The sequence below is a fragment of the Rhodococcus sp. BH4 genome (assembly GCF_002079265.1).
In the GTDB taxonomy this organism is placed as follows: Bacteria; Actinomycetota; Actinomycetes; order Mycobacteriales; family Mycobacteriaceae; genus Rhodococcus_F; species Rhodococcus_F qingshengii.
Map to the genome: position 1 here is coordinate 4,575,041 of NZ_CP014941.1, position 56,798 is coordinate 4,631,838.

Here is a 56,798-nt window from a genome sequence, read left to right on the forward strand (position 1 = left end):
GAAAAATCTGCATCAACCATGAGCCGACTCTAATCGCGGGTGGCCTCAGGAGACGTTGCGAACGACCGAGTCGCCGAACGACGGTTGCTGCAGCAGCGCCCACTTGTTGGACGTCAATCGGAAACTCGGCATGTCGGCGAGCGCCACCACCGATTCCCAGGTCCGCTCGTAGCTCGTGTGGGAGATTCGCCATTCACCGTCGCTGCAGCGGGTGTATCTGTCGTGATAGAAGGCCGATCCGCGAAGCAGCATGCCGTCTTCGGGGATTACCACTGTGTCCGCGAGGCACCAGATCCCGGTTGCGGTGTCTCCGTCGACGTCGATCTCGGGTTGCCCGCACTGATGTTCGGTGATGATGTGTGATCCGAGAGTGTTCTCGAGGAAGGAGACGAACGAATCTCGGGAATCGAAACTGAGTTGTTCTCCGTAGATCGCGGTGGCGTCGACGGTCAGAGTGTCGGCGAATTCGACCCACGATTTGGTGTCCAAGGCGCGTGCGTATCGGTACTTGAGTCTTTGGATGAGAACAATCGCTTCGAGATCCATGATCCCCGCCTCCCGGTGCAGCAACCACCCGTCCTATGTGTGCACATTAGCCTGTATCACGCCGAAACGGGCATTACTCTCAAAGCTAGTAGAAATGTCAGCCGATAACACGCTTTTCCAGGCCGTCGAGCATGATCGTGATCTTCTCGTCCAACCAACCTCGCCCGTGCCACGTCGATTCGTCGCCGATACCCTCGATCAACGACTCCGATGCATTCCAACTTTCCTGATACGCCTGTCGCGCGGAACGTGAATCGGCGGAGCTGACGGTCTTGTCCATCGCCGCCATCATTGCGAACTGCGTCATGGTCACCTCGGAGATGAAGTCCACCGCCAATATCGCATCGTGGGGTGTGAAGCCTTGCGCAGTCAACGAACCGACCAGTTTCTCCACGATCTCGATTATCGCCGGCGGCGTGCCCGGAACTGCGAGCCCGACCTGGGCCAGACCTGGATAGCGCTCGAACGAGGACCACAGAACGTCGCAGAAATCCTTCAGGAATTCGCGCCACGGACGATTCGTATCGGGCCATACAGTCTGACGCACAACATGATCCGAGCAGGCACGCAGCAGCGCTTCGCGGTCTGCGAAGTAGCGATAAAGTGCAGAATGACTGACGCCCAGCCGCTTTGCCACGCTCGGCATGGTCAGTTCACTCAGATCACCGGCCAGGGCGGCCTCGACGATGTCCACTGTCGACAACGTCGGCGGCCGCCCCGTCTTCTTTCCGGTCTGCATTCTGCTCAGCTTGCCACCTGCTCAGCCCGCTACCAACCGCCATCCCGACGCACGGTGGCGCTGGTTCCAGAACGCGGCGTAGTTCCCACCGGCTGCGAGCAGAACTTCGTGGGTTCCCACTTCGACGATCGATCCGTCGTCACCGAGCACGATGATCTGATCTGCGGCCACGACGGTCGACAGTTTGTGAGCGATCACGAGCAGTGTGCTTTCCCTGACGAGTTCTTGCATCGCACGCTGCACGTGTGCCTCGTTCTCGGGATCGAGCGCGGCCGTCGCCTCGTCGAGCAGAACGACAGGTGCGCGTTTGAGGAGTGCGCGCGCAATGGAGACCCGCTGCCGCTCTCCACCGGACAGTGCCGTCCCGGCCTCACCGACACGGGTGTCCCAACCCCGCGGAAGCCGCTCGACGATTTCCGCGACGCCCGCGATCCGAGCCACGTCGAAGACTTCCTCGTCCGTGGCTTCGGGGCGGCCGAGGCGGATGTTCGCGATCAACGTGTCGTCGAAGAGGTACACGTCCTGGAAGACCAGAGACAGCTGCGACATCAGGTCGGCACTCGTGAGGTCCCGCACGTCGACGCCGCCGACACGCACCACACCGGAGTCGACGTCGTAGAAGCGCGAGATCAACCGGGTGACGGTGGTTTTGCCGGACCCTGACGGACCGACCAACGCCGTCAACGACTTCCGTGGCACGTCGAAGGAGATGTTTCGCAGAACCTGCCCACCGTCCGCGTATCCGAAGTCGACGGCGTCGAACTGCACTGCCGTCTCCCCCGTCGCCGTCCCGCTGGTATCGGGTTCGACCATTGGTTCAACTTCGAGGATCTCGGACATTCGCCGGATTTCATTGCGTGCCATTCTGATTGCACCGCCGAACTCGCCGATCTCACCCAGCGGCTGGATGAACCGTGCGGTCAGTCCGAGTAGCGCGATCAACGTGACCGGATCGATGTCGCCGCCGAGCGCGAGGAACGCGCCCAAGATGATCACGGCAGAGAACACGAATTGCAGGGCGATCCCGTTGACCACGGACCCGATCACCACGAACCACAGTTGTGAACGACCCGCAGTGTGTTGCGCTTCGATCGCGTCGTCGAGCGGTTCGTACACCCCGTGGGTGCGTCCGAAAGCACGCAGGACCGGTTGGCAACGCGCGTATTCGAGCACTCGATTGTTCGATTCGACGGCCGCTGCATGAGCCCGATCGTCGGCCTTGGCAGTCATCGTCGAGGCAAATCGTGCTGCCGCGAAGAGAATCGGAACGCTGATTACCAGCGCGAGCCCGAGCCGCCAGTCGAAGAACAACATGCACACGACAATGGTTGCCGGGCTGGCAATTCCGGAGATGATCGGTGTCATCAGGTGCGCAGCGGCCCCCATCACCGAGATGGTGCCCTTGCTGGCAACCTGCGATACCTGCCCGAGTCGGCCGGCGCCGAACCAGCCGAGCGGCAGAGTGACGAGATGATCTCCCAGGCGCAGATGCATCGTCCGCAGCAGAGTGAGGGCCGACTCGAAACCCTTCATCGCCTGCAGGTAGTGCGCAATCGAACTGATCACAGCGCATACGGCCATGGCGGCGAGCCACCGAACGAAACTGCCCCAGCTCTGATCGAACAGTGCCTGCACCGCAGGGACCAGAAGCGCCACTGCCAAACCCTGCATCACGCCGTACAACACTGCCCACACCAGGAACTCGCGATAACGGCCCTGATTCTGCGGGCCGAGTATCCGGAAGAGGTCGCGAATCATGAGTTGGCCTTTCCTGCTGCGTCAGACTTACCTGCGGTGTTGCGTTCAATCGAGTCGGCCCGACTGTGCTCAATCGAGTCGGCCCGACTGTGTTCAATCGAGTCGGCCCGACTGTGACTCGCCCACATCCGCGCATAGGTTGAACCACTCGCCACAAGCTGATCGTGCGTGCTCTTCTCCACGATCCGTCCGGCGTCGAGGACCACGATCTGATCGGCACTCACGATCGAAGCCAATCGGTGCGCGATCACCAGCACGGTGCGGCCGACCGTCAAGCGCGACAACGCCTCCTGGATATCGGCTTCGGACTCCGGATCGGCGAACGCGGTTGCTTCGTCGAGCACGAGAACAGGAGTGTCCGCGAGAATCGCACGCGCAATGGAGACTCTTTGGGCTTCACCACCCGAGAATCTGGCGTCGACCCCGACCACGGAGTCGTACCCTCTCGGGAGCGCTTCGATTCGGGTGTCGATCTGCGCGGCTGCGGCAGCGGCCTTCACCTCGGCCGAAGTCGCCTGCGGTCGGGCAAGCCGAATGTTGTCGAGCACGGTCGCTTCGACCAGCTGCACGTCCTGCAGGACGAATCCGACGTGGCGGTACAGCTCGTCGGTAGCGACTTCCCTGACGTCGACACCACCGATGGCCACGGATCCGGCACGCACGTCGTGGAACCTCGGAACCAGCGTTGCCAGCGTCGACTTACCCGAACCCGAAGGTCCGACCAACGCCGTCACCGTGCCCTCCGGCAGCGTCAGATCGATGTCGGACAGGACGTCGGCGCCGTCGTCGTATGCAAAGGAGACTCCGGAGAATCGAACTTCGTTCCCCACAGGCTTTTTCGGATGATCGGTTTCCGGCAGAGCGTCGGTTGCGAACAGCGCAATCAGTCGCGCCGCAGCGGCGGCTGCCTCACGGCGAGCCTGCATACCGAAACCGATGGTCGTCACCGACACCGGAATCACCATCGCGACAAGAGAACTGGTCAGCACATCGACGGGTGACACCCATCCGGAGTGAACGAACCACGAGCCGAGGCCAAGGTTGACCACCAGCACAACCGGTGCGCTCAACGCAATCGAGGCCAGCGCCTCGGTCCGGAGCATCGGGCGAACCCAGCCCTCGTACGAGACGGCAAACGCCTTGGCAGCGTCGCGGTATCGAGAATGTGACTGCTTGTCCTGACCGAAGGTCTTGACCACTGCGATGCCGGTGACGAACTCGACGATGGTGTTGCTGATGGCCGCGATGCCCTCATTCATCCGGCTCATCTTGACGGCCATGTCCTTGGTCATCATCGCGTAGGCGATCATGTAGATCGGGAGGGTGGCAATCGCGACCAGTCCCAGACGCCAGTCGATCGAGATCACGTAGCCGAGCCCGACGAGCGGCACCGCAATGGCGCCGGTGGTCTCGACGGCGCTGTGCGCAACCAGGTAGTGGAGATCGGAGATGTCGTTCTGCGCGGCTTTTCGCACGGTTCCGGACGAGTGGGAGGTGAACCAGCCCAGTGGAAGTCGACCGAGTGTCGCTGCGATTCGACGCCGAAGCACAGCTTGAAGATTGACATCGGCGAAGTGCGTCACGATCAATGCACCGCCTCCGAAGAACGCACGCATACCCAGACCGAAGACGACCACCCACACGATCGTCCAGACGCGAGACGAGTCGATGTCGCCGCCCACGATCAGCGTCTTACCCAACTCGGCGATGGCCACGTACGGCACGATGGCCGCGACCGCGGCGATCACCTGCATCACCATCGCGATGGTGGTCCGTGTACGAACTGGCGCAAGGAGTTCGCGAAGCGCGCTCTTGTGCGCCGCCGCTTCAGCTTTGGCTTGCGAGGCTTCGGCCGCCGCTCCTTGTGATACGTCGGCCTCCTCAGATGAAATGTCTGCTTTCGTAGCCTCTGTCGTCGTCATTTCGAGAACGCCTTCCATCGGGTAACTGCGTCGGCGTCGGATGCGATGCGGCCTTGGAGTTCCGCGCCGGTGAGAGTGCGATCGGCAAGAGCCTCGAGGTCTTCGAGGATCCAGTAGACCGCGAAAGGATAACTGCCGAACCAAAGTTCACCGCTCACGTCCACTGTGCGTCCGGCCTTCACTGCGGAGATCTCGTTGAACAGTGGATTTGCGTGAACTAGAGCGCCGTCGTAGATGTTGCCCGAGGTCACCACCATCGCGTCCGCCGCGTGCTGTCCGACCTCCTCGCCTGACACCGAAGACGTGGCAACACCTGTGTTGGGGCCGATCTTCGCGTCGAGTTCGGCTTGCGGGCGCCCGAAACCGGCTTCCTCGATGATCGAGGACATCGGCGACTGTGGGATGACGGTGTACATGCCGCCGGAGAATCCCACCAGCACTGACAGCGTCTGCGGTTGCGCCTCGACCGTTCCGGATACTTCGGCAAATTTGGTCTCGAGCCTCGACACGATTTCGCGAGCTTCGGACTCTCGACCCAGTGCCGTCGCCGCGGTATTCAGAACTTCGCGCCACGGCGCCGCATAGGCGAGCACCGTCGTCGGGGCAATCTCGTTGGCCTGCAAGGTGATCGACGTCAACGAGCCGACATCACTGAGCAGGATTCGGTCAGGATGAACGGCCGCGATCTGCTCCACATCTGGTGATTGGAAGAACGTCGGTTTGTCGACGACCTCGATCCCCTCACTCTGCAATATCTCCTTCGCCGCCTGCGACTGCAGCGTGGCGAAGACCGTATCGGGCTTGACCCCGAGCGTGAGTGCGTTGAGCGCTGCGAACTCGTCCAGTGCGAGCAGTTTCTGAGGTGCAGGTACGGCCGACGACTCGCCTGTTTCCGATGCGTCTGCGTCATCGCCGCCCACGGAGCAACCGACAAGCGCCGTTGCTGTCGCTGCGAGTGCCGTTGCTCGCAGGCCCCACTGCTGCCGCATCCTTCTCTCCCCGCTTTAGTTACACGCTGTCTCGATTAGGGGAGCCTACAATAAGTCACGCCTTTTGTGCAGTCCTCGTCGCTGGAAGTGCAATCGCCGGCAGACAGGCGACAACACTGATGACGGCACCCATCACGAACGCCAGCGCGAACGAGTCGCCGGAAATGCCGATCGCCAGGACCGCTGTGGTCACCGGGGCGCCCACCGCCGAACCGACGGTTCTGATCACACTGTTGACTCCACTGGCTGCTGCCATTTCCGATGGCGGGACGATCGAGGCAACCAACAGAGCACAGACCGCGAACCCCACGCCGTTCCCCAATCCGACGAGGGAAAAGAACGCCACGATCGCAACCACCGGACTCGGCCAGATCGCGAGTCCGACTGCGCCCGCCGCCATGAGGGCCAGCGCTATGACAGCGGGCACCCGCGGCCCGAATCGCCGCGCGAGAGCCGGCGTCAAGCGGCCACCGAGAAAGACGAGGACAGCGGCGGGCAAGAGCGCCAAGCCGGTCTGCACAACGGTGAATCCGCTTCCATACGTGGACGTTTCCGGCGCCTGGAGGATCCGCGGCAGACAGAGATAGAAAATGTACGGCACGAACCCGAACACCAGGGTGAGTGCGCTGGTGATCATCATCGGCTTGTCCCGAAAAACTCGCATGTCGACGATCGGCGCGTCGTGGCGGGAATCGACGGCAATCAGTGTCGCGAACGAAACGAACGCGACTACCACCAGACCCCAGAATCCGAGCGACAAAACTCCCCAGTCGGAGGCTTTCGTGATCGCCAATAGCAGGCTCACCAATCCGAACGCCAGAGCGCCGGCACCGGCCCAGTCCGTCGGCATACCCGGGCGGCGATGCGAGCCCGGAACCACGGCCACCACTGCGACCAATGCGAGCACGATCAAGATCCCGGTGATCACGAACAACCACTGCCAACTGAGATACTCGAGGATGACACCGCCGATCACCAGTGCACTTCCGGCACCGATTCCCAAAGTCCCAGCGAGCCAACCTATCCCTGAAGACAACTCGGGACCTACTACCGTTCTCCGCAGTACTGCCATCGCAAGCGGGAAGCTCGCCATGCTCACTCCCTGGACAGCTCGAACGACAAGCAGCACCCCGATATTCGGGGCGGCTGCCGCGGCAAATGTCGCGAGAGCGAAGATGATCAGGACGATCACCAGGACTCGCTTGTCGCCGAATCGGTCACCCATCGCGCCGACTATCGGAGCCATCACCGCGGCCGCCAACAGGTACGCCGTCAGGATCCAGCCGGTCACCGCCACGGACGTGTCGAAATGCTCACCCAACACCGGCAACGCCGGTACCAGCATGGTCTGCATGAGCGAGTAGACGAGTACCGCCCCCGCAAGCGCGGCGATCACCCGGCTCCCGGATCGCGTGGGCGCCTCCGCCAAGGTTGTCATCGACACCTTCCTCCAATCATGAATCGAATCGGAACGGAACACTCCGTTCCGATTGAGTAAACCATGCATTGCTAGCCTGTGGGAATGGCGAAAGAGAATGCGAGCCTCCCCGGACGCGCCCGAGAAGCCGCAGACAACGACGTCACCGTACTGCGAGCAGCGCGCGAGATTTTTGCCGAACAGGGTTGGAATGCACCGGTATCGGCAATTGCCACCCGGGCCGGAGTGGGAGTAGGCAGCATCTATCGCCGATACCGAGGCAAGGAGGAACTGGCGCAATCCCTGCGCGTCTGGGCGATCGACCACCTCGCCACCCTCGCCCGAGAGTGCATGAGCACCGCGAAAACCGATGAAGCCGTATTGAAGACGTTCTTCTCGCGATATCTCACCGAATCAGTGGGACCGCTCATTCCGGTCCTCGGCGGCAAGTTACCTGAACACGCCGAAGTCACTCGTGCCGCCGAAGAATTGGAGGCCGCACTGCAATCGATGGTCGACGTCTGCATCGACGCTCGCGAAGTCCCGCCCGACTTCACTGCTGCTGACGTCATGCTCATGACAGTGCATCTGCGGCCGACTCTGCCGATCGAGGGTGATCGAGCCACCGAAATACACACGCGCTATCTCGACTTCATGCTCGACGGACTTCGTGGCGGAACACCTCGACCAACGATCACTCCCCCGTCCTGGAGCGAATGGCTTCAGATGTGGCAGGGCAACTGACCCCGAGAACACCCGAATGACATGTCAGGTTAGGCTTACCTAGCTTATTTCGCCATGTTCGGAAGGTCTCATGAAAATCAATCGCCGGCTCGCCGGCTTCGCCGCACTACCCGCCGTCGCCACGCTCCTACTCGCCGGTTGCGGAAGTAGCGACGCAGCGCCCTCTACCGAGACCAGGTCTGCCGACCAGTCCTGGAGTTACACAACGGGATACGGAAACACGATCACCCTCGACCACGCCCCGGAGCGGATCGTCGTCGACGCGTACTCCGCTGCGGCTCTGTGGGACTACGGCATTCGGCCGGTCGGCATCTTCGGTTACGGCGTCGGCAATCCAGACGTCACCGATCGCGCTGACGAGTCGACGATGACCGTCGTCGGCCGTGAAGGTGAACTCAGCGCGGAAGCTCTTGCGGCGCTGGACCCAGACCTGGTCATCGGGTACGGCAACAGCGACGACCCGACACGATGGACTTGGTGGGACGAGCCGATGGGCAAGACCGTCAACAATGTTGCACCGTTTGTCGGCGTCAAGTTCTCCGGAGCCTCGACACCGGACGTGTTGAACGAGTACGCCTCACTCGCCGAAGCACTCGGCGGGAACACCGACACAGCCGCAGCACGCGAGGGCAAGGAAGCATTCGAATCCGGTGCAGAGCGCATCCGAACTGCTGCGGCCAAGGTCGACGACATCGAAGTCCTCGCCCTGAACGGTGACAGCTCCGAGTTGTACGCAGGCACAACGGCGCTCGCTCAGTTCGGGTACCTGAAGGAACTGGGCGTGAAGTTCACCGGTCCGGGAGGCGACAAGGGCTGGGCCGATCTCAGCTGGGAACAGGTACCGGACTATCCGGCGGACATCGTGTTCCAGTTCGCGAAGTCGGCAGAGGCATTCGCGGCATCACCCGTGTTCGTCAAGCTGCCCGCGGTGACCGCGAACCAGGTGATCGACTTCGACGACAAGCGTCCCAACACCTACGCCAATTACGGCGCCTGGTTCGAGCAGGTTGCACAACTACTCGACCAGGCCCGCAACGTCGCCTGAATTACTGCCCAGCAGTGATTCGTCCGGCCGCTTCCTCGAGAACGTCGAGGAAGATGGCCGCGGTGAGCGCAAATCCTTGGTTGTATCGCGCGTCGCTGGTCAACACGTTGCCCGCTTGAACTGCAGGCAACCGCTGCCACGTCGGCTGCGACTTGATCGCGTCGAGCGCTTCCTGATCGCGTGCTTGGGCGATGATCACATCCGCCGGAGCCAAGGTGTCGAGTTGCTCGAACGACAACTCGAACGAGTTCTCTGCATTGTCGTCGTCACGGAAAAGCACGTCGAGGCCGGCATCGAGTGCAACACTGATTCGCAGATTCCGCTGATGCACAAGGAAGCCCGTCGGCGTCTGAACGCCGAACACGATCTTCTTTCCGCCCAGCTTCTCCTGCAACATCGGTCGCAGTCTCGCGAGCTTGTCGTCGTACTCCGCAATGGAAGCCTCGGCGATCGTCACCCGGTCGAGCTGGCTCGCCTGCGCCATCAGAGCACCTCGCCAGTCGACCGGGTGCCCGGCAATCGGTTCGACGTCGTCGCCGACGACCAACAGCGGCGCGATGGAAGACAAGCGCTCGGTGCCGTACCAGTCACTGGTGTATCCGATCGCAGTGATGACGATCAGATCGGGCTCGAGAGCGAGCAGAGCCTCGAAGTTGGTGGAGAAGTCGCCGGCGACGTTGACGAAGCTCGCGTCCTCGATGGTGCGGCCGGGAAACTGGAATCCTGCCTTGGCGTCGGGGAACCAGAAGTTGCCCGATCCGACGATCGGGTAGTCCATCATCATCGCGAATTCGAGGTCGACGCGGCCGTCGAGCACCACCACACGCTTCGGGTCGCGCGGAACGTCGCCGCTGAACTCGGCCCACGTGTACGAGAGAGTGTCACTGGCAGAGTCGGATTCGCCATCGGAGCTTCCGCAGGCGCTCAGCGCCAATGCTGCGGCCACACCAGCTGCGCCACCGAAGAATCGGCGTCGCGAAATGCGGTCGACGATCTGAGCCCACTCCGTGTCGGTAACCTGCGCATCCAGGACGAGTGTCATACCTTTGCTCCTTCGATGTTTCGCTGACGCTCGCGTCCCAGCGGAATGACCAGCGGTGTGTGGGAAACCGGATCGTCGATGATGCGGCACGCCATGCCGAACACCTCCTGCACCAGTTCTTCGGTGATGATCTCCGCGGGCGGACCCTCGGCGACCACCGCGCCGTCCTTCATCGCGATGATGTGAGTTCCGTAGCGGCACGCGTGATTGAGATCGTGAAGCACCGCCACCAGCGTGTGTCCGTCGTTCTCGTTCAGATCGCGGCAGAGCTCCAACAGCTCGATCTGGTGCGCGATGTCGAGGAACGTCGTCGGCTCGTCCAGCAGCACCAACGGAGTCTGCTGCGCGAGAACCATAGCTACCCAGACACGTTGGCGCTGACCACCGGACAGTTCGTCGACCGGCCTGGCCGACAGATCCGTGACCTTGGTTGCCTCCATCGCCTTGATGACGGCGGCCTCGTCCTCTCGGGACCACTGGCGGATCAGCTTCTGGTGCGGATAACGCCCTCGCGCAACCAGATCGGCGACTTTGATTCCGTCCGGCGCGATCGACGTCTGCGGCAGAAGCCCGAGTCGCCTCGCAACTTCCTTTGCCGGGTACGACGTGATCGCCTTACCGTCGAGAAGGACCTTGCCGGTGGTCGGCTTGAGCAACCGGGACAGCGCACGCAGAAGCGTCGACTTGCCGCAGGCATTGGGACCGACGATGACGGTGAAGCCACCGTCGGGGATTTCGACGTCGAGGTGTTCCGAGATGACGCGCTTGTCGTAACCGATCGTGACGTCCTCGGCGCGAAGCCGATTCGTCCTTTCGACCACGACGGCGGCCGTACTTGTCTCGTTCACGCTGTTCCTCGTTCCTTCACCGATCACTGCTTACGTGCCTCTCGCGCGAGAAGCCATACGAAATAGATGCCACCGATGGAGACGGTGACGACGCCGACCGGCAACTGTGTCGGCGCGAAAGCTCGCTGCGCCACCCAGTCGCTGACCACCAGCAACGCGCCACCCATTGCTGCCGACGGCAGCAGGGTCACTCCGGCACTACCGGTCAATCGCCTCACCAACTGCGGAGCCGCAAGAGAGACGAACCCGATGGGACCGGCCGCTGCTGTCACCATGGCCGTCAGGGCGACGCCGAGAACAACCAGGGAAAGCCGCGTGGGTTCGGCCCGGACGCCGAGCGCCTTGGCGGCGTCGTCGCCCATCTCGAGCATCTGCATCCGCCTGCCCAACACCAGGATCAGCGGAACGAGGATGGCCAGCACGACGACCACCGGCCACACCTGAGTCCAGCCGAGGCCGTTCAACGAACCGGCACCCCACACTGCGGCAGCCATGGCGTCGTCAAGTTTCGCCTTGAGGATCATCCAGGTGTTGACCGAGCCCAACATCGCGCTGATGGCGATACCGACGATGATCAACCGGAATCCCTGCACACCTCGCTTGTACGCAAGGAGATAAACAACTGCTGCGGTGGCGATTCCGCCCACCAGAGCACCGACTGCGATCTCGTAGTAAGTACCACCGATGAGGAGGATGACCACCAGAGCGCCCGTGTACGCACCGGAGTTGAAGCCGATGATGTCCGGGCTACCCAACGGGTTCCTGGTCAGCGATTGGAAGATCGCACCGCTCATACCGAGCGCCGCACCGAGCATCAGCGCCAACAGAACTCGGGGCAGACGCCATTCCACGACGACCATGTGGATACGCGCGGGGGCTTCGCCGAACAGTGCACCGAGGACGTCCCCGATCGGCACTTGGTAGTCACCACTACCGAGCGCGATGACACCGATGGCCAATGCAAGCGCAACGAGGACGAGGCAGACTGTGACCGTGCGGACGTCGATCCGCGCGGACCAGCCTTCTTTGGGTGAGCGCACCACCGTGGTGGCGCGCCCGAAATCGATGCTCACAGACCGCTCACCTTGCTTCGACGCACCAGCATGATCAGCACCGGAGCGCCGATGAAGGCCGTGACGATGCCGACCTGAAGTTCACCCGGGCGCAGCACGATTCGGCCGACGACGTCGGAGAAGAGAAGAAGAATCGGCGAGCACACCAACGTGTACGGGAGAATCCATCGCTGATCCGGTCCGACGAACCATCTCGCGACGTGCGGAACCATCAAACCGACGAATCCGATCGGCCCGGCCGCAGCTGTCGCCGCGCCGCACAGCAATGTCACCGCGATGACACCGAGGATGCGAGTACGAGTGATGTTGGCACCGAGCGAACGTGCCAGATCGTCACCCAGGGCCACCGCGTTGAGTTGGCGCGCCAACGCGAGCGCCAGGAAGAGCCCGATGAGAATGAACGGTGCGACGGCGAGAACGATTTCCAACGAACGCCCGCTGAGTGAGCCGGCATTCCACTGGCGCATCTGGTCGAAGGCGGTCGGGTTGAGCAAGGTGATCCCGGACGAGATGCCGCCGAGCACGGAGCCGATGGCAACACCGGCAAGCGTCAGCCGAATGGGCGTCGCACCACCTCGACCGATCGAGCCCAGCGTGTAGACGATCGCCGTGGCTATCACCGCTCCGAGGAAAGCGAACCATATGTACGACCAGATGCTGGTCAAGCCGAAGACCGCGACGGCAACGACCATCGCGAAGCCCGCGCCGGCATTGACACCGAGAATTCCTGGATCAGCCAAGGGATTTCGTGTCATCGCCTGGATGAGGCCACCGGCCACACCCAGTGCCATACCGACTATCAGACCGAGCAGAGTACGCGGTAGTCGCAGGTCACGGATGATCACGTGATCGTTCGAGTCGTCGTAGTTCACCAGCGCGTCGATCACGGTCCCGAACGGAATGGTCTTCGATCCCACCGCGATACTCAGCAGGAGCACGGCGGCGAGCACCACCAGGCACACCAGAAGACCCGCCATACGACGAGAGTTGGTCGATACCAGCCCGTCCGGTTGCTTCTGCTTCTCGTGCAGCGACTCGTCGATCAGTTCTTCGGTGTGTTTGTCGACTGCACTCTTGTCCGCCGCACCGCTGTCGACAGCACTCTTGTCGAATCCAACGGTCACAAGCCGGCGCTCTCTAGAGTCTTCTCGACCTCGTCGCGGATCTCTTCCTCGTCGCGGTCCGATTCCCAGGCCGCATCGAGTGCCGCGCGGACACTTTCGTCGAGGGCCTCGTACTTCGCGTTCCACACCTCGGCTTTGTACGTCCAGTAGCCGATGACCTTGTACTGCTCACCCGGCAACTTCAGTTCGTGGCGAAGGTACTTGCGGATGTCACGGAGCATCGTGCTCTCGCCTGCAACCCACACGTATCCGAGTTCGGTGGGCAAGTTCATCGCGCGAACCGCGTCCGGCAACTTCGACGGTGCAACACCGTTGCCACTGCCGACCAGCCAAATGAACTCGACGTCGGCGTCCGAGGTGATCTGCTGCTTGTGAGACTCGTCCACCACCTCGACGATCGCCTTGGCCGACATCCCGGCGGGCAACTGTTCGATCAAGCGCCCGAGTGCGGGGAGTCCAGTCGCGTCGGCGACGAACACCTGCCAGCGTGCGTCGGCCGGGGGCTCGTAGAGGCCACGAGACTCGCCGATCGCCAACTTGTCACCGATCTCGGCCTTCTGTGCCCAGTCGCTGGCGATACCACCCTCGTGAACGACGAAGTCGATCGTCATGCGGCTGGTTTCGGAATCGAACCGTCGCACGGTGTACGGCTGGCACGGGGACGGTTCCTCTCCCTCCGGGTATCGCCAACCGCGCGGTGCATCCGGATCTTCCGCCGGAAGAACGAACTTGCCTGTAGCCGGGACCGGGAAGTGGAGGCGCAGGTATTCGTCACCGGTACCGGTGGTTTCGAAGGCGGTCAGCTCCTCCCCACCGAACACGATACGAACCATTCCCGGGGTCACGTACTCCTTGTGAAGTACCTCGCCGAACACAAGACTCACAACAATCTCCAACATCGATGGAACATGAACCGGACCCGAACACGAGGATCCATCCGACTTCCGGACATAGTTAACCCGTGCTAAGTAAGGTAGACCTTAATTTATTGCAGTGTCGTCGATGAGTCGATGCCTTCTCCGCTGCAACGGGGCCAACTACTATCGCAATTCGGCCAACGCAATACGTATGGCCTGTTCACGACAAGTATTGGCACCGGTGTGACTTCTGACTACCGCCCACGATCCCTAGCGTGGACCCAGTGCCTTCGACACCACTTCTTTCGGCCGAGACAAACGGTCCCCCAACCAGCCCGGCGATCACGCCGCGTCAGGTAATCACACGCGCGATCGCTTCCGAAGGTCGCGGAGCCAAGCTGGCGGCCGCGTCCGTCGGCTTCACCGGCCACCAGGTCGCGGAAGCGTTGGTGCCGGTGGTGATCGGTGCGGTCATCGACCGTGCTGTGGCGACCAGCGATGCCGCCGCACTCGGAAAGTGGATCCTCGTTCTCGGAATTCTCTTCACCGGCTTGTTGCTCAGTTGGCGCTTCGCGGCGCGCATCTCCGATTCCGTCAGCGAGCACGGAGCACATCGCTTGCGGATGGACATCGCGCGCCGAAGCCTCGATCCGCACGGCATGTCGCCGCGGCGTATGCCGGGCGAGGTCTACTCGATTGCAACATCCGACGCGGGTTCGGTGGCCGGATTCACGCACACGCTGAGCACCAAACTTGCGGCCGCCTGCGGAGTGCTGACCGCCGCGATTTCGCTACTGGTGATCTCGGTGCCACTCGGCCTGCTCGTCATCCTCGGCACTCCCCCGGTGCTGGCTCTCATGCAGGTGGTCAGTCGGCCGCTCGAACGCCGAGCCGAAACCGATCAATGGCAGGGCGCCAAGGCCGGCGCGCTAGCCGCAGATCTACTCTCCGGACTCCGAATCCTTTCCGGAATCGGCGCCGGAGATGCTGCAGCGCAGCGGTATCGGGGAGCCAGCCGGACTTCGTTGGAAGCAACCCTTCGCGCACAGAGATACCAAGCGATGTACTCCGCCGCCAACGTTGCGATCGCCGGCGCTTTCCTCGCCGTCATCGCGTACGTGGGCGGACGGATGGCAGCGTCCGGGAGCATCTCGGTCGGTGAATTCGTTGCCGTGGTTGGTCTGGCACAGTTCCTTCGGGGTCCGTTGATCGACATCATCTACTTCGGCGCCGGTCTGGCACGGGCGCGTGCTTCCGCCAACCGCGTCGCAGCACTTCTCGGGACCACCGAGGCTGTGACTCCCGCGGGTGAACCTGTGTCCCTGAATCACTCCGAGTTCCTGACGCTGCGCGACGTCGTGTTGGCCGGAGCGTCACCAGTCGATCTCGACGTCAAACGCGGCGAGATCATCGGCATCGTCACCGAGAATGCCGCATGGGCGGATGCGTTGGTCGACGCACTGGCGCGTCGAATCGAGCCTTCGAGCGGAACAATTCATCTCGGCGACAACGCCATTCACGAGCTGCACATCGACGAACTTCGCACTCACGTTCTGGCAGCACCGCACGACGCGGCACTGTTCATCGGCACAGTCGGCGACAACATCGACGCCGTCGCACCGATCGGCAGCCGCAACGACGAGGCCATCGCCGCTGCTGCGGCAGATCAAGTGATCTCGGCACTGCCGCTCGGCCTCGCAACCCGAGTCACCGAGCAAGGGAATTCTTTGTCCGGCGGTCAGCGTCAGCGCATCGCGTTGGCGAGGGCACTGGCGAGCGAAGCTCCCGTCTTAGTCCTGCACGATCCCACCACTGCCGTCGACTCCGTCACCGAAGCACGCATTGCTCGCGGGATCGCCGAGGTACGCGGGGCGCACGCCACAGTACTTCTGACCAGCAGCCCAGTGCTGCTCGATATCTGCGATCGGGTGATCGAGCTGTGAACGAACTACTCCCCACCGCAACACCGAAACAGGCGCGGCGCGCGGCACTTCGGTTGATGGGACCCCACCGAATTTCCGCGATCGCAGCAGTCGTCACCCTGACCGCCGCGACCGCGATCGGTCTGCTCACACCGCTGGTCCTCGGCGCCATGGTCGACGCCGTGACCGAGGCAGACGGCGACGCTGTCTCTCGCATCGGCACATTGACTCTCGCGTTGGTCGGCATCGCGGTTGCCTCATCCCTTCTCGTCGGAGTGAGCAACTACCTGCTCGCCGGCGTCGGCGAGCGCGTTGTCGCCGACCTTCGCGAAGAAGTCGTCGTCCGGGTTCTCGACCTTCCGCAGAGCGACGTCGAACGGGCCGGGCGCGGAGATCTCGTCTCCCGCATCACCGGCGACGTGCGGTTGGTGACCCGGGCCGTATCCGAAGCACTTCCGGTTTTTGCCACCGCGGCACTGACCATCGTGTTGACCCTGATCGGATTGGGTAGCCTCGATTGGAGATTCGCCGTCGCCGCGGTGATCGCGGCACCCATCCAGATCCAGGCGCTGCGTTGGTACCTCTCGAGGTCGGCACCGGTCTACCGCGAGGAGCGGGAGGCAGAAGGTGCACGTGCGCAACAGCTCCTGGACTCGCTGAGCAACTCCGACACCGTCGGATCGCTTCGCCTGGCCCAGCCGCATCTCGAACAGATCGAATCTCGATCGATGACGGCCGTCCGGCTGAGCTTGTTGACCACGCGTCTACGCACCAGGTTCTTCGGCCGGCTCAACATCGCGGAGTTCATCGGTCTGTCCGCCGTGCTGATCACTGGCTTCTGGCTGGTGAAAGACGGGCAGATCAGCATCGGTGCCGCCACAGCCGCAGCCCTGTTCTTCCACCGCCTCTTCGATCCGGTGGGCGCAGTTCTCAGTGTGTTCGACGAATTGCAGGAAGGCACAATAGCGTTGGCTCGCCTGGTCGGAGTCACGCTTGCGCCCGTGCCATCTGCACCGACCGATCCGCAGGAACCTGTCGACAGCTCAGCTTCTTTGGAACGCGTCACATTCTCGTACCGAAGCGGCGACGCTCCTGTTCTGCGAGACATCGACATCACCATTCCGACAGGAACCGTCACCGCACTGGTGGGCGCTACCGGAGCCGGAAAATCTACAGTCGCAAAGCTGATCGCGGGAACCTACGAACCGACCGAAGGCGTCGTGAAGATCGGGACGGTGCCCCGGAACGAACTGCCACCGTCGATATCTCGGAGCGCGGTGGCCCTCGTGACTCAGGAGGTCCACGTCTTCGCCGGCACGTTGGCCGAGGATCTGCGGCTGGCCGACCCGTCGGCAACCGACAACGACATCACCGCGGCGCTCGATACCGTCGGCGCGTCGGATTGGCTGCGGGCTCTCCCGGACGGACTGGAAACCGTGGTCGGAGACGGTGGACACCGGCTGACCGCAACACAGGCCCAACAACTTGCGTTGGCAAGAATCGAATTACTGGATCCGCCGCTGCTGATTCTCGACGAGGCGACCGCCGAAGCGGGCAGCGCTGGAGCCAGGGTCCTCGACGATGCCGCTCTCGCTCTGACCCGGGGTCGCACTGCTGTCACAGTGGCACACCGACTCTCACAGGCCGTCGACGCCGATCAGATCCTGGTGATGGACCACGGCCGCGTCGTCGAGCACGGCTCTCACGACGAGTTGGTCAACCTCGGGGGTCGGTACGCGGAGCTGTGGGAAGCGTGGTCCGCTCCGCGGAGTTGACCGCGACGGTTGCACCGAGCACTTCCGCCCGGTGCAACCCAACTCATGCGTGCAGAAGGTACGGCACCGATTCGGGCGCCACACTCCGCTTGTTCATCATGCTGCCGGGTGTGCGGCCGGTGACCCGGCGGAACACCGCGACAAAGGCACTCGGAGTTTCGTATCCGACCCGCCTACTGACAACCGAAACCGGCACTCCAGCAGCTAAATACGTCAATGCTGCGCGGACACGTACCTGAATTCGCCACTGCGCAAAAGTCATTCCAGTGCCCTGCGCGAACACACGCGTCAGCGTACGGACGCTACCGCCAGCCGTCAGCGCCCATTCGGACAGCGACCGCTGGTCTGCCGGATTGGCGACCAACGCTTCGGCGACGAACAACGCTCGCGGATCGGTCGGCATCGGAACCTCCACCGCAGCAACTTCGAGCGGCTGCAACATGTCGAAGGCCACCCGCTCGGCGCGACTGCGCGCCTCGTCGGGCATGTTCCGCCGATGCATGTGCAGGAGTACCTCACGCAGGAGAGCGCTGACACCGAACAAGCCCGGAACACCCGACGGCGCCTCGTGAGCCTCGGGCCGGAAGTAGGTGCAGAAGAACTCCGTACCCGGACCGGCCTTCACGGCATGCAACGCCCCGGCAGGCAGCCACAGTCCGGCCGAAGGCGGCACCTCCCAAGTGATGCCGTCAGCGACAACCGTGAGCATTCCACCGGAGTTTCCCCAGATCAGCTCATGTTCAGGATGACGATGCGGGGCCCACTGCCGCTGATGAGAGAGCTTCAGAGTCACCGTTGTCATCGAGTAGGGGTGATCGATGGAACGCGGCCCCACGGGCACCGAAATTCTCTCTGCCACAGCTGTCATGAAGACGAGTATAGGACTTTCGTTAGGCATACCTAAATAGGAACCCGAAAATCGTTGACTGTGACCCCAGAGTTACACATACCAGGGTCCCCGATATCGTGACTGCAACTCCCGGCTACGGGTCGGCAACGAGAGGTACATGATGGTTGACGCATCACGAATCCCGGTCATCGTCGGCGTCGGCGATCTGCGCCGGAATCCTGCCGACGGGCACCGCGAACCCCTCGATCTGATTCACGACGCCACCGTCGCCGCGTTGAACGACAGTGGCCACGCTGAACTGGGAACACAGATCGATTCCGTGTTCGCGATCAAGACAGTCAGCTGGTCGTACGACGATCTCCCCGGGCTGCTTGCCTCACGATTAGGCGCGACCCCCACGGTCACCTCTACCTCGCCGATCGGTGGCCACTGGCCCGCGGCGCTCCTCGATCGGATCGGCGCGGCCATCGCTCGCGGTGAATCCTCGGCTGCTCTGCTCGTGGGCGGCGAATCGCACGCCAGCAGCACCGCGCTGCGAAAGTCCGGAGTCGCCCCCGACTCGATCGGGTGGACAGCCGCGCCCGGTGGGCCTCCCGGATTCGATCCGACCGACCTGGGAAGCCCCGAAATGCAGCGCGCCGGTTTCATCGTGCCGACTCGTGTCTACCCGCTCTTCGAGAACTGTTTCAGCGCTGCCGAGGGCCACGACGCCCGTGAATCGCTCGACTGGTCCGCGCGGATGTACGCCGCGTTCTCGGAACTGGCTTCGAAGAATCCCGCCTCCTGGACGTCGGAGATCCGATCGGCAGACGAGATCGGCACCGTCGGCCCCGGCAATCGGATGGTCTCCGAGCCGTACCCGCTGATGCTCAACGCCATGCCTTTCGTCAATCAGGCTGCGGCCGTTGTCGTCTGCTCGTTGTCGACGGCCCGCGAGTTCGGGATCGATGAAAACAAGCTGGTGTACCTCTGGGGCGGCGCAGGTGCGAGTGATCCGTTGGACATACTCAGCCGCAACAGCTTCGACAGCTCGGCCGCGATGCATGACGCCGTACATCGCACACTCGACGGTGCCGGAGTCGGCGCCGACGCACTCGACATCGTCGATGCCTACAGCTGCTTCCCGATCGTGCCCAAGCTGTTGATCCGCGAACTCGGACTTCCCGATACCGCGATCCCAAGCGTCACCGGAGGACACTCGTTCTTCGGTGGACCGCTCAACAGCTACACCCTGCATTCCGTCGCTGAAGTCACCAGGCGAATTCGCGACGGCGCGAACCTTGCCCTCGTCCACGGCAACGGTGGATTCCTCACCTACCAGCACTGCGTACTGCTGTCGTCCGCCGCTCACGCTGGCGGGTACGTCGGTGATCCCGACGCACGCGCGCTAACTGCGGAGGTTCCGGAACTGATCACTGATTACACGGGCACGGCGGAAATAGTTACGGCCTCTGTCGAATACGGCCGCACCGGGGAGCCTGAGATCGGGTTCGTGATCGCGGCAACGCCGGACGGCGGCCGCGTCGCCGGTCACACCGGTCCCGAGAATGCCGCCGAACTGACCCAGCTTCGCGGTGACAACCCTCCGTCGATCGGGCGAACTGTTCACATCAGCGACGAGAACGGGCGACTCACGCTCACGTTCTGACAGTAGCGTTCTGACAGTAGACAGCCGTCAGCACCGGGGCATGGTTGTGCCCCGGTGCTCACGTCTTCAGTTGTCGCGATTCACGCCGCGGTGGGTGGGCTGTTCCCGCCGATCGGCTGCTGATACGGATCAACAGACATCGGCGGATAGAACACCGATTTGCGATCCGGCCCGATCTCCACCCGCCATTCGGTGTGGTGCATCGTCCGATGATGATGACCGCACAACAAGATCAGATTGTCGAGATCCGTTGGGCCACCATCGTTCCAGTGAACAATATGATGGGCATCGCACCACCCCGACGGTGTCCCGCATCCCGGAAACGCACACCCACCATCACGAACCGCCAACGCCCGCCGCTGGGGTAGCGTCGCGGTCCTTGCTTCTTTGCCGCAGTCGAGCGGAACACCGTTCTCGTCCAACAAAATCCGGGTGACCGTGCAGTCGCACGCCAGCATCCGGGCAGTATCGATACTGATCGGACCTACCCAATCCGCACACGCGAAACCCAGTTCCTGAGTCGACGGCAGTAGATCCTTCAATGCTTTGAGGTCGGTCATGTCTTTTGCACTGGCGGTGACTGTGATGTGCGGTTTCACTCCGCCTTCGATCGGACCCAGCCCCGCCCGCTCGTACCGCCGCAACAATTCGCAGAACCCATCCGCCCGTCGTAATGCCGGCGTGCGGGCGTCCTTGACGCCGTCTTTCTCCGGCGTCGGCGCCGACAGGCTCGACAGCAACGTGATCAGACGTGCCCCGTTCACAGCATCCAGGTCGCCCTTCACGGTCACCCGCCCGTACAAGCCTTTCGAGGCGTAGAACTCGTTACGCTCCGAATCCTCACCCACCGGAACGCCGTCTTCGCGTTTGCCGTACTGCTTCTCGATCCGCCGGATCGCCGCCCGCACCGCATCACAATCAGCAATGTTCTTCGACGCCAGGCCAAGCAGGATCCCGCGAGCCTTGTCCACATCCGCCAGGGTCATGTTCTTGGGTGGATGCTGACAAAACGACGCCACCTGCCGCGCCTTCAACGCATCCACGTCACCACGGTGAAACGCATCCGCGACAACAGGTTCGAGCATCAGCAACCGCGCCAACCCGACCAGCAGACTGCACTCACCGATCTCCAGATTCGTTGACCCATGCAACCACTGCGCGATCGCCCGAAAACCCTTCCCACCGAGAACCTCCCGGGAAAACATCTCCACGATCAGCAACACCATCCGCGACTGCAACTCGTGTCGGGCGCGCACCAGATCCAGAACCTCACCCTTGAGGTCCTCGCCATCCAGCTGCCACGCTTCCCGACTGTCCATGCTCAAAGTTTAATCGAACATACTTTCGATAACCAGAGACAAACCGGACAACTTCGGGAACATGAAGACTTGAGACCTGTTGCAGTACATCACCATTCAGCTAGCCGTCAAAGACGACGCGATAGAGGACGTATCCCGCGAAACACACAATCGCAACAACGCACAGCACAAGCAGGATGTCGAAAAAGACGGGCCGGGTTGGGTTTCGAGCCTGGTCGATGAGAGGCGTCGAAGACGAGGCGGGCGTGCCACACGGCAGCGCACGGCACTACTTCGCAAACCAGCGTGGACTGATAGTCGAGGTGGTGCGACACCTTCTGGACGGTGATCTTCCTCGCCCGGGCGAGACGCCGAAGCAACAGGTGGCCCGGTGGCTGGGGCCTGAATCCGGCCGCACTCGGGCGCGTTACGAACTGATCATCGCGTCATTCCACGATCCCGACCTCGCAGTGGAACTGGTGCGTGGTCGGGATCGGTTTGTCGACATCCTGGTCGAACGCGGCATGACCTCGTCCGATGCAACGGAGTTGGTCGCAGCACTGGACGGGCTCGTTCTGGACGCACTGCTGCGCAGGCATGCTCCGGAAACCCTGGATCCCGAGCGAATCTTCAAGAGGTTCGCAGCGAAGTTCCCCTAGCCGTCCAGCTCGGCGAAGAGCTCCATCCACTGCTCTTCGGCGGCTTCCTTGTCGGCGATGACCTGCTTGAGTTCTGCGCCGAGTTTCTGCAGCTTGTCCGGGTCGGTGGCCGCGTCGGCGAGGGAAGCGTGCAGCTTCTTCTCTCGGTCGTCGAACTTCGCAATTGACCGCTCGAGCTTCGAAAGTTCCTTGCGTGCAGCGCGATCCGCGGCGCCGTCGCGGACCTGCTTGCTCTTCGACGCACCACTCGCCGTCGAAGCCACCGACGGGTTGTCGCCATCCCCCATTGCTGCGCGCCGACGCAGGTAGTCCTCGATACCGCCGGGCAGGTTGGTGAGCTTGCGGTCACCGAAGAGCGCCCAAGTGGTGTCACAGATGCGCTCGATCAGGTACCGGTCGTGCGAGATGACCACCATGGTGCCCGCCCAGCCGTCGAGCAGATCTTCGAGTTGCTGAAGCGTGTCGATGTCGAGATCGTTGGTCGGCTCGTCGAGAAGCAGGACGTTGGGCTCGGCCATGAGGACACGTGTCAACTGCAGACGTCGGCGCTCACCACCGGAGAGATCACCGACTGGGGTGCGCTGACGCGCCGGTGTGAAGCCCAACCGCTCAGCCAGCTGACCCGCCGATACTTCCTTGTCTCCCAGGGTGATTCGCTCAGCTACATCCTTGACCGCGTCGAGTACGCGCATGTCGGTAGGTAGATCGTCGAGTTCCTGCTTGAGCCAACCGATGTGGACGGTCTGCCCCTGAATGCGCTTTCCGGCGGCAGGCTCGAGTTCGCCGGCCAGAGTCCGCAGCAGAGTCGTCTTGCCCGAGCCGTTGACACCGACCAGGCCTACACGCTCACCTGGAGCGAGACGCCAGGTCAGATCCTCGACGAGTACACGGCCGTCCGGAGTCTCCAGACGCGCGTCTTCGAGTTCGATGACAACCTTGCCGAGCCGTCGCTGCGCGAACGACGCAAGAGCGACCGCGTCACGAGGTGCCGGAACGTCGGCGATCAGAGCCTCTGCGGCTTCGATGCGGTACTTCGGCTTGGACGTACGGGCCGGCGCACCGCGGCGCAGCCATGCGAGTTCCTTGCGTGCAAGGTTGCGTCGACGCTCTTCGGAAGCGTCAGCCTGACGCGAACGCTCGGCGCGAGCGAACACCCAGTCGTTGTAGCCACCCTCGTAGCTTTCGACGCCGCCGCCGACAACCTCCCAGGTGCGGGTGGCGACGGTGTCGAGGAACCAGCGATCGTGGGTCACGACGACAAGCGCGCTGCGACGCGAGACGAGGTGCTCGGCCAACCACTGAACACCTTCGACGTCGAGGTGGTTGGTGGGCTCGTCGAGCACCAGCAGGTCGAGGTCCTGAACCAGGGCCGCAGCGAGAGCCACGCGGCGACGCTCACCGCCGGACAGGCCGTCGACCTTGGCATCCAATGCGGACCGCTCGCCGCCGGCGCCCAGGTTGTCGATGCCGATACCCGAGAGCACCGAACGGATGCGCGCGTCGCCGGCCCATTCGTGTTGCGCCACTCCGAGCGGCCCCAGGACCACTTCACCGACAGTGGAGCCGGGAGGCAGTACACCGCGCTGCGTCACGACGGCCATACGCAATCCGCCGACGCGGCTGACGCGTCCCGAATCCGGCTGCTCCACACCCGCGAGGACTTCGAGCATGGTCGTCTTACCGCCACCGTTGAGGCCGACGACGCCGATGCGCTCGCCCTCCTCGACGCCCAGGGAGACCCCGTCGAGCAACGGCTTGACGCCGAAAGACTTCGACACGTTTTCCAGATTGATCAGATTCGCCATCAGCGCTGTCCCTTTGCCGCATTGTCGAGTATTCGTGCTCCGGGAACGGGTCCGCTCGCCACGCGAACGGTGCGGCACACCCCCGCTCCCGCAAGTTCTGCGCTCACTTCCACCGCGGACTGTGCGTCGGCGCAGAGAAAGGCGCATGTCGGTCCGGAGCCGGAGACGATGCCGGCCAAAGCTCCGGCTTCGACGCCCGCTCGAAGCGTCCGTCGTAGATCCGGGTTGAGTGAGAGTGCCGCAGCCTGCAGATCGTTGCCGAGCAGCGACGCAAGCAGATGAGCGTCACCCGTGGTCAGTGCCTGGATCAACGCATCGGCGCTCCCCACCCGTTTCGGGGAGCCCTCTGCCCGCAGCTTGTCCAGCTCGCGGAACACGACCGGTGTGCTCAAGCCACCCTTCGCCAGCGCCAACACCCAGTGAAAAGTGTGGCGGGTCAACACGGGGACAAGTTGTTCGCCGCGGCCGGTTCCGAGGGCAGTGCCACCGTGCAGCGAGAACGGAACGTCACTCCCGAGGCGTGCCGCAAAAGCGTCGAGATCAGGCCGCGAGAAGTCGAGCTTCCACAAAGCGTTGAGCGCAACCAAAGCGGCGGCTGCGTCGGCACTCCCGCCGGCCATTCCACCTGCGACGGGGATGCCTTTCTCGATGACTATCTCGACGTTCGGGGCCACGCCACCCTCGACGGCGAGCATCTCGGCGGCACGCCACACGAGGTTGGTGCGATCGGTCGGCACGGCCGCGGCGTCGTCGCCGATCACCCGCACGGTCAAGGTGTCCGCAGGCGCCACCGTGAGGGTGTCTGCCAGCGACAAAGCCTGAAAAACCGTCGTCAGCTCGTGATAGCCGTCGTCTCGCAGGTCCCCGACGGCAAGGTGGAGATTCACCTTGGACGGGGCCCGGACGACTACGGGGCGTGGAACGACGGAGAGCACAAGGAACAACAATAGGCGCTGCGAACACCTGGGCGAAAACCTGCGACCGCAGCACCCCGTCCGACAGCCAGCACACCCACGCTATTTCACCGCGCGCACACCTACGCCCAGACCGACCACCGCCACGCCCAAGGCGGCGACGATTCCTGCCAGAACGCTGCTCGACGCGAAGTCTCCGGCAAAGAGTGCCCGCTCGGCGTCTACGACGTAGCCGAGCGGATTGATGTTCACGAGGACCTTCATCCAACCTGGTGCGTCCTCGAGTGGAAGCATGGTTCCCGACAGGATCAGGAGCGGGAACATCAGCGTCTGCTGAACGACCCAGAACATCCAATCCTGCTCCCGCACAGCCAGAGCGAGAGCGTACGAGAGCGCACCGAGTCCGACGCCGAACACTCCCAGCAGGACTATCCCGAGCGCGGCTCCCGCTGCATTGACGTCCAATCCGAGCGGAAGTGCGACCAGAATGATCAGAATCGCCTGCGCGGCAAGCGGAACCATCTCCTTGCACGCTCGCCCGATCAACAAGGACGAGCGTCGGAGCGGAGTCACCAACATTCGCTCGTGCGATCCCTGCTGCATCTCCATCAGGAGGTTGGACCCGGTCATCGTCGTTCCGAAGATCGCGATCATCACCAACACACCGGGAATGAACCAATTCCATACGCCGTCACCGGTACCCGGAACCCCTTTGAGCAGAGGCCCGAACAACGCCAACAGGATCAGCGGCTGGATGAGGCTGAAGATGACGCTGACCGGGTCACGCAACATCGGTCGCAGTTCACGACCCATCACGATCGCGCTGTCTCGAACGATGTTGCCGTGCGCGCTACGTGGGGTATCGAGTGTGATTGTCATGGCGGGTTCCTGTTCGTCGTAGTTCTTCGTCGTAGTTCTAGGAAGCGACCGCGGCGGCGCTCTCGCGCAGGCTGCGGCCGGTGAGAGTGAGGAAAACGTCGTCGAGAGTCGGCCTGGTGATGTCGGCAGTAACTGCGCGGGCGCCGCGGGTATCGGCTTCACGCAGCAATACCGGGAGCGTCGAATCACCCTCGCCGGCACGGATACTCACCGAGTTTGCCTCGACCGTGACGTCACGCACAGTGACAAGTTGCTCGGCCACCGACGCCGCGATGCCGGCCGCTTCGGCACTGTCGAAGGTGAGCAGAAGATGATCCCCCGCGAGATCCGCTTTGAGTGCGGCAGCGGTGTTGTCCGCGATGACAGTGCCCTCGTCGATGACGATGACCCGCTCCGCCATCGAATCCGCTTCTTCGAGGTAGTGCGTGGTCAGCACGATCGTGGTGCCCATCTCGCGCCGCAGCCGGAGGATGTGGTCCCAGAGGTTGGCCCGACTCTGCGGGTCCATGCCCGTGGTCGGCTCGTCGAGGAACAGGAGCGGTGGGCGATGGACCAGGCCCAGAGCGATATCGAGCCGCCGTCGCTGCCCGCCGGACAGCGTACTGACCTTTCGAGTACCCAACTCGGTGAGTTCGAGATCACGCAGCAATTCGTCGGCCCGGACCTGCGAGTCGCCCTTGGGCATTCCGTAGCACAACCCCTGCGTCACCAACTCGTCGCGAACCCGCTGGTTGTGGCCGGCTCCGTTCCCCTGTCCGACGTATCCGAGGCTCGATCGCACCTCGTTTCGTGCCGCAGCGATGTCGAATCCCGCGATCCGCGCAGTACCGGAAGTGGGCTCGAGCAAGGTGGTCAGCATGCGCAACGTCGTCGATTTTCCGGCACCGTTCGGCCCAAGCAAGGCAACCAACTCGCCCTCCGCTACGTCGAGAGTGACTCCCTTGACTGCTTCCACGAGCTTCTTGCCCTGGGCGAAGTGCTTGGTGAGCGCCTTCGTCTCGATCATCGGTCTGCCGTCGTTGATGCGACTCATGATGTGCCCCAATTTCTTCTCGACTGATCGGATGTGGACCAACCTAAATTCAATTGAGGACGCATTGGGTCCTAAATGTTTGGCAGACTTCTGGCCATGAAGGAGACATCGGCTCGCCTACTGCGGTTGCTGTCACTGCTCCAGACGCGTCGAGACTGGTCCGGTGCCGAACTCGCAGACAAACTCGCGATCACCCCGCGCACAGTCAGACGTGACGTGGACCGCCTCCGCGATCTCGGCTACCCGGTCGACGCGACAGTCGGAGTCGGTGGCGGATATCGCCTGGGAGCGGGCGCGGAGATGCCCCCGCTACAGCTCGATGACGAAGAAGTGCTCGCGGTGGCACTTTCACTGCAGTCCGGAGCGACCGGCTCGGTGGTCGGCATCGGCGAGGCCTCGATGCGCGCGCTGGCGAAGCTGCGGCAGATCATGCCGTCGAGGCTGCGACACCGTCTGGAGTCGCTGTCGATCGACGTCGTGCCACGCGAGCCCGCCGCGAGCGCAGTCGATGCGTCGGTCTTGTCCGCCATCGCGTCGGTGTGCCACAACCACGAACGCCTGCGATTCGACTACAGCACTCACGACGGCACCCAGAGCCGGCGCGAGGTGGAACCGTACCGGCTCGTACGGTCGGGTGTCCGGTGGTATCTGGTGGCCTGGGATCTCGCTCGCGAAGACTGGCGATCATTTCGCGTAGACAGAATGGAACCCAAGATCCCCACCGGCCCACGATTCGTGCCGCGGGAACTACCCGCCGGTGGTGCAGCAGACTTCGTTTCCCGCGGTGTCGCTCGGGCCTATTCCTCCACGCGCGCAACCGTTCTACTGCATGCACCCATCGAGCAGATAGCACCGATGGTCAACGAACAGTGGGGATCGGTGGAGTCCACCGACGAAGGGCGTTGCGTCATAGTGCTTTCGGGCACTTCTCTGCGATCGATCGCACACTGGCTCAGAGCTTTCGACGTCGATTTCACCGTTGTGAATCCACCTGAACTCCGCGAGGAATGCCGCACGATCGCGGCGGAAATGGCAGTCGCCACTCAGCGGTATCTCGATGCATGACAGCGTTTTTCACCCAAATACAACAAGACCCCAACTCCGAAGAGTTGGGGTCTTGTCAGTACGTCATGCGTCGGTTGCCCGACTCACATGGACGTCTTAGACGATGGTAACGCCGGTGGCCTGCGGGCCCTTGTTGCCCTGACCGATCTCGAACGCCACGCGCTGGTTCTCCTCGAGAGTGCGGAAGCCGCCACTCTGGATCTCGGAGTAGTGAACGAAGACGTCAGCACTGCCGTCTTCGGGAGCGATGAAGCCGAACCCCTTCTCGGAGTTGAACCACTTCACGATGCCCTCTGCCATGTAAATCTCCTCTAACACAGTGTCAACAGGCAGTCGCTTCGACCGCCCGGGTCACTTACTACGACCGTTCTGAGACAAATCCGTGGAGGATGTCCAAACGCTCGCAACCTAACCATTTGCGAGCGTGGAAACACAAACACAAACACTTACGACCACCACAAGTAGACCACACATCCGCCGTGTTGTCTTCCCTGAGGCCTTCATCACTGCCCAGCCCGTTGACAGGCATACCCCCTGGGGGTACCTTCGATTGCAGGGCGATACCTACACCGGGTATCCGTAAAATAAGCTTTCCACAACCGAAGGGACCTGCGATGACCACCGCCGAATACACCGTTTCCGGAATGACCTGCGGACACTGCGTCGGATCCGTCAAGGAAGAGATCGGCAACATCGCGGGAGTAATCGCGGTGGATGTCGAACTGGCGAGCGGACGCGTCGTCGTCACCAGCGATGCTCCCGTCTCCGCAGCCGACGTCGTCGCAGCAGTCGACGAAGCCGGCTACGCAGTCGTACCAAGCTGAGTCAGCCGTGCGCACCTCGACAACACTTGCCGCCTACGCCGTAGGGCTGGTCGCCGTCTTCGGCGCCGCCCTCGGCGTGGGGGCCGCAATCGGAAGCCCGATAGACATGTCCACCGCCCAGCACAGCACCCACGAATCAACCACAGAATCGATGCCAGGCATGGATTCGGCAACACCTGCAGGACTCGAAGTCTCTTCCGGCGGATACACACTCACCGATGTGACCGCACCCGGTCGAGCTGGGGAGCCGGGAACCTTGACCTTCCGGATTCTCGACGACACCAACACGCCCGTCGTCGATTTCGACCTCCTGCACGAGAAGAAACTCCACCTCATTGTCGTCCGAAACGACACCAGCGAATTCCGCCACGTACATCCGTCCCTCGCTGCAGACGGCACCTGGTCGATCGACTGGGCCTGGCCCGCCGCCGGCACCTACCGAGTCTTCGCGGACTTCGATCCCACCGACGGCACCCAACTGACACTCGGCCGAAACTTCGACGTGGCAGGCGAATTCACTCCTGCGCCGCTACCTGCGAAGAGCGCGACCACAACCGTCGACGGATACACCGTGACTCTCGACGGTGATCTGACCACTGCCGGCGGCCCGATCACGCTGAGCGTTGCTCGCGACGGAGCCCCGGTCACCGATCTCGATCCGTACCTCGGCGCCTTCGGTCACCTCGTTGCCCTGCGCACCGGCGACCTCGCCTACCTGCACGTGCACCCCGAAGGCGAGCCAGGCGACGGCGTCACAGCTCCTGGTCCGGACATTTCCTTCCACGCACAGGCACCGAGCGAAGGCACATACCGGCTGTTCCTCGACTTCCAGCACGAAGGCGTGGTTCGGACCGCCGAATTCACTGTTGATGCAGGCACTTCCACGGCTTCAGTTCCAGACAATCACGAGGGAGGGCACTGATGACGTCACCGACTGCGGTCGACAATGCTGCCAACTCGAGCAGCGTCGAACTCGCGATCACCGGGATGACCTGCGCATCCTGCGCGTCACGAATCGAGAAGAAGCTCAACAAGATCGACGGCGTCACAGCCACCGTCAACTACGCGACGGAAAAGGCCAAGGTCACCTTCCCGGACGGGGTGCCCGTCGAAGATCTGGTCACTGCCGTCGAGAACGCCGGTTATTCCGCCGCGCTCCCCAAGCCGCCCAGCGCGCCGGACACCGTCGACCCGGATGCGGAAACCCCGCAGGATCGTGATCTGCGCGAGCTTCGTACCCGCCTGATCATCTCGACTCTTCTCTCCGTGCCGGTCATCGCTATGGCAATGATTCCTGCGCTGCAGTTCGACAACTGGCAGTGGCTCTCCCTCACACTGGCCGCACCGGTCATCGTGTGGGCGGCCCTCCCCTTCCACCGGGCTGCCTGGGTGAACCTGCGTCACGGCGCGGCCACGATGGACACGCTCATCTCGCTGGGCACCATCTCGGCCTTCGTCTGGTCGCTCTACGCACTGTTCTTCGGCACTGCGGGCGAAGCCGGTATGAAGCACGCCTTCCGGCTGACGGTCGACCGGATGGACGGCAGCGCCAACATCTACCTCGAAGTTGCCGCGGGCGTCATCACGTTCGTGCTGGCCGGACGCTACTTCGAGCACAAGTCCAAGCGCACGTCCGGCGCCGCACTACGCGCACTCATGGAGCTCGGTGCGAAAGACGTCGCGGTATTGCGCAACGGCGTCGAAGTACGAATCCCCGCCGAAGAACTGGCAGCCGGCGACTCCTTCATCGTCCGGCCCGGCGAGAAGATCGCCACCGACGGCATCATCACCGAGGGCCGCTCAGCCGTCGACATGAGCATGTTGACGGGTGAATCCGTGCCTGAGGAAGTCGGTGTCGGGGACACTGTCGTCGGCGCCACCGTCAACGTCGGTGGAACCTTGACCGTCGAGGCAACCCGGGTCGGGAGCGACACCCAACTCGCCCAGATGGCGGCACTGGTCGAAGACGCCCAGAACGGCAAGGCCGAAGTTCAGCGCCTCGCCGATCGGATCGCCGGTATCTTCGTACCGGTCGTCATCGCGATTGCCGTTGCGACACTGGGCTACTGGCTCGGCACCGGTAACCCTATCGAGATGGCCTTCACCGCTGCTGTCGCCGTGCTGATCATCGCGTGCCCCTGTGCCCTCGGATTGGCAACGCCCACAGCCCTGTTGGTGGGCACGGGTCGCGGAGCCCAGATGGGAATCCTCATCAAGGGACCCGAGGTGCTCGAATCGACGCGCGCAGTCGACACCGTCGTGCTCGACAAGACGGGAACCGTCACCACCGGTCAGATGACATTGCTGGACACCGTGGTGGGCGAAGGAACAACCGTCGACGAGGTCCTTCAGCTGGCGGGCGCACTCGAACATCGCTCCGAGCACCCCATCGCCGCAGCGATCGCGAAGGGTGCGACCGAAGCCGTGGGCGAATTGCCTGCGGTCGAGGATTTCGTGAACGTCGCCGGGCGCGGCGTGCAGGGAATGGTCGACGGTCACGCCGTCGTCGCGGGCCGAGACGCGCTGCTCGCCGACTGGTCGATGCCGTTGCCGGAAAATCTCCGCGAGGCGAAGGCTGCAGCAGAGAAGGCCGGGCGCACCGCAATCGCGGTGGGCTGGGACGGCAAGGCGCACGGCATCCTCGTGATCGCCGACGCGGTCAAGGACACGAGCGCCGAAGCAATCGCGCAGTTGAAAGCACTCGGCCTCGAACCGGTTCTGCTGACCGGTGACAACGCCACCGTTGCTCGCACTGTCGCGGATCAGGTCGGGATCAGCACCGTCTTCGCCGAGGTCATGCCTGCGGACAAGGTCGACGCCGTCAAGAAACTGCAAGCGGAAGGACGCGTCGTGGCCATGGTCGGCGACGGCGTGAACGACGCGGCAGCCCTGGCTCAGGCCGATCTCGGCCTGGCGATGGGCACGGGTACCGACGTTGCGATCGAGGCCAGCGACATCACTCTGGTGCGAGGTGACCTGCGGTCGGCAGCCGATGCAATTCGACTGTCCCGCAAGACGCTCAAGACCATCAAGGGCAACCTGTTCTGGGCATTCGCCTACAACACGGCTGCGATCCCGCTGGCTGCGGCCGGCCTGCTCAACCCGATGCTCGCCGGTGCCGCAATGGCATTCAGCAGTGTGTTCGTGGTGAGCAACAGCCTGAGGTTGCGGCGGTTCAAATAAGGGGCAAGCCCCCTGTGCGCGGTTAGGGAGTCCCTGCACTCCTTAACCGCGCACGGGGCTATTCGCCTCCAGCCAGCCGAACGAAGGCTGCTGCGTCGAGCATCTCGCCACGCGTCTGAGGCTCGATACCGGCAGCGAGGAGCCGTCGTTCGGCCTCGGCAGGCGAACCTGCCCAACCGCTGAGAGCGGCACGCAAAGTCTTGCGGCGCTGTGCGAACGCGGCGTCGATCGCCGCAAAAACCTGCTTGCGGTGCTTCTCGTCCATCGGCCACGGCGGCTCCGCGTACCGATCGATACGAACCAGTCCTGATTCGACCTTCGGCACCGGCCAGAACACGTTGCGTCCGACGGCACCGGCGCGGCGAACCTCGCCGAAGAAGTTGGCCTTGACGCTGGGAACGCCGTAGATCTTGCTTCCCGGATCAGCCGCCAGGCGATCGGCAACCTCGGCTTGCACCATCACGAGTGCGGTCCGCAGACTCGGAAGCGACGCGAACAGGTGCAACAGCACCGGCACCGCGACGTTGTACGGCAGGTTCGCAACCAGCGCGGTCGGCTCGCCGGGAATCTGTGAAGGCAGCACACGCATCGCGTCCGCTTCGACGACGGTCAGTCGATCGGCAAGCTCCGGCGCTCGCTCGGCCACCGTCTTCGGGAGGCGAGCCGCGAGGTTGGGATCGATCTCGACCGCGATCACACGATCGACGACGTCCATCAGCGCCATCGTCAGCGAACCGAGACCAGGCCCTACCTCGAGAACGACGTCGTCACGTGTCACGCCTGCCGTGGTGACGATGCGCCTCACGGTATTGGCGTCGTGAACGAAGTTCTGCCCCAACTGTTTCGTGGGCCGGACACCGAATTCCTCGGCAAGAGCGCGCACCTCGACCGGACCGAGCAGGGCTGCCTGCCCGCGCGGAGTAGCGATGGGTTCGTTCGATTGTTCGGCGTCTGACACCAGTAGAACTTATCCCAGTCCGAGGCGACCCGAGCACGACGGCCATGCGCCCCAGCCCTGAGTGCGCTGGGTCTGTGTCGCAATCGCGATCTGTTCTTCACGGGTGGCGAGGTCGGCGCGGGGCGCATACTTCAACCCGCCCTGTCGTTCCCAGGTGTTCTGATCGAACTGCACGCCGCCGTAGAAACCGTTGCCGGTGTTGATGGCCCAGTTACCGGTGGCCTCGCACTGTGCGAGCGCATCCCACGTCGAACCGTTCTCCACGGGCGGCACCTCGGTGCCCGGCTTCGTTCCGACACGCACGACCTTCGGCTGCGCCGGTGTGGTGATCGTCTCCGAGACCTGGGTACGTCCGGCTTCGACACCGTTGACGAGATTCACGGCGAACGTCACGTCACGCACGCCGGGCACGCCCGGGTTCTCGACGATCGTGCGACTCTGGTTCATCGTCGGATCCTCGATGCGCTGATCCGGCGGATCGAGCGGCAAGGTCTCGACCTTGTTCTCGGTGCGGTTGCGCGTCACCGTGACCTCCAGGCCCTCGGTCAGTGGAGCGTCGGCGGCGGGAACCACCGTGTCCGACTGCTCGAGCGGAGTGCCGTTGGCGGTAAGGAACTCCCCGACCGTCGGCGCCGCGATACGCACGTCTGCTGCCGCGTTTGCGCCGTCGACCAGTTTTGCGACGACCGGTGTCAGCACGTCGAGCGCGGCGCCGTCCAGCGGAAGACGCTGCGAGCGCGAAGCCGACACGTGCACATCCGCCGCGACGTCCAACTGCTTCAACGCGTCGTCGACGGTCAAGGCTGTGGTCCAGAGCTTCTGCGGCTGACCGTCGACCGTCAGCGTGATCTCACGGGCACGACGGAGCACCACGGTGTCGCCGTCGGACAGCGAAGCGTCGGCCGCGGGAGCAACTGCATCCTTGTCACCGATCGGGTAACCCGCGTCCTCGAGAGCGCCGTCGACGTTGGTCGACATGGTGCTCAGGCGAATCTGCTCACCGTCGACATCGAGAGTGATGGTCTTGTGCCGGACGACGGCCAGAACACCACCCACGAGAACCGTCAGGAGAAGAGCGGCGATCGCCGAGTACAACAACGGCGACCTGGTCGAGTTGATTTTGGCGAACGGTGACATCGGTTCCTGTGTTCTGTGAGGTGTGAGCGCGTCAGCGCAGGCCCAATTTGCTGGTGCAGGACGGCCAAGCACCCCAGCCCTGACCGGCGCGGACCTTCTCGCCGATCGCGATCTGCTGTTCACGTGATGCGAGGTCGGCGCGAGCTGCGTACTGACCGCCGCCGAATGCTTCCCAGGTGCTCTGGGTGAACTGAAGTCCTCCGTAGAAACCGTTGCCGGTGTTGATGGCCCAGTTTCCGGTCGCCTCGCACTGAGCAATGGCATCCCACGTCGACGCGTTGGACACAGCGGGAGCGGAAGCCTGCTTGGTACCGACCTTCACCACTGCTGCGACCGGTTCCTTGATCACGGTCGCGGACAGTTCGGTTCGTCCGGCCTCGACGCCGTTGACGGTCTTGACCTCGACAGTGGCCGTGCGCTCACCCGGAACACCCGGGTTCTCGACGACGGTCTTGTCCTTCTCCAGCTCGGGATCCTCGACCTTGTTCTCCGGCGGCGCGATCGGCTGCGTCTCGACGCGAGTGTCCGTGCGGTCGCGAGTGACCTGGATGGTCAGGCCGTTGGTAACGGGTGTGTCGGCGGTGGGAACCACCGAGTCGGCCTGCTCGAGCGGCGCATTCTTGGCCGCGAGAAGATCGCCGACGGTCACGGCGGCGAGCTTGACCTCCGCCGCGGGAGCGCCACCGTCGCTGACGCTGACGGTCTTCGGGCTGACGACGTCGAGCTCGGTCCGTTCGAGCGGCAGACGATGCGAGCGCGAAGCCGAGACTGCGAAGTCGTCGGAAACATCTACCTGCTTCAATGCCTCGTCGACCGTCAATGCGGTGGTCCAGATGGTGGTCGGCTGACCGTCGACGGTCAGAGCCAACTCACGGGCACGGCGCAGTACGACGGTATCGCCATCGGACAGGGAGGAATCGGCACTGGGTGCGAGCGCGTCCTTGGGATCGACCGGGTATCCGGCGTCCTCGAGAGCGGTACCGACGCTGCTCGACATCGTGGACAGCGAAATCATGTCGCCGTCGACATCGAGGGTGATCGTCTTGTGCCGAACCACGGCGAGCGCACCCCCGACGATGAGCGTCAGAAGCAACGCACCCACCACTGAATAGAGAAGTGGTGACTTCGTGGAGTTGATCTTGGCAAAAGGCGACACAGGAAATCCCAAGGCAGACGACGTTCGATCACAATACGGTAACGACCGAGGGTTGTATCGGCAACTAAATCACAACAAAATGCGACTTTTGTCACGGAACGGCAACGGCGTGTCGTGTGTTCTGCACTTTCCGGCTCCGATACCCGTGTATCGATTCAGCTCTGGGCGCAGTATGTTCTCGTCTGGTTCAAAGCAGTCCGGCGATCCCGGGCGCGACAGAAGAAAGCTGGGCGATAGTGCGAAGAAGATTCGACAGACCACGTAATGCCAGGTGGCCGATCCTGGCCATCCTGCTGGCGCTGATCGCAGCGCTGTTCGCCCCCGGAATCGCGAGCGCGCAACCCGGCCGCACCTACACGATCGCCACCGATCTGACATTCGCCCCGTTCGAATTCGAGAACGAAGACGGCAAACTCGTCGGCATCGACATCGACCTGCTCAATGCGATCGCCGAGGACCAAGGCTTCAAGGTCGACATCAAGCAGCTCGGCTTCGACGCTGCACTGCAGGCCGTGCAGGCCGGGCAGGCCGACGGCGTCATCGCGGGCATGTCCATCACCGACGCCCGCAAGCAGGTGTTCGACTTCTCCGACCCGTACTTCGAGTCGGGCGTGCAGATGGCGGTCCTCGAGACCGACAACGACGTGAAGTCGTACGAGGATCTGAGGGGCAAGCGCGTCGCCGTCAAGAACGGCACCGAGGGCGCCAGCTTCGCCGAGTCCATCAAGGACCAATACGGCTTCACCACAGTCTATTTCGCCGACTCCGCCAGCATGTACGACGAGGTCCGCACCGGGAACTCCGTCGCAGTCTTCGACGACTACCCCGTCCTCGCCTACGGCATCACACAGGGCAACGGCCTCAAGACGGTCACCGAAAAAGAGGTGGGCGCGAGCTACGGCTTCGCAGTCAACAAGGGCCAGAACGCCGAACTGCTCCAGATGTTCAACGCCGGACTGCAGAACCTGCGCGACGACGGCCAGTACGACGAAATCGTCTCGACCTACCTCGGTCAGGGCGCGTCGACGTCGGACAACTCCATCATCGGCTTGATCAAGAGCACCTACCCGCAGCTTCTCAAGGGCCTGTGGTTGACGATCGTTCTCTCGGTCGTCTCGATCGCGATCGCTCTGGTCCTAGGCGCGATCTTCGGTCTCTGCCGCGTGTCCACCAACATGTTCGTCCGAGGTATAGGCACGACCTACGTCGACATCTTCCGCGGCACACCGCTGTTGGTGCAGGCATTCTTCATCTACTTCGGCATCCCGGCAGCCCTGCATTTCCAGATGTCCGCCTTCACCGCAGGCATCATCACGCTCTCGCTCAACGCCGGCGCGTACATGGCTGAAATCGTCCGCGGCGGCATCCTGTCCGTCGACAAGGGACAGATGGAGGCGTCACGAAGCCTGGGCATCAGCTACATGAAGTCGATGCGAAAAGTCATCATGCCGCAGGCAATTCGCACGATGATCCCGTCGTACATCAACCAGTTCGTGATCACCCTCAAGGACACGTCGATCCTGTCGGTCATCGGACTCGCCGAGCTCACTCAGACAGGGCGCATCATCATCGCGCGCAACTTCCAGTCGTTCAACATGTGGCTGATCATCGGCGTCATGTACTTCATCATCATCATGGCGCTCACCAAGCTGTCGAACCGCCTCGAGAAGAGGATCAACAAGTGACCGAAACAGCCGTCAACATGGGCAAGTCCGCCACCGAGGTCAAGATTTCGGTCAAGGGACTGAAGAAGTCGTTCGGCGACAACGAGGTCCTCAAGGGCCTGGACGTCGACATCAAGAGCGGTGAAGTGGTCTGCGTCATCGGGCCTTCCGGTTCCGGCAAGTCGACCTTCCTGCGTTGCCTCAACCGCCTCGAAGACATCACCGCCGGATCCGTGCGCGTCGACCAGTTCGACCTCACGAACAAGGATGTCGACATCGACAAGGTGCGCCAGCACATCGGGATGGTGTTCCAGCACTTCAACCTGTTCCCCCACATGAGCGTCGTCGAAAACGTGATGCTCGCTCCGGTGCAGACCGGGCGATCGACCAAGGAGCAAGCTCGCGAGATCGCCGTCAAGCTGCTCGGCCAGGTCGGTCTCGCGGAGAAGGCAGATGCCAAGCCCGCCAGCCTGTCCGGTGGGCAGAAGCAGCGCGTTGCCATCGCCCGCGCACTCGCGATGAGTCCGGACATCATGCTCTTCGACGAGGCCACCAGCGCCCTCGACCCCGAAATGGTGGGTGAGGTTCTGCAGGTGCTGCGCGACCTCGCCAAGCAGGGCATGACCATGGTCGTCGTGACCCACGAGATGGGCTTCGCTCGTGAGGTTTCCGACCGAGTCATCTTCATGGCCGACGGATACATCGTCGAAGAAGGTAAGCCGGAGAGTCTGTTCGGCAACCCCCAGCAGCAGCGCACCCAGGACTTCCTGGCGAAGGTTCTCTAGGGGCAAGCCCCCTGTGCGCCTTTTTGGTAGCGGGGACTACCGGAAAGGCGCACGGGTGGTGGCCAATTCGACGACAACGGCCGTCTCCATCCAGCCACGACGACCGGCAACCAGCGACGACATGCCGCGAAAAGACCGTGGGACCTTCTCGACTCGAACGTGATCGGTGCTCCCAGGTACCAATACCCAGTGCCTGGGTTCTTGTTCGACAAACTCGCCGCGCCCGAGTCGGATCGAGAGAACGATCCCGGCCGTAGGTTCCACGTCGTCGGGATAGATTCCTCCATGAACCGTCCCGTCGAACCACAGCGACTCACGTGTGGGGTGCAAAGCCCACGCAGATTTTTCGCCGACCACCGGCAACGGTGCACAGCACTCGAATTCCCACGTTTCGATGCGGACTGTGACCACGTTGTAGTCATTCATCTGAATACTCCGCGCAGTAGACGAACCGGGACACGACCGTCCCGGGCGCGGAGTTACCTGTCAGACCACCATAGCGTCAGAGCTTGTAGACGCGCTCCGCTGTCGCCGTGGACGCTGCTGCCAGCGCCTGCGGATCCTCGCCGCGGATGTCTGCGAGTGCGCGCACCGTGTACGGCAGGCAGTACGACTCGTTGGGCGCACCGCGGAACGGGTGCGGCGTCAAGAACGGCGCATCCGTCTCGACGATCAGCTGATCCGAGGGCACCAACAGCGCGGCCTCACGCAGCGCCTTCGCATTCTTGAAACTCACGGTTCCCGAGAAACTCAACACGTAGCCCGCGTCGATGCACGCACGGGCCATCTCCGAATCCGAGGAGAAGCAGTGGAACACCACAGTCTCCGGCGCGCCTTCCTCGTGCAGCACCCGCAGCAGGTCCTGATCGGCTTCGCGATTGTGAATCATCAGCGTCTTACCGAGACGCTTCGCGAGGTCGATGTGCCACCGGAAACCGTCGACCTGCTCCTCGATGGTGGCGCACCCTTCGAGCTCGCCCGGCCAGTAGAGATCCAGCCCGGTCTCCCCCACCGCGACGACCCGCGGATCGGACGCCAACCGTTCTATCTCGGCTCTGGTGTCGACATCGAGGACGTTCGCCCTGGTCGGATGGATTGCGACGGCTGCGTAAACCCTCGAATCCCAGTTCGCAGCGTCGACGGCAAAGCGTGCGGCATCAAGGTCGTCGGCCACCGTGACGACCCGTCCGACGCCGACGGCTTCGGCCCGATCGACAATTTCGGCCACGGTCGCAGCGTCGTGCGCACCACAGGCGTCGAGGTGCGTATGTGCGTCGATCAGAGGCGACAAGGGCTCAGGGGCATCGGGGGCGGGACGGTCTTTGCTCACGCCCGATAGAGTAAGCCCACCATGACTGTGCCTGCCTCACCCTCCCAGACCCCGCGCCCGGACTCCGCTGCCCCGGAAGGCGCGGAACGATCGCCGTTCTACATCACGACAGCGATCGCGTATCCCAACGGCGCTCCGCACATCGGCCACGCGTACGAGTACATCTCCTCGGACGCGCTCGCCCGTTTCAAGCGGTTGGACGGTCATGAAGTGTTCTTCATGACCGGCACCGACGAGCACGGTCTGAAGATGCAGCAGACAGCGATCAAAGAGGGCATCGACGTCCGCGAACTCGCGGCTCGGAACTCCGACGTGTTCCAGAACCTCGACAAGGTCCTGAACATCTCGTACGACCGGTTCATCCGCACCACCGACGCCGATCATCAGGTCGCCAGCAAGGCGATCTGGGAAAAGATGGCCGCATCGGGCGACATCTACCTCGACACGTACTCGGGGTGGTATTCGGTTCGTGACGAGGCCTTCTACACCGAAGCCGAGACCACGCTTCTGGACGACGGCACCCGTCAGTCGACGGAGACCGGCACTCCGGTGGAGTGGACCGAGGAGTCCAACTACACCTTCCGTCTCTCGGCCTACGAGGACCGTTTGCTTGCTCTGTACGAAGAGCATCCCGAGTTCATTGCCCCCGCGACTCGTCGCAACGAGATCGTCAGCTTCGTCAAGGGCGGCCTCAAGGACCTGTCGATCTCGCGCACCACGTTCGACTGGGGCGTCGAGGTTCCCGGAGACCCCGACCACGTCATGTACGTCTGGGTCGACGCCCTCACCAACTACCTGACCGGCGTGGGTTACCCGAACGTCGACTCGGCGGAGTTCGAGAAGTTCTGGCCCGCGAGCCTGCACATCATCGGCAAGGACATCACGCGTTTCCACACCGTGTACTGGCCGGCGTTCCTCATGTCTGCCGGCATCGAACTGCCGGAGCGGGTCTTCGTCCACGGGTTCTTGTACAACAAGGGCGAGAAGATGTCGAAGTCGGTCGGCAACGTCGTCGACCCCATCGCGATGGTCGATCAGTACGGCCTCGACGCGGTCCGTTTCTTCCTGCTCCGCGAGATCTCGTACGGCCAGGACGGCAGCTACAGCCACGAAGCAATCGTGACGCGTATGAATGCAGACCTGTCCAATGAACTGGGCAACCTCGCGCAGCGTTCACTGACGATGGTCGCGAAGAACTGCGATGCCCAGGTACCGACCCCCGGCGAGTTCACCGAGGACGACCTGGCGATGCTGGCGTCGGCGGATGCCCTGCTTGCCAAGTGCCGCAGCGAGTTCGACGTGCAGGCGCTGCATCTCGCACTGGAAGCCATCTGGGGCGTTCTCGGCGAGACCAACCGGTACTTCTCCAAGCAGGAACCGTGGGTTCTGCGCAAGACGGATCCGGCACGCATGGCGACGGTTCTGTACGTGACGCTCGAAGTGGTCCGTATCGTCGGGCTTCTCGTTCAGCCGGTGATGCCCGACGCGGCGTCACGCATCCTCGATCTGCTTGGCCAGAGCGAAGAGAACCGGCAGTTCGCCGACATTGCGGTTCGCATCGACGCGAACCGGAAACTGCCTGCTCCGGCGCCAGTTTTCCCCCGCTTCGTCGAGGAATGAGCTAAGCGAGAGTGCCGCACGTGGGGTCCGAAATATCCGCCTACCGGCGGATGTGTCGGACCCGACGTGCACACTCCAGCCATGACCACGAATAGAACATACATTCGAACCAGCGCTTCGGCGCAGACACTGCCATGGAACGGAGCACGGGTGTCCACTCAGGAGGTCAGCCCTCAATCCGTTTCCGCGGTGCGAGATCTCGTTTCCGAACTGTCCGCGGCGTACGACCGCGGATGGCAGCCGGCGGATCTGATTCACCTGGCGCGTCGAAGTAAAGAAGCGTCCGACGCCGATCTCGCCGCCACCACCATCCTGTTCGACGCGAAGGCGTCGCGCGCCTCCGATCGCGCTCCGCTCGAATGGGTGGGGCAGTTGCAGACGATCGGCGAGCAGTATCCGAAGTCTCGGCACATCGCTTCTCGAATCACCGTGGACGACGACGTTTTTCGCTCCCTCGCGGCCGGCCTTCTGTTCCAGGATCCCTACTTCCTCGTTTCGCAGATCGTCGACGTCGCGCGATCGTGGATGCGCCTACCTCAGTGGACGGTGTTGCTCGCGCCACCATCCACCTGGCCGTCGCAACGCACCGATACCAGCTATGCCGGCGTCGGCGATACCGAGGTCGACGCCAAGGTACTCAAGCGAATTCGTGGACTACTCGCCAAAGCGGAAGCAACCAACTTCGCGGAAGAAGCCGAGATTTTCACCGCGAAGGCCCAGGAGTTGATGACCCGGTACGCCATCGACTCCGCACTGCTCCACAGTCGCGCCGGGGTCACCGACACATCCGTCAATGCCCGACGCATTCACATCGAGAACCCGTACGTGAAGGAAAAGGTTCACCTCCTGACCGAGATCGGCGAATCGAATCGAGTCAGGACTGTCTGGTTCAGCGACATTGCACTCGCGACCGTCGTCGGCACTCCGGTCGACCTTCAGCAAGTCGACATGCTGTTCACTTCCCTGCTCGTACAGGCAACCCGTGCAATGCAATTCGCCGACTCGAGCAATCGTGGCGGCTCACGCACCACCTCGTTCCGCAAGGGATTCCTGGCCGGGTTCGCCAGCCGCATCGGACACCGCCTGCGTGACGCCGGCACCAAAGCCACCGCCGAAGCGGCCGACGCGGCATCGATGGACGTCGCGGATCTTCTGCCGATCCTCGCCACCACATCCGAGGCCGTCGACGCCGAATTCGATCGATTGTTCCCGACAACCCGTAAGACTCGCGGACGGTCCGTGGACGCCGAAGGCTGGCACGCCGGCCAGGCTGCAGCCGACGACGCCAACCTGCGTCCCGGCACACCCGCCGTGAACCGCTCCCGCTAGTCCTTGCGCGCAGCCAGGACCGTCTCGTACAACTCACGCTTGGAGACTCCGGCCGTTGCGACCAGAGCACACGCGTCCTTCAATCGTGCTCCCCCCTCGACCAGCCTTTCCACCTCGTCGACCAGATCGGCAGGATCAGATGCCACCAGCACTGCGCCTTCGAGCACCACCGTGATCTCACCGCGAACGCCCTCGGCGGCCCAAGCAGCTAACTCCCCGAGAGTGCCGCGCTTCACTTCCTCGTAGGTCTTGGTCAATTCCCGGCACACAGCCGCGCGGCGATTCGGCCCGAGCACTTCCACCGCATCTGCGAGGCAGTCGGCAAGGCGATGAGGCGCTTCGAAGAACACACACGCTCGCTGCTCGGTTGCCAAGGCAGAGAGCCACGTCTTGCGCTGCCCCTGCTTACGCGGCGGGAACCCGTCGAAGCAGAACCGCTCGACGGGCAATCCGGAGAGTGCCAGCGCCGTCGTCACCGCCGACGGACCGGGCAAGCACGTGACGGCGAGGTTCTCGGCTACGCAGGCGGCGACAAGGCGATATCCGGGATCGCTGACCGACGGCATGCCCGCGTCCGTGACCAGCAGGACGGTCTTGCCTTCGGCGACGTCGGCGACCAGCGCGGGCAGCCGGGAAATCTCGACCTGATCGTAGAAACTGACGATCTTCCCGGTGATGGTTACCTCGAGCGCGGACGCCAGAGACTTGGTGCGTCGTGTGTCCTCCGCAGCAACGACGTCGGCGGTTGCGAGAGCAGACCGAAGACGCGGAGACGCGTCACCGACATCTCCCATGGGTGTTGCGGCGAGTACCAAGCGACCAGTCATACCTGACAGCCTACGATTGCCAGGTGACTGTGCAGACGGACGAGCGGCCAACGCCCGCCACGAGCGATCGGGTAATGCGTAGTCCCGGCCCGCTGGTACCGGATCCTGATTTCGGCCCGACCGACAGATTGCGCGGCTGGATCGTCACCGCTTTCGTCACCGCTATCGCGGCGATCACACGCTTCACGATGCTCGCCTACCCGACCGACGCCGGCACACCTGTCTTCGACGAGAAGCACTACGTTCCGCAGGGCTGGCAAGTTCTGACCGGTGGCGGCATCGAAGACAATCCCGGTTACGGATTGGTGGTACACCCGCCCATCGGTAAGCAGATGATCGCGATCGGCGAAGCACTCTTCGGTTACAACGGTTGGGGGTGGCGATTCTCGTCGGCCCTGGTCGGGACACTGATGGTCTTGCTGATCATCCGGATCGTGCGCCGCATGACGCGCTCCACGCTGATCGGCGCGATTGCCGGAATCCTGCTCATCGTCGACGGCGTCACCTTCGTCTCCTCACGCCTGGGGATGCTCGACATCTTCCTGGCTTTCTTCGTCCTCGCTGCTCTCGGATGCCTGGTGGTCGATCGCGACCAAGTCCGCGAACGGATGGCGAAGGTATACGAAGAGGGCCGAATCGGCGACTCTGCCTGGGGTCCGCGGCTGGGTTTCCGGTGGTGGAGGTTCGGCGCCGGCATCCTGCTCGGCCTGGCCTGCGGAACCAAGTGGTCCGGCATGTACTTCATTCTGTTCTTCGGATTGCTCAGTGTTGCCTTCGACCTGTCAGCGCGCCGCGCCTACCGCGTGCAGCGCCCATGGGTCGGCACTGCAGTTCGCGACATCGGGCCGGCTCTGTATGCGTTGGTGATCATTCCGCTCGGTGTGTACCTCGCGAGCTACTGGGCCTGGTTCACCAGCGAGACCGGCGTCGACCGTCACGCCGTCGGTAACGAGATCGGTGAGGGCGGCACATGGAGCTTCATTCCCTCCGCGCTGCGCTCACTCTGGTACTACAGCGGCAGCGTTCTCCAGTTCCACGCCGGTCTGACCAACTCCGCCGGAAACCACCACCCGTGGGAGTCGAAACCGTGGACGTGGCCGATGGGGCTACGACCGATGCTCTACTACTACGCCGACGGCGAGCAGGTCACCGGTTGCGGGGCCGCCAGCTGCGTCAAGGCCGTGATGCTGATCGGCACACCGGCGATGTGGTGGCTGGCCCTACCGATGTTGGCGTGGGCGATCTGGCAGACGTTCGTGCGCAGGGACTGGCGATACGCCGTGGTCCTGACGGGCTACGGTGCCGCTTACCTCCCGTGGTTCGCGACGCTCGACCGCCAGATGTACTACTTCTACGCAGTTGCACTCGCCCCGTTCATGGTCATGGGATTTGCGCTGGTCCTCGGCGATGTACTGGGCAAGGCGAGCGCGTCCGTCGAGCGTCGTACCACCGGACTTCTGGCAGTCAGTCTGTACATCGGTCTGGTCGTGGCCAACTTCGTCTACCTCTGGCCGATACTCACCGCCATGCCGATCACGCCGGAATCGTGGCAGAACCATCTGTGGTTGCCCAGCTGGAAATAACCGGACGACAAAGGGGCACCGAACCGCAGTTCGGTGCCCCTTCACAGTTCAAGTCCTACTCCGCTCAAGTCCTACTCCACTGACTTACCCACACGGCGTCCTCGGCGCGGGCGTAGGAGAGCACGTTTCTGCTCCTTCGCCGCAATGATGATCGGGTCGTGCGAAAGATCCTTGTACAGCGAGAAGCACAGTCCGATCATGACCAGCACGAACGGCGCCGCAGCGATGATCGTCATGGTCTGCAAGCCGTCGAGCGCTTCGGAACCACCGGTCCACAGCAGAAGCGCCGCGACGCCACCGGTCAACATGCCCCAGAACACCACGACCCAGCGACTCGGTTCGAGCGTTCCGCGCTGCGAGAGCGTCCCCATCACCATCGACGCAGCGTCGGCGCCGGAGACGAAGAACACTGCGACGAGCAGCATGACGAGGACAGTCGTCACTCCGGCCAACGGCAGATTGTCGAGCATGCCGAACAGTTGAGCCTCTTCCGAGCCTCGGCCGGACAAGCCGATTCCGTCGCGTTCCTCGCCGATGCCTGCGCCGCCGAAGATCGCGAACCAGAGCAAGCTGACAGTCGTGGGAACGGCGATGACGCCGACGATGAACTGGCGGATCGTGCGGCCGCGGCTGATGCGGGCCAGGAACATGCCGACGAACGGCGTCCACGACACCCACCATGCCCAGTAGAAGATCGTCCACGACGAAAGCCACGCGCCGGTTTCAGGATTCGACGATGCACCCGTGCGGGCCGACATCTGGGCGAGGTCGGAAACGTATGCACCAATGGTCGTCGGGAGCAGATTGAGAATCAGTACGGTCGGCCCGAGAACGAACACGAACAGGGCCAAGATCAGCGCGAGCACCATGTTGATGTTGGAGAGCCACTGAATTCCCTTGGCCACACCGGAAACTGCCGAAGCGACGAACGCCAGGGTCAGCACCGCAACGATGGCCACGAGCAGGAATACGCCGGCTTCTTCCATCCAGCCGACTACCTCGAAACCGGAGCCGATCTGAAGTGCGCCGAGCCCCAAAGATGCTGCGGTGCCGAAAAGCGTCGCAAAGATTGCCAGGATGTCGATGACCTTGCCGATCGGCCCTTCGGCTTTGCGACCGAGCAACGGGATGAAGGCCGAACTGAACAGTTGCTTGCGTCCTCGGCGATACGACCCGTACGCAATGGCAAGGCCCACAACGGCATACATCGCCCAAGGATGAAGACCCCAGTGAAACATGGTGGTAGCCATGGCAGTTCCGACGCCACCGTCGGTGCCGGGAGGCGGAGTCACGTAGTGCGCAAGCGGTTCCGCGACACCGAAGAACATCAGGCCGATGCCCATGCCGGCGCTGAACATCATGGCGATCCAGCTGACGGTTCGGAACTCGGGCTTCTCACCGTCTTTGCCCAGCGGAATGTCGCCGAATCGACTGACAGCGAGGTAGATGGAAAACAGCACGAAAGCCGAAGCTGCGAGTACGAAGAGCCAGCCGATGTTCGTCACCAACCAGCCGAGAACACTTCCGGTTACCGAGTTCAGGTTGTCGGGAGCTACGAGACCCCACACGACAATAGCCAGCACCGCTGCGGCCGCCACGGAAAACACCACGTAGTCGGTCCGAACGCCTACCCGAGTAAAGCCCGTCTCCGGGCGCTCTTCGTTGGCCCCGGAATCTTGTTCGGATCGATCAGATTTCGTCACCATAGATGACTACGTTCGTCACTTTGTGGGCCAAAAGCAAGCTGGAAGGCGGGCTCAACAGCCGTTGAACCCGCCTTCTCACCCCGATCAAGCTGGGGTTTTAACCCAACCGTTGCCCTTGCCGATCAATCCGTCGATGCTGATGCGTCCTGCGCCGATAACAGCGATCAAGAGCGAACCGACACCGAGTGCGACGACGAGTTCATAGCCGCCGTTGTCTATGAAGACGCCCTTGTCGGCGTGCACGATGAAGAACGCGCCGACCATGTCGAGGAACAGCAGTGCGCCGACGAGCGGGGTCAGCAGACCCGCGATGAGCAGGATGCCGCCACCGAGTTCGATGGATGCTGCCAGAACTGCAGAAATCTTGGGGAGCGGGGCGCCCATCCCTTCGAATGCGGCCTGCGTTCCGGCGATCTTGTAGGTGAAGAACTTCTGCCAACCGTGGGCGATGAAGATGATCCCGAGGCCGACACGGGCGATGAGGAGTCCGAGGTCACGAGCAATCGACGAATTCATGAGCCAAGACTGACAGCTTTAAGTTGAAGCGTCAACTTAATCAATGTGTCACGCACCTCTCAATGCCGACTCCACCATGGCGACGATCTCAGTGTCGGAGTACCCGAGCGAGCGGACCTTATGCGCAAACGCGGTCGCCGCCTGCTCCGCCTGCGCCTGCACCGGATCGGTCCCCGAAGCGATGAACGTCCCTTGCTTTCCCCTCGTCTCGATCACGCCCTGATCGCTGAGCGCGCGATAAGCCTTCGCGACGGTGTTGGCCGCCAATCCCAGCTCCGAGGCCAATGCACGCACCGTCGGGATCTTGGTTCCCGCAATCAATCCGCCGCCGTGAACCTGCTCGATAATCTGTTGCCGCAGTTGGTCGTACGGAGCTGTGGAGGAATCGTGTTCGATAGCGATCTTCATCGTCACCCTCGTCGTATCTTCTCGGTCACAGCATCTTCTCTCTCACAAACCCTCGATCGCTTCGCGGATCGTATGCGGGCCGGAGGTCAGAACCAATATCTTGCCGACACTGGACGGCGCGTCGATGAGCGCTTCGATCACTGCGGCGACATCTGCACGAGGCACAGAGCCTCGATCGACGGGTGGCTCTGCAAGAAGGACTTCACCGGTGGGGTCGTCGTCTGTCAGAAGGCCTGGCCGAAGAATCGTCCAATCCAGCGAAGTCCTTGTCTTCAGGTCTTCCTCTGCTGCAGTCTTCGCCCGCAGGTAGGCGGCAAAAACCTCGTCGGTGTTCTCCGGTATTTCGTCACCAGCACCCATGGCGCTGATCTGTATGAACCGACGCACTCCCGCTTTCTCGGCGGCATCGGCCAACAGCACCGCCGCAGCTCGGTCTACGGAGTCCTTCCGCTCGATCGAGCTACCAGGTCCGGCGCCCGCGGCGAAGACCGCGACGTCGGCACCGTCGAGTACCTTCGCAACTTCCTCGACCGTGGAGGATTCCAGATCGATCACCACGGGGAACGCGCCGAGTGTGCGGACCGCACCCTCGTGCGCGGAGTTGCGGATCAGCGCTACCGGCCGATCACCATGTCCTGCCAGCAGGTATGTCAGGTGCTGCGCGATCTTGCCGTGCCCACCGGCAATGACCACGCGCCGTTCGTCCACACTTCGATGTTCCGTCATCGTTTTCTCCTCACAAGTCGGTACTTCAAGTGCAGCGCGCCGGAGGTGTCCGTTGTTCCCCTGTTTGTCCCACGAGTTCGGACACAGAGGCAGAATGACGGACATGGCATCTGCAACCATCTTCCACAATCAACGGTGCAACACGTCGCGGACTGTTCTCGGACTTATCCGCGACGCCGGCATCGAACCGACCATTGTGAAGTACCTCGATACTCCGCCTACCCGATCCGAGCTGGAAAAACTCCTCGCCGACGCCGGCCTCGAGCCCAGCCAAGCCGTTCGCAAGCGCGAAACGCAGTTCAAGGAACTCGGGCTCGCCGATGCATCCGAATCCGAGATCCTCGACGCGATGATCGAGCACCCAATTCTGATCGAACGCCCGTTCGTGGTCACCGACAAAGGCACCGTCCTCGCGCGGCCTGCAGCCAAGGTGGAAGAAATTCTCTGACAGCGTCGACTGCTTACAGCGGATCGCGGGCGATCGGGCAGGACATGCACCGAGAACCACCTCGGCCGGACCCCAGTTCCGAACCCGCGATTCGCAAAACCTCGATACCCGAGGCCTCCAGCCTGGCGTTCGTTTCGACGTTGCGCTCGTAAGCGACGACGACGCCAGGCTCGACGGCGAGGGTGTTGTTTCCGTCGTCCCACTGCTCACGCTCGGCAGTCACCGTGTCGAGTCCGGTGTCGATCACACGCAGTTTTCCGATTCCCATGGCGTCGGCCGCCGCTTCGAGGAACGGCGTCGCACCGCGAATACTCACCCCGTCGTCTTCCTTGCGCAGAGTGAACGCCGCCAGGGTGTCCTGAATGGCCGGATACATGACGACCGCGTCGGCCTCGACCATGGTGCAGACCGTGTCGAGATGCATCGACGCTCGGCGTTGCTCGATCGGAACAACCAACACCGTGTGGGCGAGGCCGTCGTCGAACACGCTACGCGCCAATGCTTCTGCTCCGGCGGGTGACGTACGTTCACCGACACCGATTGCGATCACCCCCGGCGCGAGAAGCAGCACGTCACCTCCCTCGACAGGAGCCGTGTGCGACTCGTACGCGCGGCGCACGCCTTTGAATCGAGGGTGATGCGCGTAGACGAGATCCGTTATCGAGGATTCGCGAGCTCGCGCTGACAACGCCAAGGACGTGATGATGACCCGTGGCCCGACCCAGAACGACGAATCACGGGTGAAGAGCAAGTTGGGCAACGGGTCGATCACGAAGTCACCGCCGTGATGCATCCTGCGCACCAACGAGGTCGAGTCGGCATCGATCGGCAATTCGTCGAACGTCATTCCTGCAGTAAGGATCGACGAAAGCTCCTTCGGCTCCACCTTTCGCAGGTAGGCGGCCAGGTGTTGCCCGAGCGCGTGGCCGATCTTGCGTGCGTCGACGGCGGCCGCGATTCCCTGGATCCTCGCTGCGCCACTGACCTCGAGCGCCTCGGTGAGGAGATCGGACAAAAGCAGTACCTCGACGCCGCGCTCACGAAGGACGGTCGCAAACTGATCGTGTTCTTCCTGCGCGCGGTCCACCCACGGCAACGCGTCGAACAGCAGCTCGTCGTTGTTGCGCGGAGTCAATCGTTTCAACTCGTCGCCAGGACGATGAAGAATGACCGATCGCAATCGGCCCACCTCGGAATCGACACCGAGGGGGACGGAGCCAGAAGCGTTCATGAGTGAACACTAATCCCGTAGGCCCCACCCAGCAGGGACAAGCAGCTGTCGTACCGGCCCGCGTAACGTCTGATCCGACGCAGGCGAGAGGACCAGGCAATGAGTAGTACGGATCAGGCGGCGCTGAACGGCGCCGGAATCGAGAGGTTCACCGGGCGCTGGGTCGGCGCTGGAGCCGGACATTTCCCCACCATCGACGACTTCGAGTACTCCGAGGAGATCGAGTTCGCGCCCACCCCGAAACCGTTTCTCACCTACTCGTCGCGCACTCGTGGGCTCCCCGACGGACGACCGCTTCACATGGAATCGGGATACCTGCGCCCAACACCGGGTGGTGAGCTCGAATTGCTGGTCAGCCAGCCCACCGGATTCGTCGAGATCCATCGCGGCACCCTCGACTCCGAAGGCACTCTCGCCTTGACCCGTCTCACGCTCGCAGCATCACCCGACGCAAAACCGGTTCACGACGTTCGGCGAGTCATGCGCGTTCAGGGCGACACGCTGACATACGACCTGTGGATGGCGCACGGCGACACCCCGCTGACGCATCATCTCCACGCCACCCTCCACCGCGCGACGGACCGGTAGTCGCCATGGAGATGCCGTCGTGGAAGGCAAAGGAACTCACGCCCGGCCAGCTCTCCGAGCGCAGCGGTGTCGCCGTCTCTGCCCTGCATTTCTACGAACGAGAAGGCCTCATCGTCAGTCGCCGGACCAGCGGAAACCAGCGCCGATACCAACGAGACACGCTTCGACGCGTCGCCTTCATCAGAATCTCGCAACGCGTCGGCATTCCGCTGTCGGAAATCAGAGAGGCCCTCGGCACACTTCCTGAAGGCCGTACCCCGAACCGCGCAGATTGGGAAAGATTGTCGACCGGGTGGCGGCGCCACCTCGATCTACGCATCGAGCAACTGGAACGTCTACGGGACAACCTCACCGGTTGCATCGGTTGCGGGTGCCTCTCGTTGGAGGGGTGCGCCCTCGCCAACCCGCACGATCAACTCGCATCCGCCGGCCCGGGTGCGCGCGTTCTGGAAGTAGATTTCGGTGCAGGCTCAGGCGAGAAATGACTCGACGGCGTCCCGATCGCGCCCCAGCAAGTCCTCGACGGTCTTCTTCAGCAACTTCTCGATCTGGCCGCCGATGATCGGCATCTTCACCTCAGCCGTTCCGTCGACGACCAACCGCGTGCAGGACTCGGCGGCGGTGAGATCGAGCGTCGTCTCGATTCGGATCGGCAGTCCCCGCGCGATTCCGGTGACCGACCCTGCTGCACGCCCGTCCGACAGATGTCCCCACCGATCGACCCGTTTCAGACCGAGCCGACTCGGCGCAACCTTGGCGACCAGGCCAGGGAGGGAGGCGGAGTCGATTTCCTCGGACACGGATACTTCGATCGATCCGTCTCGAACTTCGATGTCCGAGGTGGCATAAAGGTCTCCGAGTCTGCCTTTCCAATAATTCGGGTCGGTCAAAGTTCGATGCACGTCGTCGATCGGATATTTGAATTCGATATCAAAGTGAAAACTCTTCGGCATGACTTTGGTCCCTATTCGACTAGATAAAAGTCCCGGCGGAGTTAACGCTCATCGCTTGAGCAATTTACTGAACTGGTCGTTCGCTTTTTGCATCACGAACTCGTAAGGCAGGGCGAATTTGCGCGCCCACCAGTATCCGAATCGGATGTCATTGGACGTATATACGAGGTACGTATTCTTCTCGATTCCCCGCAGAATGCACGACGCCACCTTCTCCGGGGAGACAGCACGCGCCTCGAACCGGTGCGTGAGTTTTTCGACCCGCGGGTCGTTCCTGTCGATACCCGCTATTTCCACGGTTCCCACCAATGGCGTCTTCACCCCACCCGGCACAACCAGACTGACCCCGATTCCGTGCCGCTTCAGATCGAATCGCAGCACCTCGGACACCCCGCGAAGGCCGAACTTGCTCGCACTGTAGGCGGCGTGCCACGGCAGGGCCAAAAGTCCGGCAGCCGAAGACACGTTGACCAGGTGTCCACCCTTGCCGGCACGAATCATGGGTGGAACAAACGTCTCCATGACATGGATCGGCCCCATCAGGTTGACGTCCACCATGGACTTCCAATGCCGATGTTCGAGGTTCTCGATAGTTCCCCACGCTGAAATGCCGGCGATATTCATGACGACATCCATCGAAGAAAATTGAGTGTGAATCTCGGTACCGAATTTCACGACCTCGTCGTAGTCCGAGATATCGAGCGCCTTCGCCATGCTGACCGTGCCGCCGCCGGCGCCGACCATCGCGACCGTCTCTTCCAATCCGACGCTGTTGATATCGGTGAGAAACAATTCGGCGCCGACCTCTGATGCACGCAGCGCAGTTGCACGTCCAATTCCACTACCGGCGCCGGTGATCAGGCATTTCTTGCCGTCGAGCGACCTTACAGACATGGATGAACACTCCCCCGCACTCGTACTGTGGACATGCGGGAAAGTCTACGCACGCACGGTGCGGCCGCCCTGAAACACGCAAGACGACCTGCGGGGCACGGCCGTACTCCGCGCAAACACCGCACAGAGACGACCGCAGCGAGCACTAGAGACGCTGCATCATCTGCTCTTGATAGCCCTTGACCGTACGGTCGAGTTCTTCCGCCGCTACATCGTCCCCACGCTTGCGTGCGTCGTGGGCTCGATCCTGAATTTCACGGATTGCGCGGCGCAATTCATCATCGCTCATCGTGTGTTTCATGTCACAATTCTGCACCCACTCGGAGGGTTTAGCTAGCACAGATCGCAATCCGGCAAACCGTTCAAGGTTCAACCCCGAGGTGATCCGCATGACATCGCAACCAGCCACCCTGATCGCGACCCCAAACCTTCAAACATCGCTTGAACTGCAGTTTTTCAATCGAAATAGTTGTGAAAAACCAGGCTAACGCATAGCTAATATCGCCAAAACGGGTAAAAGGTTTGATATTGGGCAGATTGGCCAAGTACTGGAAGGTTCGAATAGCGCAGTCGTAGCTGCACATTTCCGTGTGGCGGAAACTCAATGTGCGCTGAGACATAGCTGAGCACTCATTGGCCGGACGAATCGAATCTCGGACACATTTGACAACTAGTCCACTAAACAGACTACGGTGAGCTACCGATCGGTTATCCGCGTGATACCGTAGGATTCACTGAACGGACAATTGCTAGCTAGAGAGGATTACGGGGCGGTTCACAATGGCTGACTTTGCAGAACGATTGAACAAACTGTTCGACAGTGTTCATCCTCCGGGGCGCAAACCCCATACCAACGCCGAGGTTGCGGCAGCGCTCATCGAAGACGGCCATCAGATCTCCAAGCCGTACATCTCGCAGCTCCGCTCGGGACAGCGCACCAACCCCTCAGACGAGACAGTCGCAGCCTTCGCCCGGTTCTTCAAGGTGAAGCCCGACTACTTCTTCAACGACATCTACGCAGCCAAGATCGATCACGATCTCGAACTGCTCTCACAGCTCCAAGGCTACGGGCTTCGCCGCCTCTCGAGCCGTGCATTCGACCTCTCGGAAGAATCGCAGAATCTACTCACCACGATGGCTGAAAAGCTCCGCGCGAGTGAAGGTTTGCCAGAGGTTCCGCCTGACGCGTCACGCTGATGTGAACGTGCTGAAGCACTGACTCGATCTCGAGCACTGCAATGACATGGAGTAGGTCGACTACGAACGTCGACCTACTTTTGTCGTTTCATCGAGTTCTTTCGCCAACAACAACACCCATCGGCGCGCCGACATCTTCTCAGGAGGCGCAATCCACCTGGTGTCCAACACATCCGAGGCCAAGGGATCGGCGATCCACCCCGCCAAAATCCCCGCGTGTGCAGTGACGGCCCGCGGCGGTTCCTGACCACCGACGTCGAACATCCCGGCGCCGGACTGGATGTACATCGCATCCATGATCTGCGCGATCATGTCCGATGCCCGCAGCACAGACGTACTCCCGGCGCTGTCCGCGTCGACTACCTCGGGGAATCGCTTGACGAGAAGCGCGTGCATCCGCCGCAGCCGGTACAGATCTCGTCGCGCACGTAACCAGGTCTCGAGAAGCACCCACGTGATGCCCAGCGCAATCAGAACACTCGAGGCAGCGATGAACCACACCCCTGCGCCCGTCCAGATATCCGATTCGAGTGCGCCGGTGCCACCGATCGATTCGACAAGCATCACGACGACCACGACGAGCAGGATCGACGAACCGGTCACGATCAACGCGATTCCGCGCCCCAACGGCGCCCACGCAACGTGCCGTAGCCCCGTCGAAATGACAAGGGACAGAGCGACGATGATAAAGATCAGAGCCGGCGCCGGGTAGCCGAAGAGAACCGCGATCGCCACCAGGAGCCCCACCGAGTACAGCACGGTGGCGAGGCCGCGCATAGCCGGACGTGACATCACCGGCCACGCAGACACGGCGCCGACTGCACTGGCCGCAGACAACGCTGTCCACAAGACGATGACGATCATCGCGGCGGCATGCTGCTCCGGCGCAATGCGATCGACGATGTCCCATACCGCAGGCACCATGACCGTCGACGACAATGCGACCGAGAAGCCGGCGAAGACCATCGACATTCGCAACGGCGTCGCGGTGCGCGCGACAACTCGACCCAGTCTCGCGCCGGCTGCAACCCAGACGAGAAGGGCCACAGCCCAAAAGATCATCCGATCGCCTCGTCGTACCGCAACACCGACAGCGGTGTCCCACGGCCACTCATCGTTCGCAGACGCATGATCAACATCGACGCAAACGTCTCGGCTTCCCACTCCGCGATGTCGTCCATCGGCACGGGTTCGTTGCGCCGCAGAGAACGTTGACTCAACATGTAGGCGATCAAATCGTCACTGACCTCGAGCGTCGCCTCGGCGATCTCGGCACCCTCGTGGCGAAACACTATGTGCCCCAACTCATGTGCCAGAGTCCGCTCGACATTGGGTAGTCCGGGAGCCAAAACGATGACGTCGTGGTCGTCGTAGGCCCGGCGCTGACCGCACACTCCGGTGGCGAGAGGGGTTTCCAGATCGATCTCGATCGGGCGCCCACGCTCGCGGGCGACTGTCTGCACCACCGTCAGCAGTGACACTGCCTCCGACGACGCTGCTGCGTCGCATACGGCATCCACCGCGGCCAGAACGCGGCGATGTGAACGTCTGTCCGGCACGACTCACGCACCTCCCTGTGATCCGGGTGCCAGGAATTCGGCACGCGCGGCAGCCAATCGTGCCTTCTGCAGCGATGCTCCGCGGAAAGTCAGTGCTCCCGCACCGGCCGCTACCACTGCCATTCCGCCTACACCGCCGGCGACGGCGGCGGCGTTGAGAATCGGCGGAAGCCCTTGAGTGAACGCCGTCGGAAATGCCTGCGGGTTGTCAGTCGGAGCCGCGACGTTCGGAACGTTCGACGGTACCTGCGGAGCTACGGGTGCGGGTGCGGCCAGAACCTCGGGTGCGGAAGGGGCTGCGACTGCGCCCGGCGCAGCGTTTGCCGGTCCACCGGCAGAGGGTGCAGGCGCTCCGCCGCCCGCTGACGGTCCCTGCGGATCAGACGGTCCAGCCGGCGGAGCCGCTACCGCGGACGACTGCTCGGAACTCGGCTGCGATTCGGAAGGAGACTGTGTCTCGGAGGGTGCTTGGCTCGAAGGACTCTCGGTCTGCGAAGTTGCGTTGGTCGCAGAAGTTGCGTTGGTCGCAGAAGTTGCGTTGGTCGCAGAAGTTACGTTGGTCGCGGGAGAAGCGCTGCTGCTCGGACGTTGCGACGCCGAAGGGTTGGTCGTGGGCTCAGTCGTGGTCGTGGGCTCAGTCGTCGTGGGCTCAGTCGTGGTCGTCGGCTCAGTCGTCGTGGGCTCAGTCGTGGTCGTGGGCTCAGTCGTCGTGGTCGGCTCAGTCGTGGTCGGCTCAGTCGTCGTGGTCGGCTCAGTCGTGGTCGTCGGCTCAGTCGTGGTCGTCGGCTCAGTCGTCGTGGTCGGCTCAGTCGTGGTCGTCGGCTCAGTCGTCGTGGTCGGCTCAGTCGTGGTCGTCGGCTCAGTCGTGGTCGTCGGCTCAGTCGTGGTCGTCGGCTCAGTCGTCGTCGGCTCAGTCGTCGTCGGCTCAGTCGTCGTCGGCTCAGTCGTGGTCGGCTCAGTCGTCGTGGTCGGTGTCGGAATTACGGTCGTGCCGCAGTTGTGACGGTGACAATGCCAGCCATAGTTGCCGTTGCCGTTGTTGCCGCCACCGTTGCCGTTGTTGCCGCCACCGTTGCCGTTGTTGCCGCCACCGTTGCCGTTGTTATTGCCACCGTTGTTGCCGTAATTGCCGTTTCCATTGCCGTTGTTGCCACCACCGCTGTTGCCGCCAGGTTGGGCGGCGACGATGGCGGGGAAGACCGATACGGCAAGGACGCCGATACCCATCAGGCACATCACAGCAACAAGCATCATCGCTAGCCGTCGTGGCTGGCTCATCGACATTCCTCCCCGACACATACGTCCGACCTGCGGAAAACTGCGGCAGACTCACCGTGCCTATCGCACCGGACACACCCTCGTTACATTTCCGGCAAACATGTATCCGCCCAAGGATCATCCCTCACTTGGAAGCTCAACGGTCCGGATCAGCGGTCGCAATCGTATGAAACGGCGCACACTCAGATCGAATCTTCGCAATTCGGGCAGGCCCTGAAAATGCAGGAAAGGGTCGTTCAACTTTCGTTGAAAGACCCTTTTCGCTGGTACTTCTTGGTGGAGCTGAGGGGAATCGAACCCCTGACCTCTTCGATGCGAACGAAGCGCGCTACCAACTGCGCCACAGCCCCGTGCCACCGCCTCAGCGGTGCTCGGCAACTCTAACAGGAACGAATACTCCCGTTGGAATCACCCGACACGAACTTTCGGCCCGACAAGATCGGCCCAGAAGATCACTGACCGGACGCGCGACGCATCTCGGTGTGCCTGATCTCTTCTTCGTAGTGATCCAGGTGATCGAACACCGGATCTTCGTCGTCGACCTCGAGGACAACCGCTCCTGGCCGACGCAGTCGCGCCGGAATCAGGCGAAGCTCTTCGTCGGTGTGCGATTCGACTCCGAGTCGCGATCGGTTGAGGCGTTCGGTACGACGGCGGCGAATCTCTTGCTCGATCCGAACCTGCCGACGCAAGTACGCCATGTACCCGCCGAGGCCGCACACGGTCAGCGCAAACAACCACCACACCATCGGCGAGATGATCAATGCGAGAGCGCCCGAGAGAATCGCGACGAACGCAAGTCCCAGCAATGTCCGCTGACGGAATGCATACCGCGCCTCCCGGGCGATGGCATCCGCTTCGGGGTCGAATCCGCCTCGGCCGCGCCGAACCGGAACAAATTCTCCGACCGGTGCACGACCGCCGGCGTAGTCGTCTTCTGCGTGAG

The 56,798-nt window shown here is 62.6% G+C and carries 57 protein-coding genes and 1 tRNA gene (2 of these 58 running past the window's edge); 21 read left to right on the forward strand and 37 right to left on the reverse strand.

The genetic code is table 11. From position 1 onward, the window contains the following. The 7 genes from A0W34_RS20890 to A0W34_RS20920 form a co-directional block, all read right to left on the reverse strand. Positions 1-20 carry the beginning of a pyridoxine/pyridoxamine 5'-phosphate oxidase gene (locus A0W34_RS20890; protein ID WP_081558210.1) on the reverse strand. The gene continues 655 nt to the left of window position 1, outside the view, so 20 of the gene's 675 nt are visible here — the first part of the coding sequence; it begins with the start codon at positions 18-20; its stop codon lies beyond the left edge, outside the window. A gap of 25 nt (positions 21-45) precedes the next feature. Then, the gene (locus A0W34_RS20895) at positions 46-546 is read right to left on the reverse strand and encodes a nuclear transport factor 2 family protein (RefSeq protein ID WP_003946235.1); all 501 of its coding nucleotides are present in this window, start codon (positions 544-546) and stop codon (positions 46-48) included. A 97-nt stretch (positions 547-643) separates the two neighbouring features. Beyond that, positions 644-1,285, reverse strand: coding sequence for a TetR/AcrR family transcriptional regulator (locus tag A0W34_RS20900; RefSeq protein ID WP_054780876.1), 642 nt, complete (start codon positions 1,283-1,285; stop codon positions 644-646). A gap of 21 nt (positions 1,286-1,306) precedes the next feature. Next, positions 1,307-3,043: an ABC transporter ATP-binding protein gene (locus A0W34_RS20905; protein WP_081558211.1), complete on the reverse strand. Its 1,737-nt coding sequence runs from the start codon at positions 3,041-3,043 to the stop codon at positions 1,307-1,309. Continuing rightward, a complete protein-coding gene (locus A0W34_RS20910) occupies positions 3,040-4,965 on the reverse strand; it encodes an ABC transporter ATP-binding protein (RefSeq protein WP_232329895.1) in 1,926 nt (641 codons plus the stop codon). The genes A0W34_RS20905 and A0W34_RS20910 overlap by 4 nt, the downstream gene beginning before the upstream one ends. Further along, positions 4,962-5,954, reverse strand: a complete 993-nt coding sequence (locus A0W34_RS20915; protein ID WP_054780875.1) for an ABC transporter substrate-binding protein — start codon at positions 5,952-5,954, stop codon at positions 4,962-4,964. Before A0W34_RS20915 ends, A0W34_RS20910 begins: the two co-directional genes overlap by 4 nt. A 55-nt stretch (positions 5,955-6,009) precedes the next feature. Next, positions 6,010-7,392 carry an MFS transporter gene (locus tag A0W34_RS20920; protein WP_081558849.1) on the reverse strand — a complete coding sequence of 461 codons (1,383 nt, stop codon included), beginning with the start codon at positions 7,390-7,392 and terminating at the stop codon, positions 6,010-6,012. 84 nt (positions 7,393-7,476) lie between these two features. Between A0W34_RS20920 and A0W34_RS20925 the strand changes: the two genes are divergently transcribed. Together A0W34_RS20925 and A0W34_RS20930 are read left to right on the forward strand one after the other, a co-directional pair. Beyond that, entirely contained in the window at positions 7,477-8,115 is a 639-nt protein-coding gene (locus A0W34_RS20925) for a TetR/AcrR family transcriptional regulator (RefSeq protein ID WP_030536301.1), read from the forward strand. Positions 8,116-8,185: 70 nt separating this feature from the next. Continuing rightward, positions 8,186-9,160, forward strand: coding sequence for an ABC transporter substrate-binding protein (locus tag A0W34_RS20930; RefSeq protein WP_042448946.1), 975 nt, complete (start codon positions 8,186-8,188; stop codon positions 9,158-9,160). Between the two features lies 1 nt (position 9,161). Here the strand turns inward: A0W34_RS20930 and A0W34_RS20935 are convergent, their stop codons facing one another. Genes A0W34_RS20935 through A0W34_RS20955 form a run of 5 tightly spaced genes read right to left on the reverse strand, consistent with a single transcriptional unit; the run spans position 9,162 to position 14,131 of the window. Beyond that, positions 9,162-10,202 carry an ABC transporter substrate-binding protein gene (locus A0W34_RS20935; protein ID WP_081558213.1) on the reverse strand — a complete coding sequence of 347 codons (1,041 nt, stop codon included), beginning with the start codon at positions 10,200-10,202 and terminating at the stop codon, positions 9,162-9,164. After that, entirely contained in the window at positions 10,199-11,050 is an 852-nt protein-coding gene (locus A0W34_RS20940) for an ABC transporter ATP-binding protein (protein WP_050794099.1), read from the reverse strand. The genes A0W34_RS20935 and A0W34_RS20940 overlap by 4 nt, the downstream gene beginning before the upstream one ends. A 23-nt stretch (positions 11,051-11,073) precedes the next feature. Further along, on the reverse strand, positions 11,074-12,123 hold the full coding sequence (fepG, locus tag A0W34_RS20945; RefSeq protein ID WP_081558214.1) for an iron-enterobactin ABC transporter permease: 1,050 nt from the start codon (positions 12,121-12,123) through the stop codon (positions 11,074-11,076). Next, positions 12,120-13,247: a Fe(3+)-siderophore ABC transporter permease gene (locus A0W34_RS20950; RefSeq protein ID WP_003946222.1), complete on the reverse strand. Its 1,128-nt coding sequence runs from the start codon at positions 13,245-13,247 to the stop codon at positions 12,120-12,122. The genes fepG and A0W34_RS20950 overlap by 4 nt, the downstream gene beginning before the upstream one ends. Further along, positions 13,244-14,131 (reverse strand): siderophore-interacting protein, encoded by an 888-nt coding sequence (locus tag A0W34_RS20955; RefSeq protein ID WP_223304402.1) that lies wholly within the window; start codon positions 14,129-14,131, stop codon positions 13,244-13,246. The genes A0W34_RS20950 and A0W34_RS20955 overlap by 4 nt, the downstream gene beginning before the upstream one ends. Positions 14,132-14,388: 257 nt before the next feature. On the opposite strand from A0W34_RS20955, the gene A0W34_RS20960 reads away from it, so the two are divergent. Both A0W34_RS20960 and A0W34_RS20965 read left to right on the forward strand, forming a co-directional pair. Then, positions 14,389-16,047 (forward strand): ABC transporter ATP-binding protein, encoded by a 1,659-nt coding sequence (locus A0W34_RS20960; RefSeq protein ID WP_232329896.1) that lies wholly within the window; start codon positions 14,389-14,391, stop codon positions 16,045-16,047. Next, positions 16,044-17,801, forward strand: a complete 1,758-nt coding sequence (locus A0W34_RS20965) for an ABC transporter ATP-binding protein (RefSeq protein ID WP_081558216.1) — start codon at positions 16,044-16,046, stop codon at positions 17,799-17,801. The genes A0W34_RS20960 and A0W34_RS20965 overlap by 4 nt, the downstream gene beginning before the upstream one ends. Before the next feature lie 43 nt (positions 17,802-17,844). Here A0W34_RS20965 and A0W34_RS20970 read toward each other — a convergent pair whose 3' ends face one another. Further along, a complete protein-coding gene (locus tag A0W34_RS20970) occupies positions 17,845-18,669 on the reverse strand; it encodes a helix-turn-helix domain-containing protein (RefSeq protein ID WP_063316779.1) in 825 nt (274 codons plus the stop codon). Between the two features lie 139 nt (positions 18,670-18,808). On the opposite strand from A0W34_RS20970, the gene A0W34_RS20975 reads away from it, so the two are divergent. Beyond that, complete coding sequence (locus A0W34_RS20975; protein WP_081558217.1) at positions 18,809-20,299, forward strand: acetyl-CoA acetyltransferase; 1,491 nt, start codon at positions 18,809-18,811, stop codon at positions 20,297-20,299. An 80-nt stretch (positions 20,300-20,379) separates the two neighbouring features. Here A0W34_RS20975 and A0W34_RS20980 read toward each other — a convergent pair whose 3' ends face one another. Continuing rightward, on the reverse strand, positions 20,380-21,618 hold the full coding sequence (locus A0W34_RS20980; protein ID WP_081558218.1) for an HNH endonuclease signature motif containing protein: 1,239 nt from the start codon (positions 21,616-21,618) through the stop codon (positions 20,380-20,382). Between the two features lie 218 nt (positions 21,619-21,836). On the opposite strand from A0W34_RS20980, the gene A0W34_RS20985 reads away from it, so the two are divergent. Beyond that, positions 21,837-22,256 (forward strand): TetR/AcrR family transcriptional regulator, encoded by a 420-nt coding sequence (locus A0W34_RS20985; RefSeq protein ID WP_081558219.1) that lies wholly within the window; start codon positions 21,837-21,839, stop codon positions 22,254-22,256. Here A0W34_RS20985 and A0W34_RS20990 read toward each other — a convergent pair. The 4 genes from A0W34_RS20990 to A0W34_RS21005 all read right to left on the reverse strand — a co-directional run bounded on the left by A0W34_RS20990 (position 22,253) and on the right by A0W34_RS21005 (position 26,887). Continuing rightward, complete coding sequence (locus A0W34_RS20990; protein WP_003946255.1) at positions 22,253-24,061, reverse strand: ABC-F family ATP-binding cassette domain-containing protein; 1,809 nt, start codon at positions 24,059-24,061, stop codon at positions 22,253-22,255. The genes A0W34_RS20985 and A0W34_RS20990 overlap by 4 nt on opposite strands. Continuing rightward, positions 24,061-24,996: a 4-(cytidine 5'-diphospho)-2-C-methyl-D-erythritol kinase gene (locus A0W34_RS20995; protein WP_081558220.1), complete on the reverse strand. Its 936-nt coding sequence runs from the start codon at positions 24,994-24,996 to the stop codon at positions 24,061-24,063. Before A0W34_RS20995 ends, A0W34_RS20990 begins: the two co-directional genes overlap by 1 nt. A gap of 81 nt (positions 24,997-25,077) precedes the next feature. Next, on the reverse strand, positions 25,078-25,854 hold the full coding sequence (locus tag A0W34_RS21000) for an ABC transporter permease (protein ID WP_007729012.1): 777 nt from the start codon (positions 25,852-25,854) through the stop codon (positions 25,078-25,080). Between the two features lie 37 nt (positions 25,855-25,891). Further along, the gene (locus A0W34_RS21005; protein ID WP_081558221.1) at positions 25,892-26,887 is read right to left on the reverse strand and encodes an ATP-binding cassette domain-containing protein; all 996 of its coding nucleotides are present in this window, start codon (positions 26,885-26,887) and stop codon (positions 25,892-25,894) included. Positions 26,888-26,983: 96 nt separating this feature from the next. On the opposite strand from A0W34_RS21005, the gene A0W34_RS21010 reads away from it, so the two are divergent. Continuing rightward, positions 26,984-27,952 carry a helix-turn-helix transcriptional regulator gene (locus tag A0W34_RS21010; protein ID WP_047272612.1) on the forward strand — a complete coding sequence of 323 codons (969 nt, stop codon included), beginning with the start codon at positions 26,984-26,986 and terminating at the stop codon, positions 27,950-27,952. A gap of 96 nt (positions 27,953-28,048) precedes the next feature. Here A0W34_RS21010 and A0W34_RS21015 read toward each other — a convergent pair whose 3' ends face one another. Beyond that, the gene (locus A0W34_RS21015; protein WP_003946232.1) at positions 28,049-28,252 is read right to left on the reverse strand and encodes a cold-shock protein; all 204 of its coding nucleotides are present in this window, start codon (positions 28,250-28,252) and stop codon (positions 28,049-28,051) included. Positions 28,253-28,566: 314 nt separating this feature from the next. Between A0W34_RS21015 and A0W34_RS21020 the strand changes: the two genes are divergently transcribed. Genes A0W34_RS21020 through A0W34_RS21030 form a run of 3 tightly spaced genes read left to right on the forward strand, consistent with a single transcriptional unit; the run spans position 28,567 to position 31,959 of the window. Beyond that, positions 28,567-28,776, forward strand: coding sequence for a heavy-metal-associated domain-containing protein (locus A0W34_RS21020; RefSeq protein ID WP_081558222.1), 210 nt, complete (start codon positions 28,567-28,569; stop codon positions 28,774-28,776). Between the two features lie 7 nt (positions 28,777-28,783). Then, positions 28,784-29,698, forward strand: coding sequence for a hypothetical protein (locus tag A0W34_RS21025; protein ID WP_081558223.1), 915 nt, complete (start codon positions 28,784-28,786; stop codon positions 29,696-29,698). Then, on the forward strand, positions 29,698-31,959 hold the full coding sequence (locus A0W34_RS21030; protein ID WP_081558224.1) for a heavy metal translocating P-type ATPase: 2,262 nt from the start codon (positions 29,698-29,700) through the stop codon (positions 31,957-31,959). Before A0W34_RS21025 ends, A0W34_RS21030 begins: the two co-directional genes overlap by 1 nt. 58 nt (positions 31,960-32,017) lie before the next feature. On the opposite strand, the gene rsmA is transcribed toward A0W34_RS21030, so the two are convergent. The 3 genes from rsmA to A0W34_RS21045 are packed head-to-tail and all read right to left on the reverse strand — an operon-like array spanning position 32,018 to position 35,210. After that, complete coding sequence (gene rsmA, locus A0W34_RS21035) at positions 32,018-32,917, reverse strand: 16S rRNA (adenine(1518)-N(6)/adenine(1519)-N(6))-dimethyltransferase RsmA (RefSeq protein WP_003946263.1); 900 nt, start codon at positions 32,915-32,917, stop codon at positions 32,018-32,020. Positions 32,918-32,926: 9 nt separating this feature from the next. Further along, positions 32,927-34,054 (reverse strand): resuscitation-promoting factor, encoded by a 1,128-nt coding sequence (locus A0W34_RS21040; protein ID WP_007729017.1) that lies wholly within the window; start codon positions 34,052-34,054, stop codon positions 32,927-32,929. 31 nt (positions 34,055-34,085) lie between these two features. Further along, on the reverse strand, positions 34,086-35,210 hold the full coding sequence (locus A0W34_RS21045) for a resuscitation-promoting factor (protein WP_042921286.1): 1,125 nt from the start codon (positions 35,208-35,210) through the stop codon (positions 34,086-34,088). A 236-nt stretch (positions 35,211-35,446) separates the two neighbouring features. Between A0W34_RS21045 and A0W34_RS21050 the strand changes: the two genes are divergently transcribed. Together A0W34_RS21050 and A0W34_RS21055 are read left to right on the forward strand one after the other, a co-directional pair. Further along, positions 35,447-36,895 (forward strand): amino acid ABC transporter substrate-binding protein/permease, encoded by a 1,449-nt coding sequence (locus tag A0W34_RS21050; RefSeq protein WP_003946214.1) that lies wholly within the window; start codon positions 35,447-35,449, stop codon positions 36,893-36,895. Beyond that, a complete protein-coding gene (locus A0W34_RS21055; protein ID WP_003946239.1) occupies positions 36,892-37,659 on the forward strand; it encodes an amino acid ABC transporter ATP-binding protein in 768 nt (255 codons plus the stop codon). The genes A0W34_RS21050 and A0W34_RS21055 overlap by 4 nt, the downstream gene beginning before the upstream one ends. A gap of 36 nt (positions 37,660-37,695) precedes the next feature. Here the strand turns inward: A0W34_RS21055 and A0W34_RS21060 are convergent, their stop codons facing one another. Next, a complete protein-coding gene (locus A0W34_RS21060; protein WP_081558225.1) occupies positions 37,696-38,085 on the reverse strand; it encodes a DUF6578 domain-containing protein in 390 nt (129 codons plus the stop codon). A gap of 76 nt (positions 38,086-38,161) precedes the next feature. Next, positions 38,162-38,989, reverse strand: a complete 828-nt coding sequence (locus A0W34_RS21065; RefSeq protein ID WP_081558226.1) for a TatD family hydrolase — start codon at positions 38,987-38,989, stop codon at positions 38,162-38,164. Between the two features lie 21 nt (positions 38,990-39,010). Between A0W34_RS21065 and metG the strand changes: the two genes are divergently transcribed. Both metG and A0W34_RS21075 read left to right on the forward strand, forming a co-directional pair. Further along, complete coding sequence (gene metG, locus A0W34_RS21070) at positions 39,011-40,609, forward strand: methionine--tRNA ligase (RefSeq protein ID WP_003946248.1); 1,599 nt, start codon at positions 39,011-39,013, stop codon at positions 40,607-40,609. Positions 40,610-40,690: 81 nt separating this feature from the next. After that, entirely contained in the window at positions 40,691-41,938 is a 1,248-nt protein-coding gene (locus A0W34_RS21075) for a DUF2786 domain-containing protein (protein WP_232329897.1), read from the forward strand. Here A0W34_RS21075 and rsmI read toward each other — a convergent pair. Then, positions 41,935-42,765, reverse strand: a complete 831-nt coding sequence (rsmI, locus tag A0W34_RS21080) for a 16S rRNA (cytidine(1402)-2'-O)-methyltransferase (protein WP_003946264.1) — start codon at positions 42,763-42,765, stop codon at positions 41,935-41,937. The two genes, A0W34_RS21075 and rsmI, sit on opposite strands and share 4 nt — an antisense overlap. A 74-nt stretch (positions 42,766-42,839) precedes the next feature. Between rsmI and A0W34_RS21085 the strand changes: the two genes are divergently transcribed. After that, a complete protein-coding gene (locus A0W34_RS21085; RefSeq protein WP_081558228.1) occupies positions 42,840-44,348 on the forward strand; it encodes a dolichyl-phosphate-mannose--protein mannosyltransferase in 1,509 nt (502 codons plus the stop codon). Positions 44,349-44,419: 71 nt separating this feature from the next. On the opposite strand, the gene A0W34_RS21090 is transcribed toward A0W34_RS21085, so the two are convergent. The 4 genes from A0W34_RS21090 to A0W34_RS21105 all read right to left on the reverse strand — a co-directional run bounded on the left by A0W34_RS21090 (position 44,420) and on the right by A0W34_RS21105 (position 47,704). After that, on the reverse strand, positions 44,420-46,054 hold the full coding sequence (locus A0W34_RS21090; RefSeq protein WP_003946258.1) for a BCCT family transporter: 1,635 nt from the start codon (positions 46,052-46,054) through the stop codon (positions 44,420-44,422). An 84-nt stretch (positions 46,055-46,138) separates the two neighbouring features. Then, positions 46,139-46,570: a DoxX family protein gene (locus tag A0W34_RS21095; protein ID WP_003946228.1), complete on the reverse strand. Its 432-nt coding sequence runs from the start codon at positions 46,568-46,570 to the stop codon at positions 46,139-46,141. 48 nt (positions 46,571-46,618) lie between these two features. Continuing rightward, a complete protein-coding gene (locus A0W34_RS21100) occupies positions 46,619-46,978 on the reverse strand; it encodes a GntR family transcriptional regulator (RefSeq protein WP_003946225.1) in 360 nt (119 codons plus the stop codon). A 42-nt stretch (positions 46,979-47,020) separates the two neighbouring features. After that, the gene (locus A0W34_RS21105) at positions 47,021-47,704 is read right to left on the reverse strand and encodes an SDR family oxidoreductase (protein ID WP_003946268.1); all 684 of its coding nucleotides are present in this window, start codon (positions 47,702-47,704) and stop codon (positions 47,021-47,023) included. Between the two features lie 94 nt (positions 47,705-47,798). Between A0W34_RS21105 and arsC the strand changes: the two genes are divergently transcribed. Next, positions 47,799-48,152 (forward strand): arsenate reductase (glutaredoxin), encoded by a 354-nt coding sequence (gene arsC / locus A0W34_RS21110; RefSeq protein ID WP_007729026.1) that lies wholly within the window; start codon positions 47,799-47,801, stop codon positions 48,150-48,152. A 13-nt stretch (positions 48,153-48,165) separates the two neighbouring features. Here arsC and arcA read toward each other — a convergent pair whose 3' ends face one another. Further along, positions 48,166-49,383, reverse strand: coding sequence for an arginine deiminase (arcA, locus tag A0W34_RS21115; protein WP_081558229.1), 1,218 nt, complete (start codon positions 49,381-49,383; stop codon positions 48,166-48,168). Between the two features lie 99 nt (positions 49,384-49,482). Between arcA and A0W34_RS21120 the strand changes: the two genes are divergently transcribed. Together A0W34_RS21120 and soxR are read left to right on the forward strand one after the other, a co-directional pair. After that, positions 49,483-49,971 carry an FABP family protein gene (locus A0W34_RS21120; RefSeq protein ID WP_003946270.1) on the forward strand — a complete coding sequence of 163 codons (489 nt, stop codon included), beginning with the start codon at positions 49,483-49,485 and terminating at the stop codon, positions 49,969-49,971. A 5-nt stretch (positions 49,972-49,976) separates the two neighbouring features. Then, positions 49,977-50,456, forward strand: a complete 480-nt coding sequence (gene soxR, locus A0W34_RS21125) for a redox-sensitive transcriptional activator SoxR (protein ID WP_003946250.1) — start codon at positions 49,977-49,979, stop codon at positions 50,454-50,456. On the opposite strand, the gene A0W34_RS21130 is transcribed toward soxR, so the two are convergent. The 3 genes from A0W34_RS21130 to A0W34_RS33230 all read right to left on the reverse strand — a co-directional run bounded on the left by A0W34_RS21130 (position 50,442) and on the right by A0W34_RS33230 (position 52,119). Then, positions 50,442-50,924 carry a DUF2505 domain-containing protein gene (locus tag A0W34_RS21130; protein ID WP_081558230.1) on the reverse strand — a complete coding sequence of 161 codons (483 nt, stop codon included), beginning with the start codon at positions 50,922-50,924 and terminating at the stop codon, positions 50,442-50,444. The genes soxR and A0W34_RS21130 overlap by 15 nt on opposite strands. Before the next feature lie 48 nt (positions 50,925-50,972). After that, positions 50,973-51,818, reverse strand: a complete 846-nt coding sequence (locus tag A0W34_RS21135) for an SDR family oxidoreductase (protein ID WP_007729029.1) — start codon at positions 51,816-51,818, stop codon at positions 50,973-50,975. A gap of 145 nt (positions 51,819-51,963) precedes the next feature. Further along, on the reverse strand, positions 51,964-52,119 hold the full coding sequence (locus A0W34_RS33230) for a hypothetical protein (protein ID WP_003946253.1): 156 nt from the start codon (positions 52,117-52,119) through the stop codon (positions 51,964-51,966). Positions 52,120-52,598: 479 nt separating this feature from the next. Here A0W34_RS33230 and A0W34_RS21145 point away from each other — a divergent pair, with 479 nt between their 5' ends. Beyond that, positions 52,599-53,015, forward strand: coding sequence for a helix-turn-helix domain-containing protein (locus A0W34_RS21145; RefSeq protein ID WP_003946231.1), 417 nt, complete (start codon positions 52,599-52,601; stop codon positions 53,013-53,015). A 60-nt stretch (positions 53,016-53,075) separates the two neighbouring features. Here A0W34_RS21145 and A0W34_RS21150 read toward each other — a convergent pair whose 3' ends face one another. Both A0W34_RS21150 and A0W34_RS21155 read right to left on the reverse strand, forming a co-directional pair. After that, positions 53,076-54,077 carry a hypothetical protein gene (locus A0W34_RS21150; protein ID WP_003946245.1) on the reverse strand — a complete coding sequence of 334 codons (1,002 nt, stop codon included), beginning with the start codon at positions 54,075-54,077 and terminating at the stop codon, positions 53,076-53,078. Continuing rightward, a complete protein-coding gene (locus tag A0W34_RS21155; RefSeq protein ID WP_003946241.1) occupies positions 54,074-54,574 on the reverse strand; it encodes an ImmA/IrrE family metallo-endopeptidase in 501 nt (166 codons plus the stop codon). The genes A0W34_RS21150 and A0W34_RS21155 overlap by 4 nt, the downstream gene beginning before the upstream one ends. 178 nt (positions 54,575-54,752) lie before the next feature. On the opposite strand from A0W34_RS21155, the gene A0W34_RS21160 reads away from it, so the two are divergent. Then, positions 54,753-55,577, forward strand: coding sequence for a hypothetical protein (locus A0W34_RS21160; RefSeq protein ID WP_081558231.1), 825 nt, complete (start codon positions 54,753-54,755; stop codon positions 55,575-55,577). 2 nt (positions 55,578-55,579) lie between these two features. Next, on the forward strand, positions 55,580-55,834 hold the full coding sequence (locus tag A0W34_RS21165; protein ID WP_156665934.1) for a hypothetical protein: 255 nt from the start codon (positions 55,580-55,582) through the stop codon (positions 55,832-55,834). 292 nt (positions 55,835-56,126) lie between these two features. On the opposite strand, the gene A0W34_RS21170 is transcribed toward A0W34_RS21165, so the two are convergent. Beyond that, positions 56,127-56,202, reverse strand: a tRNA-Ala gene (locus tag A0W34_RS21170). A 102-nt stretch (positions 56,203-56,304) separates the two neighbouring features. Next, a protein-coding gene (gene sepX, locus A0W34_RS21175) for a divisome protein SepX/GlpR (protein WP_081558232.1) crosses the window boundary here: on the reverse strand, positions 56,305-56,798 show its 3' portion. 241 nt of this gene lie beyond the right edge of the window; only the last 494 of its 735 coding nucleotides appear in the window; the start codon falls outside the window, past its right edge; its stop codon occupies positions 56,305-56,307.

Bases quoted from the DNA above. Each gene is read 5' to 3' on its own strand.
- A0W34_RS21135 (WP_007729029.1), bottom strand. From the start codon at position 51,818: ATGTCTGTAAGGTCGCTCGACGGCAAGAAATGCCTGATCACCGGCGCC.
- A0W34_RS21085 (WP_081558228.1), top strand. From the start codon at position 42,840: ATGCGTAGTCCCGGCCCGCTGGTACCGGATCCTGATTTCGGCCCGACC.
- A0W34_RS20975 (WP_081558217.1), top strand. From the start codon at position 18,809: ATGATGGTTGACGCATCACGAATCCCGGTCATCGTCGGCGTCGGCGAT.
- A0W34_RS20970 (WP_063316779.1), bottom strand. From the start codon at position 18,669: ATGACAGCTGTGGCAGAGAGAATTTCGGTGCCCGTGGGGCCGCGTTCC.
- A0W34_RS21150 (WP_003946245.1), bottom strand. From the start codon at position 54,077: ATGATCTTTTGGGCTGTGGCCCTTCTCGTCTGGGTTGCAGCCGGCGCG.
- A0W34_RS20990 (WP_003946255.1), bottom strand. From the start codon at position 24,061: ATGGCGAATCTGATCAATCTGGAAAACGTGTCGAAGTCTTTCGGCGTC.
- A0W34_RS21075 (WP_232329897.1), top strand. From the start codon at position 40,691: ATGACCACGAATAGAACATACATTCGAACCAGCGCTTCGGCGCAGACA.
- A0W34_RS20925 (WP_030536301.1), top strand. From the start codon at position 7,477: ATGGCGAAAGAGAATGCGAGCCTCCCCGGACGCGCCCGAGAAGCCGCA.
- A0W34_RS20905 (WP_081558211.1), bottom strand. From the start codon at position 3,043: ATGATTCGCGACCTCTTCCGGATACTCGGCCCGCAGAATCAGGGCCGT.
- A0W34_RS20915 (WP_054780875.1), bottom strand. From the start codon at position 5,954: ATGCGGCAGCAGTGGGGCCTGCGAGCAACGGCACTCGCAGCGACAGCA.
- A0W34_RS21030 (WP_081558224.1), top strand. From the start codon at position 29,698: ATGACGTCACCGACTGCGGTCGACAATGCTGCCAACTCGAGCAGCGTC.
- A0W34_RS21105 (WP_003946268.1), bottom strand. From the start codon at position 47,704: ATGACGGAACATCGAAGTGTGGACGAACGGCGCGTGGTCATTGCCGGT.
- A0W34_RS20900 (WP_054780876.1), bottom strand. From the start codon at position 1,285: ATGCAGACCGGAAAGAAGACGGGGCGGCCGCCGACGTTGTCGACAGTG.
- arsC (WP_007729026.1), top strand. From the start codon at position 47,799: ATGACGGACATGGCATCTGCAACCATCTTCCACAATCAACGGTGCAAC.
- A0W34_RS21095 (WP_003946228.1), bottom strand. From the start codon at position 46,570: ATGAATTCGTCGATTGCTCGTGACCTCGGACTCCTCATCGCCCGTGTC.
- A0W34_RS21040 (WP_007729017.1), bottom strand. From the start codon at position 34,054: ATGTCACCGTTCGCCAAAATCAACTCGACCAGGTCGCCGTTGTTGTAC.
- A0W34_RS20980 (WP_081558218.1), bottom strand. From the start codon at position 21,618: ATGGACAGTCGGGAAGCGTGGCAGCTGGATGGCGAGGACCTCAAGGGT.
- soxR (WP_003946250.1), top strand. From the start codon at position 49,977: ATGGAGATGCCGTCGTGGAAGGCAAAGGAACTCACGCCCGGCCAGCTC.
- A0W34_RS33230 (WP_003946253.1), bottom strand. From the start codon at position 52,119: ATGAAACACACGATGAGCGATGATGAATTGCGCCGCGCAATCCGTGAA.
- A0W34_RS20985 (WP_081558219.1), top strand. From the start codon at position 21,837: ATGAGAGGCGTCGAAGACGAGGCGGGCGTGCCACACGGCAGCGCACGG.
- A0W34_RS21015 (WP_003946232.1), bottom strand. From the start codon at position 28,252: ATGGCAGAGGGCATCGTGAAGTGGTTCAACTCCGAGAAGGGGTTCGGC.
- A0W34_RS20895 (WP_003946235.1), bottom strand. From the start codon at position 546: ATGGATCTCGAAGCGATTGTTCTCATCCAAAGACTCAAGTACCGATAC.
- rsmI (WP_003946264.1), bottom strand. From the start codon at position 42,765: ATGACTGGTCGCTTGGTACTCGCCGCAACACCCATGGGAGATGTCGGT.
- A0W34_RS20935 (WP_081558213.1), bottom strand. From the start codon at position 10,202: ATGACACTCGTCCTGGATGCGCAGGTTACCGACACGGAGTGGGCTCAG.
- A0W34_RS21120 (WP_003946270.1), top strand. From the start codon at position 49,483: ATGAGTAGTACGGATCAGGCGGCGCTGAACGGCGCCGGAATCGAGAGG.
- arcA (WP_081558229.1), bottom strand. From the start codon at position 49,383: ATGAACGCTTCTGGCTCCGTCCCCCTCGGTGTCGATTCCGAGGTGGGC.
- A0W34_RS20930 (WP_042448946.1), top strand. From the start codon at position 8,186: ATGAAAATCAATCGCCGGCTCGCCGGCTTCGCCGCACTACCCGCCGTC.
- A0W34_RS21145 (WP_003946231.1), top strand. From the start codon at position 52,599: ATGGCTGACTTTGCAGAACGATTGAACAAACTGTTCGACAGTGTTCAT.
- A0W34_RS21010 (WP_047272612.1), top strand. From the start codon at position 26,984: ATGAAGGAGACATCGGCTCGCCTACTGCGGTTGCTGTCACTGCTCCAG.
- metG (WP_003946248.1), top strand. From the start codon at position 39,011: ATGACTGTGCCTGCCTCACCCTCCCAGACCCCGCGCCCGGACTCCGCT.
- A0W34_RS20920 (WP_081558849.1), bottom strand. From the start codon at position 7,392: ATGACAACCTTGGCGGAGGCGCCCACGCGATCCGGGAGCCGGGTGATC.
- A0W34_RS21100 (WP_003946225.1), bottom strand. From the start codon at position 46,978: ATGAAGATCGCTATCGAACACGATTCCTCCACAGCTCCGTACGACCAA.
- A0W34_RS21090 (WP_003946258.1), bottom strand. From the start codon at position 46,054: ATGGTGACGAAATCTGATCGATCCGAACAAGATTCCGGGGCCAACGAA.
- A0W34_RS21020 (WP_081558222.1), top strand. From the start codon at position 28,567: ATGACCACCGCCGAATACACCGTTTCCGGAATGACCTGCGGACACTGC.
- A0W34_RS21060 (WP_081558225.1), bottom strand. From the start codon at position 38,085: ATGAATGACTACAACGTGGTCACAGTCCGCATCGAAACGTGGGAATTC.
- A0W34_RS21005 (WP_081558221.1), bottom strand. From the start codon at position 26,887: ATGAGTCGCATCAACGACGGCAGACCGATGATCGAGACGAAGGCGCTC.
- A0W34_RS20910 (WP_232329895.1), bottom strand. From the start codon at position 4,965: ATGACGACGACAGAGGCTACGAAAGCAGACATTTCATCTGAGGAGGCC.
- A0W34_RS21000 (WP_007729012.1), bottom strand. From the start codon at position 25,854: ATGACAATCACACTCGATACCCCACGTAGCGCGCACGGCAACATCGTT.
- A0W34_RS21130 (WP_081558230.1), bottom strand. From the start codon at position 50,924: ATGCCGAAGAGTTTTCACTTTGATATCGAATTCAAATATCCGATCGAC.